Below are 55,953 nucleotides of genomic sequence, written 5' to 3' on the forward strand. Positions count from 1 at the left end.
GCAGCAGAAGGCGGGCGGGCTCGGCGCATGTATTCCGTGACGACGATGCGCCTGGAAAACGAAGAAGCGGAGATCCTGGGGCTGCTGGCCTCCGTCGTAGACGTCACAGAGCGCGAGCGAGCACGCCGGGGGGCGGACATTCTCGGCACCGTCCGTGAACGGGTGGGACGGCGGCTGGACGTCATCGCCGTCTGCGGAGAGTTCGTCGACACGGTCGCACCGGCCTTCACCGGGATCGTCGTGGTGGAGGTGGTCGACGCCGTCGTGCGCGGTGAAGATCCTCCGCTGGCTCCTGTGGATCCGGACGTACCTTTGCGCAGGGCCGCCTTCAGGGGGCTGGTGTCGGCACATCCAGTCGGCGACATCCGGCATCTGCCCTATGGCACCCCGTTCACCCGGGTCCTCGCCGACCTCCAGCCGCGCCTGGTCCCCATCGACGAGACCAGCCCGTGGCTGGACGCCGACCCGCACCGGGCCGAGGCCATCCGCCTCTCCGCCGTGCACTCCCTCCTCGTAGTCCCCTTGGAGCTCCGCGGCGAGGTGTTCGGCGTGGTCAGTTTCTACCGGCAGGAGGGAGAGGACCCCTTCGTCGAGGACGAGATCGCACTGGCAACCGACATCTGTGCCCACACTGCCCTGTGCATCGACAACGCCCGCCGCTACGCCCGCGAGCGAGCGATCGCGGCGACGGTACAGCGCAGATCGCTTCCGCAGCGTCCCGCCAACCTGACGACGGTGGAGATCTCGCCACTGCTCCTGACCGGGCCGGTGGGCGGAGGAGCCTGGTACGACGCCATCCCACTGCCGAGCGCGCGGACCGCGCTCGTCGTTGGAGAAGTCGCCGGACAGGGGATGGCCGCGGCGACTGCGATGGGCCAACTTCGTACAGCGCTCTACTCGCTAGCCGCGCTGGACCTGGGCGCGGATGAACTGATGGCACGGTTGAACGACACGGTCGTCCGCCTCGCCGCCGAGCGCTCCTGGCTCCCGGTCGGGGATCCTCTGCAACACGAACCGCTGACCGCCCGGTGCGTGATCGCCATCTACGACCCGGTCGGCCTTACCTGCACGATCGCTCGCGCCGGGCTGCCCGAGCCCTTGCTCGTCGCCCGAGACGGCTCTTCACGTGTCCTCGCCACTCCAGAGGGACCGCTCCTGGCGGGTCCGGACGACGCGCCCTTCGCCACCGCGACGGTGTCTCTGCCCGACGGCAGCATCCTCGCCATGGAGACGTCATCGCTGGCGGATCAGACCCTGGCTCCGGCGGGCCTCTTGCGGAGTGTTCTGGAGCGCGGCGCCGGACGCGACCTGAGAGATCTGTGCGACGCCATGGCCTATGCCCTGCATACGGGGAACTACCACGACGAGGCCTTGCTGCTACTGGCTCGGACGAAGCCGATTCCAGCGGACAACGTGCTCGAGCGCGACTTGCCCGCCGACACGGAAGCGGCACCGGTGGCCCGTGACACCATCAGACACCAGATGGAGCGCTGGCACATCAACGATGAGACCGCATACACCACGGAGCTGCTGGGCAGTGAGCTGGTGGGCAACGCCGTTCGCTACGGACAGCCACCGCTGAGCCTGCGCTTGATACTCGACAGGGTTCTGACGTGCGAAGTCACGGACGCGGCCATGAGCGCACCGCACGTGCGACATGCCCGCACGGCCGACGAGACGGGGCGCGGTCTCTTCATCGTGACCAGCCTCGCCCGAAACTGGGGCACCCGGTATCACGAAGACGGCAAGACCGTGTGGGCTGAAGTGCCCGCGGGCCCCACCAGCACGGAGTGATGTGATCCGGCTTCCCAACGAACGGGTGCGTCATCGTGTCCGCGCCTACGGGCCGCAGCGGCCACCTTGTTCAGCCGCCGGCGCCCCGCGCCGTCCGTGACTCCTCCCCCACCGCGCCTGTGGCCCACCGGCCCACGTCGAACTGTCGAGCCAGGCGCCGAAGCACTCCGTAGTGCATCCGTGCGCGGGCGCAGGTGGAAGAGAGGTCAACAGATCGCGCTGCCGGGCCCGTGCGGGTCTCGTCTGCGGACGGGCTACGGCCGGCGACGGTCTCGCCCTTGACCACCGACCGCACCACAAGGTTCATGACGTAAAGGCCGAATATGGTTAATGACCGCCCTGTCCGGTGGGGGTTTTTCACCAACCACGCCCGCGTGTTCCTGGCCATAGCACGCGACCCCGACATCCGTCTCCGCGACATCGCCGTCGGATGCCACATCGCCGAACGCACCGCGCAGAGCATCGTCGCGGACCTGGAGCGGGCGGGTTACGTCAGCCGTGAGCGCCGTGGACGCCGCACGCGTTACACGCTCCGCCGGGGTGGCCTGCTCCACCATCCGGCGGAGGCTCATCTGTCTGTGGGGGAACTGTTGGACGTCTGCTTTCCGCGCCAGCGTCACACGGACGGTCTCGGGCGGCGTGCGGCAGGGGCGGCTGACCCGTCCCTCTTTGGTTCGCGGCACCGTGACGAGACGCGCTGACCGATCGCAGACGAACCCCTGCGCGATGCCCGCCGCCGCGCACTTACGCCATGCACCCCGATCTCCGTTACCCGTGCCTCATGCCTGCGGCTATGCGGTCCGGGTGGGCCGCGTGCGCCCGGACCGCGCGGCATTCCCGTGCGCTCCCGTCGGGCCCTCGCCGCCGGCGATACCGGCCTGGCCCCGGTTCAGTGCTCCTATGGGGCTCAGTCCTCGGCGACACGGATGATCGTGCGGCCGGGGACGCGCTGCTTGGTGGTGAGGGCGTCGACCGCTTCGGCGAGCGGCCGGACAGCCCCGACCCGCACACGTAGCCGGCCGTCCCGCAGACGCCGGGCGAGGTCGCCGAGTCGGTCGCGGTCGGGTTCCACGACGAAGAAGAGGGCCCGACCGTCTTCCGGGCGCACGGTGGGCGGGTGGGCGATGGTGACGAGGATGCCGCCGGCGCGTACCAGAGCGGCGGAGCGGTCGAGGATCTCGCCTCCGATCACGTCGAAGACGACGTCCACCTGGCCGGTCTCCTCCCACCGGTCGCCGTCCAGGTCGAGGAACGCGTGAGCGCCCAGGTCGAGCACGGTGTCCCGGTCGGCGGAGCGGCCGGTGCCGATGACACGGGCTCCCGCTTCGTGGGCGAGCTGGACGGCGATCGAGCCGACTCCGCCCGCGGCGCCGTGGATCAGGACGGTCTGGCCGGCGGTGAGCCGGGCGTGGTCGAACAGGGCTTGCCAGGCGGTGAGACCGGAGACGGGCAGTGCTGCCGCCGGTGTGTGGTTGACGTCGGCAGGCAGCGGCGCGAGGTTCCGGGCTTCCACGGCGACGTACTCGGCGAGCGCACCGTCGCGGGTCCAGTCGGTCAGTCCGAACACGCGCTGACCGATGGTGAGGCCGGTCGTCCCGTAGCCGAGTTCCGTGACCACCCCCGAGACCTCGTGGCCCGGCACGCTGGGAGTGCGATCGCGGCCGGCGCGGTCGGTCCAGGTCGCGGGCCAGTCGAGCTCCCCGCGGGTGAAGCCGGCGGCGTGCACCCGCAGGACGACGTCGTTCTCGGCGGCGTGGGGAGGGGCCAGTTCCTCGAGGCTCAGCCCCGTGATCCCTGCCTTGCGGTCCCGGACGGTTATGGCGCGCACGAGCGTTCCTTTCCTGCTGAGGAGTTTTCTTCTGCGTCCGCAAGCGAATTCACGCGGAGGGCGAAGTTCTGGTGCGTGTGGCGGAAAGGAGGGGACGCGTTCGCATCAGTGTGATCGCGGCGATCGTGGACACGTGTTCGCGTCAGCGTGGCCACGGGGAGTCCATGATCCGCTGCACCATCGACGTACGACGGAAATCGGGGACGAAGTGCTCCAGGACGTCCGCATTCACCTGCGATGACGTCCGTCATGGTGACTGTGCTCTCCCATTCGATCTGTTACGAGTGGACCGTGCGTCCGTTCTCCACGGTGCCGACCGCACCGCCCATGGCGCCGCCTCGGTCGGCGGTGAACCACTCGAATCCAGTCATCTCAGGATGGGCCAGTGAGCCCGGGCCCGCATCGGGTGACGACCTGATGCCAGGCGGTGACGTCCGCCCCAGGCCCCCCGTCCCCCGTGAGCCGGCCGAAGCGGCGAAGAACCTCGCGGCCCGGGCCGGCCCGGATCGTCTCCGTATGCCTTTCCGCGTTACCAGGGCACCTCGCCCTCGTCGTCGAAGAAGCGGCCCGTCGGCCCGTCGTCCGGTACGGTGGCCAGCCGGATCGCGGCGGCCGCGCCCTGCTGGGGGGTGCGCACGCCCCGGAAACCGTTGAGGTCGGTCGCGGTGAAGCCTGGGCAGACGGCGTTGATCAGGATGTGGGTGCCGGCGAGTTCCTTGGCGTACTGCACGGTGACGGCGTTGAGGAACGTCTTCGACGGAGCGTAGGCGACGGCGATCGGGCCCGTCTCGGCGCCGGGCGTGGTCTGGAGGGTGAGGGAGCCGACGCTGCTGGAGACGTTCACGATCCGCGGCGACGGCGAGCGGCGCAGCAGCGGCAGCAGGGCGTTGGTGACGCGGATGACGCCGATCACGTTGGTCTCCACGGCCGCCCGTACCCGGTTCACGTCGACCGTGGTGGGCTCCTGCGGTGCGCCGCCGGTGATCCCGGCATTGTTGACGAGCACGTCGAGCCGCCCGGCCCGCTCCTCCATCAGCCGCGCCGCCGCTGTCACGCTGGCGTCGTCGGTCACATCCAGCGGCACGCCGAACGCGTCGGCTCCGGCCGCGCGCAGCTTGTCCACGGCCGCCTCGCGCCGCTCCTCGTTCCGCGCGCCGACTCCGACGGACCAGCCGAGGGCGCCGAGCCCGGCGGCGATCTCGTACCCGATGCCCTTGTTGGCCCCGGTCACCAGCGCGATCTTGTGGTGGTTCACAGTGTTCGTCTCACTCATGACATCGATACTTCTCCCCCGCCCGGCAGGGCGTCCAAGACCGACTGGGTGCACGGCGATACCGCCCGGGTATCGTCCCTGGCCGCCCCGGTTAGGCTGGCGGGGTGGAGACACGAGAGCTGCGGTACTTCGTCGCGGTCGCCGAGGAACTGCACTTCGGCCGGGCCGCGCAGCGGCTCGGGATCGCCCAGCCCCCGCTGTCGCGGGCGATCGCCGGGCTCGAACGGCGCCTGGGCACCCTCCTGCTGGAGCGCGGCAGCCGGGGTGTCTCCCTGACCGGGGCAGGGGCGGTGCTGCTGCGGGAAGCGCGGGCGGCGCTGGACGCCGTCGAGGCCGCCGAACGACGCACCCGCCGGGCCGCCCTCACGGCGACCGGCCGCCCGGCCGTGGTACTGGCCGCGAAGGCGGGCGCCTCCGCTGAACTGCTGGCGAAACTCCTCGACGCCTACGCCGCCGAGCCGGGCGCCGTCGCCGTGGACGTCGTGCTGTGCGGACCGGGCGAGCAGACGCAGTTGCTGCGCGACGGCCGGGCCGACGTAGCCCTGCTGCATCGGCCGTTCGACGACACGGCCGGCTTCGACACCGAGGACCTGCACACCGAGGGTCAGGTCGCGATCCTCCCGGCGGGCCACCCGCTCAGCGCCCGCCCCCATGTGCGGCTCGCCGAGGTCACCGGCCTTCCCGACCTGCCCCTTCCCCGCTGGCCCCGCCCTGACGGCACCTTCCCGGACGGCCCCGGACCGCGGGTGCGCGACCACACGCAACTCACCCAGCTCATCGCCCTCGGCCGCGCCTGCGCGGTCGTGCCGGAGTCGGGCCGCACCGGCCTGCGCGAGGACCTCGCTGCCGTACCGGTCCTTGACGCCCCACGCGTCACCACGGTCATGGCCTGGCCCCCACACAGCCGCTCGACGGCGGTCGCGGGGCTGGTCCGCGCCGCCATCTGATTTTGGATCTGCCACCGGCGGATATTCGCGGGTGGCAGATCTCGAAGCGGATGCCGGATCCTCTAGCGCCGGTTGATGCCCGGGATGCGGACGTCGTAGGAGTCCAGCATCTGCACGGTGCTCGCCCGTGTCCGGTCCTTCATGTAGGGCCAGGCCGTCTCGACCAGCCCGTCGGCGTTCAGGAGCTGTTCGAGCACCTCGAAGTAGACGGCGCCGCTGATGTGCTCACTCGGGTGGGCGACGATGGTTTCCACGAAGTCCCAGCAGCGGCCGAGCAGCTCGGTGTCGGGGGTGTCGCTCTCCAGCTCGGGCATCAGCACGGGCGTGGTGAAGCACTCGGCCAGCAGCCGGTACAGCCGCACCCGCGCGTTCTCGGTCAGCACGGCCTTTTCCGCGGGGAGGTCATACGTCTCGGCGATGGAGTCGGCGGATTCCGGGATCATGCGCAGCAGAAGCGGGGGGATCTCCGCGGTGGTGATCTCGGCCCGGCTCCCGTCGGCGGGTACGTCGCTCATGTCTTCCTGTCGGATAGGGGCGGTCATGGACGCGGGGCCCGCCGTGCGAGGTGCACGGCGGGCCCCGTCCTCATGGTCGAGCACGGCTGACGGAACTCATTGTCCCGCGCCGCCGCCAGGGCTGCTGGTCAGGCCCAGTTCTCGGAGGTGCTCGGCTCCAGTGCCTCGTGGAACCCGAACGGGTCCACGGTGTCCTTGAACATCTCCCACGCCCCCTCCTTCCAGCCGTACTGCCGTACGTAGGAAGGAGCCTGGGCGACCGTCACGATGCCGCCGACGATACCGAGGGCCTTGGGGAACCCGCGCAGCCGCGTGGGCTGACCGATCGGCTCTGGGCTCTTGTGCGGGACCGGCCTGAACTCCGTTCCCGTGAGGTCCTTGACGGAGGGTGTCTTGGCCACCTCGTCGAAGTTGGTCTTGACGGCCGTCTTCATGTCGGCGTCGGCGTTCATCCGCTTGTTGATGTTGCCGGTGACGTCGCGCGAGTTGAGCGCGTCCCACAGTTCCTGGGCCTCGGCCTTGGCCACCTTCTGGTCGCTGTCGGACAGCCGCGGGGTCTTCTTGGTGTCCTTGCCGGTCTCCCGGGCCTTGCGGTCGTTCTCCAGGATCTCCGAGAGCGCGTTCATCGTCTCCCAGCCCTTCTGCAGATGCAGCTGGGTCTTGGACGGCAGGGGTTTGCCCGTGTTGAACTCGTGGATGAGGGCCGTGGACAGCTTCCCGTTGCCGAAGACCTGCTTGGCCTTCGCCTTCGGATAGATCTGCTGCAGCGCTCCGCGCAGTTTGCCGTTGCTCACCGCCGGCGCGGAAGCGCGGCGCTGCATGAAGCCCGGGTTCTTGTTCGGAACCTTGTTGGCGAAGTAGTTGATCATCTTCTTCAGCAGCTTGAACATTTCCAGGAAGCCGAAGAACTTCCCGTCCGGGTCGGAGTACACCAGCGGGTTGTTGTTGCCGTAGGTGTAGCCGTTCATCTGCTGCGGGTCGGCCAGGTCCATGATCGGGTCGACGGAGAGGAACCGGCCGGTCCGGGCGTCGTACTCACGGGCGCCCAGGTGGGTGAAGCCGGTGTCCTTCGTCTCGTCGATGCCGCCGACGAAGCCCTTGGTTCCGGGCCAGGCGGCCGGTGCCGCTCCGCGGCTCTCGCCGAAGGGCGTGACCCGGCGCTGGGAGAGGGCCAGATCGGTGGCGGCGACGGCCAGCAGGCCGGTGCCGTGGTGGTCGGCGAGGGTGAAGGAGAAGCTGCCGTCGTCGGCACGGACGGCCTGGTGGCCGCTGCCGAGGTCGATGTAGCGCGTCGCCTTGGCCTTGGTCGCCCCCTTGTCGAGGCTGACGTCGGTGTGCCCGAGGTGCAGCGTGGTCCGGCCTCCCGTGCGGTCGATGAGCCGGTTGCCGTTGGCGTCGTACAGGTACTCGGTCACCTTGGCCGGCGCGCCGTCGACGGGTTCGGTGACCTTGGTCAGGAGCCCCTCGGCGTCCCAGTCCAGGTGCTGCTTGCCTCGGTCGGTGGTGTTGCCGGTGTCGTCGTAGAGGTAGTCCGTCCGGCTGGTGCCCGCCGGTCCCTGCGTGGTGAGCGAGGTCAGCTGGTGGGCCTTGGGCTTGCCCGGGGTGGGGTATTCGTAGGTGTGCCTGACGTCCTTGGCGGTGGCGCCTCCGATGTCGTGCTGGGTGTCGGTCAGCCGGTTGCCGGCCTTGTCGTAGGAGTACGACTGCCAGTACGGGGCCGGGCCGCCGAGCTTGTCGGCGGACGGGGTGGCCGCGCAGGTCTGGTCGCCCTGGGCCCATGCCTCCGTCAGGCGGCGCAGGTAGTCGTAGGCGAAGCACTGGTTGTCGGTGCCGGTGCGGGACACGTCTCGCAGGGAGAGGACGTTGCCGGCCTCGTCGTAGCGGAAGGTGACGTTCTGGTCGACGCCCGCCTGTCCCTCGCGGTCGACGCGCGTGGTCGCCAGCCGCTGGGTGCCGAACTCGTAGGTGTTGGTGACCTGGGTCTTCTGCCCGCCGCTGGTCAGACCGAAGGAGTACACCAGCGGCTTGCCGGTCTGGCTGTAGACGGCGTTCGAGGTCATGCCCTGGCCGTAGACGGAGATCGGCCGGAGGGTCGTGGCCTCATAGGTGTAGTTGATCGAGCCGCCCGGCAGCGAACCGGCGGCTGAGTAGCTGAGCGAGGCGACCAGACCGGAGGGCTTGAAGGCCGTGCCGGACTGGTAGGTGCCTGCCAGCGCTCCCTCGGACGCCGGGATCACGGTCGCCGTCTTGGTGGGCCGGTACAGCTTGTCGTAGGCGGTCACCGCGGTGGTGTACGCCTGGCCGTTCACGTAGCGGATCGACTCGGCGAGCTGGCCCTGGGCACCGGAGACGGTGTCGTACGTCCACTTGACCCGCAGCGCACCGGTGGCGGAGCCCTCGCGCAGCTCCGTCTTGCGGCCCAGTCCGTCGTAGGTGTTGAACAGGGTGGTGCCGCGCTGGTCGGTGCTGGAGATCACCTGACCGTGGTCGTCGTACCGGGTGTCGGTGCGGCCCCGGTCCGGGTCGCTGAAGGACGTCTGGTGGCCGAGCTGGTCGTAGGTGTAGCTCCAGCTGTTGCCGGCCGGGTCGGTGACCTTCAGCAGGTCGCCCGAGGGAGTGTGGTCGTAGGTGGTCGTGTCGTAGGCCGACTCGGGGTCGCGGGTGTGGTGCTGGCGCAGTTCGGTGATGTTGCCCCGCGCGTCGACCAGGGAGGTGACGGTGGTGTCGCCCACCGGCGGGATCAGCGTGGTGCGGTCACCGCTGTAGACCGTCTTCTTGGTGGACAGGACGGTGCCGCCGTCGCCGTTGCCGGCGATCTGACGCTCCTCGACCTGGCGGCCAAGACCGTCGTAGGTGGTGCGGGTCTGCGTCTCCACGCCCAGCGCGTCGGCGGGCTTGAACAGTTCGGCGACGGGGCCGCCGGTGGCGTAGTAAGGAGCGAAGGTCTTGGTGGTCAGGCCGCGCTCGTCGTAGAAGATGTCGGAGATGATCCGGCCACCGTCGGGGCCCGGCGCCTGGGACTGCCGCTCCCGCAGGAACCCGTCGTACAGCTTGTACGACGTGATCTGTCCGCCCTCGTTGTTGAGCAGTTTGGTGGCCACGGTGACGGGCTTGCCCTCGGCGACCGAGTAGGCGTACTCGTACGTGGGCACGCCGCTCGTGGCGCGGTCCGCGAGCCACACCTTGGTGGAGCGGCCGAGGGCGTCGTAGGCGTAGTTGGTGACGTTGTTGTTGGTGTCGGTCTGCTTCAGCAGCAGTCCGCGCAGCGGGTCGAGGTCCTTGGTGGTGGTCTGCGCGCTGGCCGGGTTCCCCGGGTCGGCGGGGGGCGTGGTCGTCCTGGTCTGGGCGGGCAGGCCGGTGGCCGGGAGGTAGGCCGTGGTGGTGGTGCGTCCGTCGGTCCGGGCGGTGCGCACGGGGTCGCCGGTACCGGTCACGGTCACGTCGGCCGTCAGGTCGGTGACGGTGAGTTCGCGGCCGTAGTCGTCGTAGGTGGCACCGGCCTCCAGGTAGGTCGCCTTCGTGCCGTTGTCACCCTTGAGCGGTGCGGTGGCCGTCGCGTCGCCCTTGGTCGGGGCCGCGCCGTAGGCGCCGCCGTCGTAGGCGGTACGGACGTCGTCGATGACGTCCTTGGTCCGGTCGACCGCGGCGTCACACGCCTTGGCGACGGTCTCGACCCGGGAGGGCAGCAGCAGGATGTTCTTGTCGGTGTTGGTGGCGTAGACCGTGCGGGTGCACTGGTCGTCCTCGGCCGTGGAGGTGTCGCCCAGGTCCTCCTCCCGGAGGGGCCGGCCGGCGACGGTGTCGTAGCTGGTGGAACTGGTGGTGGTCCGCCACTTGGTGCCGGCGCCGTCGTCCAGCGACGTGTAGTCCGTCGTCTGGGCGGTGCCGGTGAAGTCGGCGGTGATGGCGCCCCAGTCGCGAACCTTCCTGGCCGTTTCGTGGTGCCAGGGCCGGTTCACGGTCTTCTGCAGTACCTTGCCGCCGGGTCCGTCGAAGGCGAGGGTGCGGTACTCGAAGCCCGCGACCGCCTCGTCGTCGGTGATCGCGTCGCCCTCACCGGCGCCGAGCGCGACGGTGACGGACTTGGTGCCGCCCGATGCCGTCTTGCGGTCGCCGTCCATGCCGCGCAGGAAGTAGTGGTCCTGCTGCGTCTTCATGGCCGCGGCGCCGCCCTGTCCGCCGGTCCGGACCCGTACGTGACCGTAGCCGCGCCACTGCGACCAGGTCTTGTACTTCTCCTTGGTCAGACCGTCGTCGCCGTCGAAGTGCCAGGCGGCACCGTCGAGGTAGTCGTAGGCGGCGACCTGGTCCGGGGCGCCGCCGGTGCGGTCGGTCGCCGTCACCGAGGCGACGACGTACTTGTTGAACCACTCCCGGTCCGGGGCGTCGCTGCTGTCACCGCCGATGTACTGGGGGAAGCAGCGGGTGGTGTTGGTCTCGGGGGTCGGCAGCGCGTCGGCGTCGCACGCCGGAGCGGAGTAGTTGACGTCGATCTGCCCGCCGGACTCGTCCGCGACGGTGGACAGCCGCGCCTTGATGAAGGGGGCGTAGCCGTCGCCGGTGCGGTCCAGCCGGTTGGCGAGCTGGGTGTAGGCGAAGGTGGTCTTGGGCAGCGTGATCGACGGGGTGGCGGTGTGACCGGAGTGCTGCACGCTGTCGAGGAGCAGCTGGTAGTCGGTGTCCGCCATGCCCCAGCGGTGGGCGAGCTGCCAGGAGTCGACCGCGCCGTAGGAGCCGTCGGACTTCAGCAGCCGGGTGGTCACCGCGGTCAAGCGCTTGCGGGTCCAGAACGACGGCGTCAGCCGGCCGCTGTCGCACTTGGTGCCGGGCTTGCAGTTCAGGTCCCACGGCGTGTCGTACCAGTAGTACGACTTGCTGTCGATGGTGTCGGCCGCGCAGGTGACGCCGTCCTCGGGCAGGCAGCGCTCGGCGCTGTCGAACACGACCTGGGCGAGGGGCTTGTCGGCGAACATGCGCGAGGAGCGCAGACCGTAGTCGATTCGCTGCAGGTAGCCGCCGCGGACGTAGGGGGTGTCGGCGTCGGCCTTCAGGTTGCGGCCGTAGGAGTTGCTCTCCTTGGCGTAGTGGTAGCCCATGGCGTTGCCGTGGGTGTCGACCACGTAGTCGAGGTTCCACCGCCACGCCTGCTGGCACCAGGATCCGGCGAAGTCCGAGCCGTGGCACGGCTCGCCCGTGTTGTTGCCGAAGACCGGCACGGTCCACGTCGAGTCGGTGGTCTCCTTGCCGTCCGTCCAGCCGGGCAGCCGGTGGTAGCCGAAGTAGTAGCGGGTGCCGTCGGGGGCGGTCAGCCGCCAGTACTCGCCGTCGTCGTCGCCGTTGCCGCGTGCGGTGCTGGTCAGGCGGGCGACCCGGGTGCCGTCGTCCTGCCGCAGCTTGAACTCGTCGTTGCCGACGGGGACCAGCTCGCCGCCCTTGCCGTTGAAGGTCAGGTAGGCGTTGTCGTACGCCCAGCACAGGTCGCCCGGCTTGTTGCCGTCGGCGCTCTTCTCCCCGTCGTCGGCGCAGGGCTTGTAGCGGCGCTCGATGAAGCCGGGTGACAGCTCGAAGCCGTCGCCCACCCAGGAGCCCTGGTTGTTGGTGGTGCCGGTACGGCCGTCGATCGAGCTCGAGGAGTAGTCGAGGCCCACGTCGGGAGTGAGGTCACCGGGAACGTCCGGTACCGGCATGTCGTAGGACCAGGTGAAGTCACCGGTGTTGAGCTGGGTGCTCCAGGTCGCCGACGGCGACAGGGAGGTTGCCTTGAAGTCCCCCTTCTCTCCGCCGGTCTCGGCCACGGCCGCCAGGACGGTCGCGGCGCCGGAACGCAGGCTCACCGTCTTCGCCGTCAGGGTGTCGCGGTCGGTGTCGTTGCGCGTGGCGAGCGGGGTGCTCTTGCGGCAGGCGTCCTTGGCGGGAGTGGTCAGGGCGCAGGCGGGCAGTTCGACCAGGTGCAGCCGTGACGCGTAACCGCCGCCGTGGGCCTGGGCGATGCCGGTGTAGTCGACGGTGACGGTGATGTCGCCCGCGCCCGCCGCGGCGGACGCCTTCCCTGAGCCGGCCGCGGCGGCCGCCTTCTCCGTGCGGTCCTCGGCCTGGAGGGTGAACAGCAGTCCGTCGACGCCGGCGCGTTCGGCCTGCCCGCGGCTGTGCAGGCGGGCCTCGACCGTGCCCTGGGCGGCGTGCCGGGGTGTCTTCGGCTGGGCTATGCGCAGCGGGAGGTCGCCGGCCCGGCCGGAGCCGTGCTGGGGAATCTCCACGGTGGCGGTGCCCTGCTTCGGCCAGGTGTGCCGGGGCGGTCGCGCCGGTGTACGCGGGCCCTTCGTGAGTTTGCGGGGCCGGGGCTTGAGGCCGTCGGTGCCGGCCACGGGCTTGTCGGCCGTGGGCACACCCGGCAGCGGGTGGCCGTGGGCGGCCGCGGCGGGCGAGGCGGCTGCCTGGATCAGTCCGCCGACCATCAGCGCGGACATGACCAGGGAGATCGGCCGGTACAGCGTTCTGGCGGAGGGGCGTGGTGGTTTGCGTCTCATGCGTGATGCCGTCCATGGCTGGGTGGCGCACCGGTGCGCGCGAACGGGAGCACCGGTGACGCCGTGCGATAAGGGCGGGTGGTGAAGTGCGGTCAGCGGGTGGGGCGCGCGTCGAGTCCGTGCGCCCCACCCGTCGGCGGTGTCAGCTGCCGGCCGGGACCTCGGTGGGCACGTCGAACCAGGAGCCGGCGAGTTCCTGTACCTGGCTGTCGTTGAGCGCGCCCTGGAAGAACCAGACGTCGTCGATCAGTCCAGGGAAGTACTCGGCTGCCGAGCTGCCGGTCTTCATCCGGCCGACCTGCAGCGACTTGCCGGCCTTGGCCGTCAGGACGTTCTCGCCCCAGGCGATCAGGTCCTGGCAGGAGGCGTTGTCCGCCTGCCCGTCACCGTCGAGGTCGTCGCACGCCACTTCCTGGAGGATGCCGTTGACGTACAGCCGGGCCTGCTTGGAGAAGCCGTCGTACGTCAGCGCCAGGTGATTCCAGTCGGTCACGCCGTTGAACTCCGTGCTGGCCAGGCGCACCGTCGAGGCGTCGGTGCCGTCCTTGTCGGGCAGGGCGATCTCCCACTTCCCGAGCCCGTCGGGATTGACCGGATCGGGGACGAAGCGCACGGCGAAGGGACTGCGACTCGCGCCTTCGGCGCTGACCACCGTTGCGTCCTGCGCCGGCGTCGAGGCCGCCTCGGCCCAGGCGGTCACGGTGAAGCTGGCACTGGTGTCCACCGGCACGGTCGGAGCGCTGGCGTAGCCCGTCGTCCCGTCGAGTTCCAGGCCGCCGTCCATGAAGCCGGTGCCGATGTGCGCGCCGCCCTGGAGGGTGAGGGCGGATGCGCGGCCGGTGTCGTCCGGTGAGGCGGAGCCGCTGTCGCCGTCCAGCTTCCAGCGTGCGTTGAGCAGCGGGCGCTGCTGGAACAGCTGCCGCACCTCGTCGGCCGAGACGGGCCGGTCGTAGAGGCGGACGTCGTCGATCTGTCCGGGGAAGAAGGAGCCGGGCGTGCCCTCGTAGTTGCCGGCGCCGATCTGCAGCGCGCCGCCCGCGTACCAGTCGGCCTGCAGGTCCGTCGATCCCGCCTCGACGCCGTTGACGTAGAGGATGAGTTTGTTGGCGACGGTGTCGTGCACACCCACCAGGTGGGTCCAGGTGTCGGCGTACGCGGTCTGGCCCTCGGCCTGCAGGGCGCGGATCGGCGTGGCGTCCGAGGAGTCGGCCGAGTACTGGTTGAACGCCCAGCGGTTGTAGCTGCTGGAGTAGTACAGCTCCATTCCCGGCTTGTGCTCACCGGCTTGTGTCGCGATGACCGCGGCGTGGTCCGGCTTGGTCCTGGGCAGTTTCGCCCAGGCCGAGACGGCGAAGCTGCGCTGGTTGTTCAGCAGCGGCCGTCCGGTGCTCGCGTAGTCGTCGGTGCCGTCCAGGGTCAGGGCCTTGCCGGCGATCCCGGGTGTGCCCGCGGTCAGGCCGCCGGAGAACCTGGCGCCCGGGACCTCTGGCACGCCGGTGAGGTGGGTGGCGTCGGCGGCTTCGTCCATCGGGAACACGGCCCGCGCGGGCCGGCCCGAGATGAGCGACTCCTTGCCGTAGAGCCGGGTCACCTCACCGCTGGCGAGCGGCTTGTCGAAGATCTGCACCTCGTCGATGGCTCCGGGGAAGAAGGAGCCGGGAGCGCCGTTGTAGGAGCCGGCGCCGATCTGCAGGCCGCGTCGCGCGTTCCACGCCGAGTCGTACTTCGTGGTGCCCGCGAGGGTGCCGTTGACGTACAGGTTCAGCTGGTCGTTGGTGGAGCTGTAGGTGCCCACCAGGTGCGTCCACTGCCCGGCCTGGGCTCCGCCCGCGGTGGCGGGCATGGCCCGGACGATGCCCGCGTCGGGGCTGTCGGAGGTGTACTGGTTGAACACCCAGCGGTTGTAGCCGCTGGAGTAGTACAGCTCGAAGCCCGGGGAGTGGTTGCCGGGCTGGGCCGCGATGACCGCGGCGTGGTCCGGCAGGGTGGACAGCTTCGCCCACGCCGAGACGGAGAAGCCCACGGAGGTGTCCACGGTGGGGATGTCGGTGACCGCGTAGTCGTCGGCCCCGTCGAAGGACACCGCGGTACCCTTCGCCCCCTCGACGTGCGGGGTGGGGCCGCCGCGCAGCTCAGCGATGCGTTCGGGGGCCTCGCCCTTGGCCGTGGCGGATCCGGCGGCTTCGTCGAGCTGCCAGGCCGCGCGCTCGGGCTGTCCGGCCTTGACGCGGAACTGGTAGGTGCGGATCTCGCCGGCGTTGCCCGCCGTGTCGAAGGCCCGGGCCGTGAAGAAGTTCAGGCCCGCCTTGGCCGGCAGCATCCGGGCCACCTTGGCCGCGCCGCCGGTGGTGGTGATCGTGTTCTTGGAGGTGGGGTCGCCGTTGACGCCGAACCAGTACTTCGTCACGTCGGTGTCGGCGGCCTTGACGGTGAACGACCCGTACGCGCCCACTCCGTCGTACCAGGGGTCGTCCGGGTTCTCCGGATCGGAGGCCGGGTACTCGCCGGAGGTGATCGAGGGGGCCTTCGGCACCTTCGTGTCGTAGGTGAAGTAGCAGGAGGTCGGGTCACCGGTGTAGGACCACGGCGAGTACTGTGCGCTGTCGTAGCTGCGCACGTACCAGTTGATCTGCTTGTTCTCCGGTATGGAGGAGGGCAGGGTGATCGCGAAGTCCGAGCCGGACTTCTTGTAGCCGGTGCGGGCGGGTTTCCAGCGTGCGACGGAGCCCTTGCCGTCTCCCGTGTCCCAGGCCGCCTGGAACTCGACGGCGATGTTGTCGCCGTCGGGGTCGGTGATGTTGTTGGCGTAGATCTTGCCCAGGGTGCGCACGCGTGCGGCGTCGGCCGGCTTCTTGCAGGTGCCGCCGTACTCCATGGTCAGCTGGGACATCTTGACCTGCGTCGGCGGACGGTTGTACTTCACCCGCAAATAGGCCTTGTCCGAGAAGCGCTTCCAGCCGTAGATGTCGGTTTCGCTGGCGGCCTGCATCCCGAACGTCATGGTCGACGACTTCGCGTTGGCGGCGGACTGCACCGCCGACTTGACGTCGAACTCCGCGTCCTTGGCCGAGCAGCCCTCGTAACCGTACGCGAAGGAGTCCGTCTTCAGCTTGTCGATCCAGAAGCCGCTCGCCGTCTGGGTGTTCCAGGTGGTCGACGAGGAGATGTCCTTGGTCCGCCACAGCTCCACGGAGCGTGCGCTGCACGAGGCCGACCAGACGTTGCGCACCACGAACTCTGCTTCGAGGATGGTCTTGCCGGCGAACTTCGACACCGGGATGCGGTAGAAGAGCCGTTTGGTGTCGTACGGCTTGCAGTAGTACCAGCCGCAGTAACCGAGGCCGGCGTTGTCCTCGCCGTTGAACTTGTACTGCGGTGAGGAGGCCCAGTACTTGGAGACCATCGTCCATGCCGAGGCGCGCGGCGAGTACCACTGGGGGTCGATGAAGACCGGGTAGACGGTGTCCTTGCCCTTCAGCACGTCCGCGTCCGGGGTCAGTACCAGTTCCTTGTCCCCGGCGGGGACGTCCACCGCGACCGGGGCGAGTTTCGCCGACTCCCCCGCCGCGGGCTCGTCCTGCGCTCCGGCGGCCGGCTCGTCCGCCAGGGCGGCGGCACGCGAAGTGGCGCTCGACGTAGCGGACTTCGCCGACGCGGATTTCAGCGTCGACGGCTTCGGGGTGGCGGACTGCGTCGTGGTGTCCTCGGCGGGCGCGGCGCCGGGGCTGGAGTCCCACATCACCGGCCGTGGTGCTTCGAACACCGCGTTCTTGGCACCTTGGTCCACCGCTTCCAGACCGCCCTGCGCGTTCTCGCGCACGTCCATGCCGTCGGCGGAGAGTTTCAGACGCAGTTCGGCCAGCTTCTCACTGGCCGCGGCCTCGGCGGACTTGACGACCAGCAGCTGGGTGAAGCCGTCCTCCTGGGCCCCCATGCGCAGGTCCACGTCCGGGAGCACGTTCTGGTAGGTGGCCGTCGACCCGTCGAGGACCGGAGCGGGCAGCTTGTCCGGCCAGGACAGGGACAGTTCGCGGCCCGCCTTCTCCATGCGTACCAGCGGGGCGTCCCCACCGGCGGAGAACTCCAGCCCGACCGTGGTGGCGCCGGGAGCCACCGTCCCCTGCGTCGTCCTGGCCAGCTCCGTGTCGATCGGTGTCCACCGGCCGTCGACCCGGGTACGGACGGGACGCAGATACTCGCGTGCTTCCAGGTTCCCGTCGGGTGTGGCGTAGACGTCACCGCTCTCCGAGCGGAGGGAGCCGACCTCGACGTTCCTCCCCGTCTTCTTCGCCCGGGCCAGGGCCTCGTCCGTGGTCGCCGGTGCCGTGGGCTCGCCGTCGCTACCGGCCGCCGTCGCCGCCCGGGCGGGAACCGCTCCCGAGCCGACGGCCGCCGAGGCCGCCGGCGCGGTACCCGCGGCCGCCACCAGCGTGAGAGTCAAGGCCACCACTCGGCTGTGTCTTCGCGTCAGCACGCGCCCCCGCATTAAATCCCCTTGGTGAGAGATCAGTGAGAAAACACTGAGAAAATGATCAACTCGCGAATGCTATGTAAGAAGAAGATCGAGATCCATACTCGATTTCCTTGCATACCGGGCATTCCGCGCCCGGGCGGAGTGAGCCTGGACACGGTGCACGGACGACGGGGGCGCTGCTATGCCACTCACCCGACTATCCGTCAGTTTTGCGACGAGCAGGCGCACTTCGGCCCGAAGCCGCTGTCATCCCGACCGCGCGTCGAGGACGCGGACGCCGGTGCGGCGGTCCAGGAGCCGGCGCAGATCATCGACGTTCCCTTTCCGCCGGATGAAGAACTGCGAGGGTGGCCGGCGGCGTTGGGGCGTACACGCCTGTCTCGCTGAATCGGCAGCGGTCGGTGGGCAGGTGCTGGTAGTAGTCGGCCGTGGCAGGAGACCTGTGGACCCCAATGATCTTGATGGCCGGTGTGGCTGTAGGTGGGGCGTTCTTCGAATAGCCGAGAAGAGCGTCGAGTTGCTGTGTGCCCCCGGTCTTCACTCACCGGCGACCGCCTACGCCCGCGCCCTCAACCAAGCGGTCTGGCAGGAGCGTGATGAGGTAACCGTCGCCGAACAACTGGAGTCGTTCAAGGCTGAGTTCCTCAACGCGGCACGCCGCGGCCTGCCGTGACGTCGCCGCCCTTGACTGCCAGGTCGATGGCACCGTGACCTTGCTCGTGTCCGATCGAATCGAGAAGTCCGGGCGCGCAGGACGAGCGGATCAGGGAGCGTTGTGGCGGCAATGGCATTGCGGACAGTGCCGCCGGCCGGGGAGACGGCCACGTCGGCGACCGGCCGGGCTGCGGCCCGCCGGCGCGAGCGGGGGCCTGCGGTGTCACCCGGAGTTGTAGCCCCAGCGAGCCTGGCCGTCCCTGCCCATGAAGCACTTCGCCGGCCGCCCGTCGCCGGTCGTCGCGGTGGCGCCGACGGGAGAGCAGTACTGCCCGAACTGGACACCCGCCTGGCCTCCTGTGCCGCTGCCACCGCTCGAACCGCCAGTGCCGCCCGAACCGCCGGTGCTGCCGCCCGACCCGCCTGAGGAACCGCCGCTGCCGGAACCCGTGTGGCTGGAGCCCCCACCGGTTCCGCCTCCCCCGCTGCCGCCGCCCGAGGTGCCGTAGGAAGGCTGAGGATGCGGCTTCGGCTTGGGCTTGGGCTTCGGCGTCGGGCTCGGACTGGGGCTGGGTTCGGTGCAGGAGACGCCGGGACCGGTCAGCCACAGGCTGGGCCGTGTCGTGGTCGAGATCTCGCTGTCCGGTTCCGGGCGCTGTCGGCACACCTGCCAGTCGGCCAGGTCCTGCGCCCCGCCTTCGTCCAGGCGCTCGCCGGTGTGGGCGTGGAAGGCGTCGACGTGGTCGATCCCCAGGCCACCGAGGGCGCGTGAGGCGTCGTCGAACCGCTCACCGACCAGGCCGGGCATCAGGATCCGGCGGGAGTCGTGCAGCCACGCCGGACACACCTCCCTTTCCGGCACCGCGTAGAGGGTCAGCGTGGTGAGGGACGGCCAGGCCGGCACGTCGGCGGACGGACTCTGGAAGCACACGTGCCAGCCCGGCGCGGTGGGGTTCACCTGGCGGCGGGCGGAGGAGGCGTCGGCAGTCGACACCTTCCGCCATCCGTCGAGGCGCGCCTTCGCCACCGCCGAGGCGAGCGGCGTCCCGTTGAAGTCGGGCACGTTCGCGGTGCGGTACGTCCGGTCCTGCGCCACGGCCTTCTCCCCGCCCGAGCCCGGGTTCAGTCCGGCGAGGGCAACGACTGTCGCGGCGGCGGCCACGGAGAGGGGGTGCCTGCGCACCCATGTGGACAGCCGCCTGCCGCGGCCGGGGCGCAACGGCGAGTCGGGGGGCAGGAGCCGCCCGGCCGTCCCGAGGAGCTCTCCCTTCGGGTCCAGTTTCGAGCCGTGCAGCTTGTGCGGCTTGCCGTCGACCAGGACGTCGACGGAGTCGAACATGCCGTACGCGCGGCGCAGGATCAGCAGAGGCGAGGGGACCCGGGCCGCCTTCGGCGTCAGCAGGTTCCGGACGAGGACGAGGCCGCGGGTGGTGAGTGCGGCGTAGCCCCAGCCGTCGTGGTAGAAGGCCCTGACCACCTCGTCGGACGCCAGCTCACCGAGGAGCGCCTTCGCACAGTCGACGGAAAGGGAGATGCTCTCGCCGGCGGCGGCCCTGGCGGTGCGGTGGTCGTTCTTCAGGAGGCGCTGCACGGCGGTTTCGGACATGCACGGATGTTAGCGGCCGTTGATCCACTACCGAACACCAGTACACGACGTGACCTGGTTCCGCACCTTCGATCCCTCTCACCAGGCGATTTCACCGAGGGCGACAGCACAGGCCTCCGTCGGCTCGCCCTACCGCCCCGCGCCATAGGACAGCTGTTTTCAGACAACGGGCCGCCGCTCCCCAGGCCATCCATCCGCCCGCACCGGACCCGGCCCAGGTGCTCCTCCGCTTGGGCGGCCGGAGCCTTCGCCACCTCCGTCCCGCCCAGCAGAGCGACGGCGGAGACTGCCCGCACCCCGGCCGATACGCTCGTCCCGTTCGCCCCGGAACTGTTCGCCGCGGTACGCGCTCGCCTCGCCGCCGAGGCGCAGGAGCCTCCTTGAGACGATCTTGGATCTTCTCGTTCTCGCCTCCCCAGGCACCCCTTGGACCACACCACCAGGAGGAACCCGTGTCATACCCGCGACCGCTCACGCCCGAGGAGAAACTCGCCGACGCGAAGAAGCTGTTGGGCCTCCCGCAAATCGTCGTGATCTGTGGCTCCACCCGTTTCATGACCGAGATGACCGAGGCGGATGTGCGGGAGACCGAAGCCGGAAGGATTGTCGTCAAGCCGGGTTGCGACATGAAGTCGCCGCACGAGCTGTGGTCCGATCCCGCCGAGGCCGCGGCGCTGAAGGTTCGACTCGGCGAGCTGCACCGGGCGAAGATCCGGCTCGCTGATGAGGTGCTCGTGGTCGGCGACTACATCGGAGACAGCACCCGAGCCGAGATCGCCTACGCCCGGTCGCTGGGCAAGCCTGTGCGGTTCACGCACCCCGAAGTCGACCCAGACGCCTGACCGCCCACCCCCACGCCGGCTCCCGCAGGCAGCACTTGGAATTGAGCCGGACTCAGTCCTCGTCTTCCTCGTCGCCCTCGAAGAAGTCACCGATCTCGTCGACGACTTCGGCCGCGACCATGCCGCCGACGACACCGACCGCCAGGCCCGCGGCGCCGGCGGCGATCGCGGTGCCCATGCCGGGCCCGGAGCGGTGGGGCGCGCCATGATGGTCGTCGTGGTGGCTGTGGTGGCTGTAGTGGCCACCGTGGTCGTCGCCCACGTACGGGGCGCCGTGCCCGTAGGGAACGTGGGCTCCGTGGGAGGCGCGGTGCTCCAGAAGCTGTTCGATCCAGCCTTCGACCAGCGTGCTCCAGTCCTGGGCGGCGTCGTGGGAGACGGTGAAGCGGGTGAGCGCGTCGTGGCCGGCCGTGAACAAGCCGCCGCGCTTGTCGGCCTCCAGCACGATCTCCAGTCCACCGGGACCGGCGAGGAAGGTGACCTCCAGCTCGTTGAGCCGGTGCGCGTACTGCGGGGCGGGAGTGAGCTCGATCTCCTGGTAGAACGGCAGCTGTTGGCCGGTGCCGCTGATGTGACCGAGTTCCAGGTCGGCGGACTTGAACCCGAATCCCAGCTGTCCCAGAGCCTCCAGGATCGCCTCCTGCGCCGGCAGCGGGCGAACTGCGAGCGGATCCAGATCGCCCTTGTCCTTCGCCCCGGCGACCGCCAACTCGGTGCGCACACCGAGCACGATGCCCAGCGGCTGCCCGTGCAGCTCGGTGACCGGGGTCTGCCACGGCAGGCCGATACGGAACGGAACGCTGCGGTGCTCCCCCTCGCCCAGGCGGAAGCCGCCGCCGACGGTGAACCTCTCGAAGACGACGGCGCCTTCGCTCTCCCCGTGCTCGTGCTCCGCTTCGACGCGGGCGACGAGCTCGAGGGTGATGTGGTCGATGCCGAAGTCGGCGCTGCCTCCCCGTAGGTGGACCTGCCCCGACAGGGCGCCTCCGGGGAGAGCGGCGCCGGGGTCGAGGACCGTGTCCACCGTGGGCCCGCCCACGCCGAGCGAACCGAGCAGCCGTTTGAACACCATGGGGGCGTTCACTCCTTCACGTGCGAATCACTTGCGGCGCCGGGCAGTCGGCACACCCTCGGAACAAGGCAGGCTGCCGGCGCGTTGATCCATCACCGGCCGTTCGCAGCATCTCGTACCTCATCTCGGTGCCCTCCCTTCCCGGCGGATGTCCGAGGAAGCGGCCGCGGTATCCGGCTTGGCCCCTCGCTCTTTCTACATGCTTGTAGAAGCATAGGGTCGGGGTAGCCGTCCAGGGCCGCTCAGCGGCGCGCCTGGCACGAACGGCCGAAAACAGTCCTTCCGATGGCAGGCACAGCCTGCTTGACGAGGGCGCTTTGCGCACCCTTTACGATTCCTCAGCCAGGCTGCCCATGGTCACCCGGAGACGGTGCCCTGGGCGATGGTGGCGCTTGTTCAGTCAGCAGGCTGGGGATTCCCGGCGGCTCCGCCGTCCGTGTGATCCTGGTCAGCGCCATCTTCATCCGTTGAGAAGGACACCTGTTGAGCACCGGCAGCTACTTCGAACCCATCGACGCCCGCCGCTACAAGCCCACCGCGCACGCGAGCGGGGCATGGGACCCCGACGAGCAGCACTTCAGCCCGCTGGGCGGCCTCGTCGTGCACGCCATGGAGGGCCACCTGGCCGGCCGGGCGGACGACGGCCTGGTGCTGTCCCGGATCAGTTTCGACATCCTCGGCCGGCTCGCCCTCGACGAGTGCGAGATCCGGGTCGAGACGATCCGGCCCGGCCGCACCATCGAGCTGGTCGAGGCCGTCGTGCTCATCGCCGGCCGCGCCGTGGTACGGGCCCGTGCCTGGCTGCTCGCCTCCGGTGACACCTCCGCCGTCGCCGGCGGCGCCCCGGCACCGCTCGCCCCTCCCGACGAGCTCGCCCCGTGGCCCATGAGCGAGGTGTGGCCCGGCGGCTACATCGCCTCTCTGGACGTGCGGCCTCTGGCGGCCCCCCAGCCGGGCCGGACGACCGCCTGGATCTCCACCGGGCTCGACCTCGTCGCGGGAGAGAGTTCGAGTGCGCTCGCGTCCTACATAGCGCTCGTCGACACCGCCAACGGCATCGCGGCACGCCAGTCGCCCACCGCCTGGATGTTCCCCAACGTCGACCTCACCGTCCACCTGCACCGCCGGCCCGAGGGCCGCTGGACCGGGCTCGACACCGCCGTCACCTTCGGGCCCACCGGCCAGGGCGTCACCAGCACCGTGCTGCACGACGTCCACGGGGCGATCGGCCACGCCCAGCAGATCCTCACCGTCCGCCCGCAACCGGTGGCGACCCCGCCCGGGCGCCAGGCGTGATCGACGCCGTGACCTCGTGGGACGCGGCTGTGGCCGCATGGAAAAGGCCCGGGTGACCGGGCCTTTTCACCTCGTGGCGGGGCGTGCCGAAGTCAGCCCCGGACGATGTTCTCCGCCTGGGGTCCCTTCTGTCCCTGTGTCACGTCGAAGGTGACCGTCTCCCCCTCCACCAGCTCGCGGTATCCGTTCCCGGCGATGTTGGAGTAGTGCGCGAAGACGTCCGGTCCGCCGCCGTCCTGGGCGATGAAGCCGAAGCCCTTCTCGGCGTTGAACCACTTCACGGTGCCGCTGGCCATGCTGTTGTCCTTCGTTCTCGCCGGGCATGCCCGGCTGGTGTGTGGGGGCGCCCTCGGGAGGCACCCAGCGTCCTTTCTACCCGAGACCTCTCCCGGTTATCCGACTTTTCTGCTGCCCTCCGGCACACGGCCGGTGGTCAGAGGGTGAAGGCCTCGACGAGCGTCCAGATGGCGAGACCGGCCATGCAGAGACCGCCGACGCGCTGCACGGTCTTCAGGGGGACGCGCTTGGCGATGAACCGGCCGACGAGCAGGGCGAGGGCGGAGACGGACATCAGGGCCGCGGCGGAGCCGATGGCGGTGGGGAGCCAGCCGTTGGTGGCGGCGAGGTTGGCCGTGGTGATCTGGGTGAGGTCGCCCCATTCGCTGATGAACACGGCCATGAAGGCGGTGGTGTAGACGGGCCAGAAGCCGGTGACGGTCCTGGAGCCGGCTTCGTCGTCCGCGTCGTCTCCGCCGCTGCGCAGGAGGACGAACGCGCCGAAGGCGAACAGGGCGGCGGAGACCAGCTTGACGGCCATGCCGGGGAGCAGGCCGAGGAGGCTGCCGGCGCCGACGGCGATGGCGACGTGGACGATGAACGCGGTGGACGTGCCGAACCAGACGTACAGCGGGCGCATGCGGGTGCCCATGGCAAGTGAGGCGAACATCGTCTTGTCGGGAAGTTCGGCGAGGAAGATCAGCCCGAAGGCGGTGATGATCGCCAGGGGGTCGAGAGTCATCCTTGAGGCTTTCTGCTGGGGCCGGGCCGCACCGCCCTTCCGGCACCCTGAGGGGCGACGGGGAACCGTTCGGCCCGGCACGACGGATCCGCCCGCACAGTGTGTGCGGGCAGGGTCATGCGTGGCCGAAGGTCTCGTCCGCCTCGGTGGTGAGCCGTGGCCCGGTGGCCGGGACGGATGTCCGTCCAGTGTGTCGACCAGCGGTGTCGCAGGACTACTCCCCTTCGCTCGCCCCAGTGTAAACGAAGAGCAAAGTGCCGTGTGCGTCGCGGGCGGCTCGCGCTCGCCCTCAGAGGCTCAAGGTGATCGCGGCAACCACACCGCCGAGGCCGAGGGCGAACCCCGCCTCCTTCCAGCCCCCCTGGCCCCACGGCAGGAAGCGGTCGGCCGCCAGCCGGCCCGGGCCGATGGCGGCGACCGCGAGGGCGACGACGGTGATGCACACGCTGTACTCCACACCACCGTCCGTGTCCCACAGACCGTGGGCGCCGGTCACCGTGGCCATCGCGTTGATCATGACGCCGATCAGGGCGGCGGCGGCCAGTGGGGTGAACAGCCCGGCGGCCAGACCCAGGCCGCCGAGGAACTCGGACAGACCTCCGACCGCGGCGAAGAGCTTGCCCGGGTGGAAGCCGAGGGCCGCGAGCCCCTTGCCGGTCGCGGTCAGACCCTGGCCCCCGAAGAGCCCGAAGAGCTTCTGCGCACCGTGGCCGGCCATCAACAGGCCGAAGGTCAGCCTGATGAGCAGCAGGCCGGCGTCGGCGGCGGTCGGGGTGGCGGTGGCGTTCCGGTCGGCGGCGCGGGTGGGGTGCGCCGCCGGTTCCGTGGCACGAGCCGAGCGGCGCAGGTTGAGCTTGGCGAACATGACGATGCTCCGGTCGAACACCAGAACGGGCGTTTCCCCCAGCTCGGACAGACTCCGAGCAACCGGTGACGAGCGAGCCCCGCGCAGCGCCCTCTTCCCGAGGCTCGCCGCCTTCCGTCTGGACGAGCTCGTCCACGCCGGCCCGCTGCGTGCCCGCTGCGGATCGCCCGCCGGAATCCGCGAGGCCGGCCGGAGACCGAGGGTTCCCGAGACGGCCGATGCGCGGATCACCGTGAGCGTCCCCGACCGGCGCCACGAGTTCCCGGCCGGCCTGCTCCTGGCCGCACCATCACGTTAACAACTCGCCTGCGCGCGGGCACAAGCGCTCGTCGCGTCCGAGCTGCTCCCCCGCTCACTTCGTGTCGAACGCCTGGGCGACGGCGAGGCTGTCCTCGTAGACGTGGTGCCGGGTGACGAGTCCGTCCTCGACGGTGAGGTGAAGGGCGAACCGCGCTCGGTAGGCCCGTCCGGTGGAGCGGGCGGTCTGCCGGATCTCGCCGAGCACGACCGCGTCGGGGCCGTCGACGAGGATGCGCTCGATCTCGGTCGCCGCCTGCCCGGGCACATGGTGCTCGGCGAGCTCGCGGTAGTGGGCGGCGGCATCGGCGCGGGTGGACCGGTGGCGGATCCACGGGGTGGCGGTCCGGCCGTGCTCGGCCTCCGGCCAGTCCAGCTTCCAGTCGCCCTGCTCGGCGTACAGCTCGGCGATGCTCTCGGGGTCGCCCCCGCCTATCCTGCGCAGCAGCTCGTGCACGACGGCGCGGGTGGTCCCGGGTGCGGCTGTGGTCATGCCTCATCACTCCGATCCGACGTCCGCGTCCGTCCGACGCGGCGAGATCAGCATTCTCATCAGCGGCGACGGACCGGCGCCATTACCTCCCGGGTAACGGTCGGCCGACGGCCGGTGAGCGCTCGCCCCCTCGGCAGCGCCGGGCCCCCCTCATATGATCCGTGCATGATCCATCCGATGCAGGGGTTCGAGGAAGAGGACACCCGCAAGGTCCAGACCGCCGTGGCGGGGCGTCCCGGCTCGGACGAACCGGTCTTCCTCCCGTTCGATCACGCCGAGTTCCCCGATTTCCTCGCGCGCTACCCGGACCTCGAGTTCTTCTGCGGCTCGCTCCTGGGCGGCTGCGGGCAGAAGCTGTCGGCGAAGCGCTACACCAGCAAGAAGTGCCACTTCGCGCATCATCCGCCGGTGCGGTGCCGGCGTACCGCGAACAGCGAGTCCAGCGCGGATCACCTGTATGTCGGGCGGGCCCTCAAGCGGTGGCTCCAGCAGCAGGGCAAGCGTGACGTGAGCGTCTCGTACGACCTGTTCGGCGCCGATTCCGGCGGTTGCGTCGACGTCTCGTTCGACGGCGGCCGACGCGCCGTCCGAGTCCAACTGGACCGCATGGAGCGAAAGTCCTGGCTCGCCCGTCACAAGGAACTGGACCGGGCCACCCGCGGCGGGGGCGACTGGATCTACGGTCCGGACAGCATGCTCGCCCACAACGAGGTGGACGCCGCGGGCTATGCGCTGCGCGTGCAGTGCCGCACTGTCGGAGCCACACGCGAGGTGCAGATCGGCACGCAGCTCCCCGGGCACACGATCGAGTGGACCACGCTGGACCACTGTCGCCTCACCGACTCCGCGATTCTCACCCCGCACCTCGAGGAGACGGGCGAAGGCGTTCGGGTCCGCACAGCCGAACGGGGCACGCCCGCCGCTGAGGCGTCCGGCCCCGCGTCGCCCGCGTCCCCGCCCCGGGTCGCCCCGGCCGTCTTCCAACTGGCGCCGGGCACGGTGGCCTTCACCGCCGCCGTCGCCGTCGCGGGCGCGGACGGCTCCCGGCGGCTCTACGACGCCGACGTCCAGTCGACGGGATCGGCGGTGACGCCCGGCCGCATCTCACTGCCCGCGGAGGCGGCCGTACCCGACCGTGATCAGATCTGGCTGCTGCTCGGTCCCGCGACCCTCCGGCTGCCCGTCCCCGGCGATGACCGCACGCGTGATTCCCGCGCCGTCATCACGGCGGAGAGCATCGCCCGGCTTGAGGGCAACGCGCTTGAGCCGTGGCAAGGCCTGCGTCCACCGCGCTCACCGGCCCCTACCGCGGCACCCTCATCAGCGGGGGAAGCAGCGGCCGCCGGCCCGGCACACGGCCGCGCGCGGGAGCAGGCGCCTGCCGATCCACCGCCGTCCGGTCCCCCGGGCCCGCGCGTCGCCGGCCCTCCCGCCACCGGGCGGTCCGCGGCCGAACGGGGGGCGAGGGCGGCCCTGCAGGCGCTGCGGGACCAGAGCCGCGAGGCGAGGGACACCGGCGACCGGGACGCCGTACGGCAGACCGCGAGGTATCTGGCCATGCTGCGTGACGACCCCACCGTCGTCGAAGCGGTACGGGATGCCGCCGCGGCCGAGTGCGACGTGCTGTCGGCCTGGTCGGCGGCCCCCACCGCCCCCGGCCACCGGCTCGCCGGCCTCCTGGAGCGCCTGAGGCAGGAGGGCGAGAAACTGCCCCTGGCCGCGCTGCGCCGACTCGTCGAAGACGCGGAGGCCGAAGCCGACAAGCTGGACCGCTACCTGACCACCGGCGAACTGGACGAACTGGGACGCTGGAGCGACGAGCTCGCCAGGCGGTCGGGGCGTCCCGCGCTGGACGCCCTCGAGCGGCTCGGCGGTGAGGTCCGCGCCGCACTCGAGCGGTACGCGCGAGCGGGAGCCGTCGTCCGCTGGTCGGTCGTCGGCGCCGAGGTGGACGGAGGCGTCCTCGACCTGCACCCCGACGACCAGATGGAAGTACTGGTCCAGGCGGACGGCGCCACCGACCGGGACGAGCCCCTGCTGTCCGCCCTGGTCACCGACGACGACTTCCGGGTGCATCCCTTCTACGCCCGGATCCTCGACCACCTCGACCGCCCGGTGCCGGCCCAGGCCGACCTGCGGGCGCAGTGGGAACGCGACGTCCTGCGGCTGCACCTGCTCTGGAGCGGGCCTTCCCACCGCGCCGGCGTCAGGTTCCCGGGCAGCCCATAGGCACACGGTGCCGGCCGGGGCCGCACGCGTGCCGGTGTTTCCGCGGCCGGGGTTCCGTGACCGGTGTTCTGTGACCGGTGTTCTGTGACCGGTGTTCCGCAGCCATCGTTCCGTGGCCGGCGTGCCGCGGCCAGCGTTCCGTGATCGGCGTACCGCGGCCGGTCTTCGGCGAGACCGGCCGCGGGGCACCAGCCTCGTCGCCGGGTCCCGCTTCCGCACGTCAGCCGGCGTCCTCGTGGGCCCTGCGAGAACGGGCCTACCGCAGATCCTGCCGGCCGGAGCGGCCTCCGGCCGGCTCCAGCAGCCAGGCCACCGGTGGCCGGGTGAGGGGCTGGGCCAGTCGGCGCACGGGCGGTGAGGCGAGGAGCGCGGTGAGCAGGACGCCGCCCGTCAGCAGGGCGATCAGCTCCGGCAGGGTGTCGGCCCGCTCGATCAGGCCCTTCTCCCGCAGCGGCAGGATGACGAGCGGATGCAGCAGGTAGACGGTGAAGCCGCCCGCGCCGAGCACGGAGATCAGCGGCAGCCGCCGCTTCGGCACCAGTCGCAGCAGGCACAGCACCAGCGCCGCCGCCGAGGCGAGAACCGCGAGCCGCACCAGCCAGGCGCCCCCCATGCCCAGCGCGGTGTCCGCCTCGTAGGCGTGACGCATCGACAGCCAGGTCCCCTGGATGTCCCAGTGCCACTGCCAGGCCGCCAGTCCCGCGGCAAGCACCCCGGCCGCCGCCGTCGGCAGGCTCCAGCGGCTCTCGAACCACTTGGTGCACATGCCTTGGCCCAGCCGCCAGCCGAAGTAGAACAGCGGCATGTACACCAGGGTCCGGCTGGCCGAGAACTGGAGGCCGAACTCCTCCACGTACCCGACCGCGAGCGCCACGGCCGTGGTCGCCAGCAGCGGATGGCGCAGCTGGGCCACCAGTGGCAGCAGCAGCCTCCAGAAGAACAGTGACATCAAGAACCACAGGGTCCACGGAAGCTGGGTGATGTGCAGGGCGAAGGGCGAGCCGAGGGCGTAGGACTCCACCGAGAACAGCAGGCTGAACAGGAGCGCGGGGAGCACGATGCTGCGCAGCAGGGTGCGCAGATGGCGTGGGCCGAGGGGCCCGGCGCTGCTGAACACTCCGGCCAGCACCACGAAGGCCGGGACCCGGAACGCCCAGGCCGCGACGTGGAAGGCGTGCAGCGGTCCGTAGCGGTCCATGATGCTGCCCATGGTGTGCAGGACCACGATCAGTGAGGCGGACACGAACCGGGTGTTGTCCCACCAGGGATTGCGGGCCGGGCTCTCCTCCCTCGCACTGGCGCGGTCGGGAGGACCGGTGGGGCCGTGGGTCTCGGCGGGTCTCGGGGACGGGCTGTCCATCGCGGGCGCGTACTCCTGACAAAGCTGTGGCAACGGAAAGCGCCACCTTCGCGATCTCGGTGAAGCGCACGGTGACGCTTCGAGGCCCGGACGGTGAACGGAGCGTGTATGGCAAGGGCCGTGGTGGGCGCCGTACTTCGCCGGCCCGGCTCGATGGCCCCGCCCTCGGCGGCGAGGTGCGTCAGTACACCTTGACGCGTGAGGCCCGGACGCCCTGACGTCCGGGCGGGAAACGAACCGGCTCACCCTCCGTCTGCCGCAGACTTGGGCCGAGGTGTTTTCCCTGCCTGGGTGTTTTCCCTGCCGAAGTGTTTTTCCTGAGGAGGACTGTTTCATGAATGACCGGCCACTGACGCTGATGGCGGTGCACGCCCATCCCGACGACGAGGCGACCGGAACGGGCGGCGTGCTCGCGCGGTACGCGGCGGAAGGCATCCGCACGGTGCTCGTGACCTGTACCGACGGCGGTTGCGGTGACGGACCGGGAGGGGTCAAGCCGGGTGATCCCGGACACGACCCGGCGGCCGTCGCCAGGATGCGGCGGCAGGAACTCGAGTCGAGCTGCGAGATCCTGAAAGTCGGTCACCTGGAGATGCTGGGTTACGCCGACTCCGGGATGATGGGCTGGCCGACGAACGACGCGCCCGATTCGTTCTGGCGGACACCCGTGGAGGAGGGCGCGGCCCGACTCGCGGCGATCATGCGCCGCTATGAACCCGATGTGGTCGTCACCTATGACGAGAACGGCTTCTACGGCCATCCCGACCACATCCAGGCGAACCGCATCACGATGAGGGCCCTGACGATGACCGCGCCGACGCCGAAGGTGTACTGGACGACGGCGCCCCGCTCCATGATGCGGCGGTTCGGGGAGGTCATGCGCGAGTTCGGTGCGGACTGGCAGGAGCCGGATCCCGACGAGGCCGCCGCGATGGCCGAGATCGGGCTGCCCGACGAGGAGATCACCACCTGGGTGGACACGTCCGCGTTCGGCGGCCAGAAGTTCGATGCGCTGGCCGCGCACGCCAGCCAGGGCGAGAACATCTTCTTCCTGAGGATGGGCCGGGAGAGGTTCACCGAACTGATGGGCGTCGAGACCTTCGTCCGTGTCCAGGACACCACCGGCGCGGCCGTGCCCGAGAACGACCTCTTCGCCGGACTGCGCTGAATCCGCCCGCCCCGTTCGGCCCGGCGGCGGTGGAGCGGCCCGCGGCCGGCCGCAGCCGGTCGGTGATCAGCCGCCGAGGTGGCCCCGCGTGTAGACGCCGGCCCGTGCCGCGGCCACGGCCGCCTCGGCGGCGCGGTCCGCGGCGGGTTCGTCGAGCGGGGCGCCGGTGGTCAGCAACTGGTAGTAGAGGGGCGCCGAGACGGCGCGGACCACCTGGTGCGCGTCCGTGCCGTCGGGCAGCTCCCCCCGGTCGACGGCCTCCTGCACGCAAGGGGCCCATTCCTGGACACGGTTGTCGTAGAAGCGGTGCAGGGCCTCGGCGGTCTTCGCGTCCGAGGTGGCGGCCGCGATCACCGCCCTGAACAGTGCTCCTTGCCGGGGGTCGGCCAGGGTCCGCTGCACGAGACGGGCATTGGCCTTGAGGTCGCCGAGCAGCGAGCCGGTCTCGGCACGGGGCAGTGACTGCTCCGCCATGTCCGTCAGCAGGTCGGCCACAAGGCTGGTCACCGTCCCCCAGCGGCGGTAGACGGTCGTCTTGCCCACCTCGGCGCGACGCGCGATGTCGGTGAGGTCCAGGCGGGCGAAGCCGTGCTCCGCGAGGGCGTCCCCGGCCGCCCGCAGCACCGCTGCCCGTACGCGCGCGGTACGCCCGCCCGGCCGGACGGTCCCCGGATCGACACCTTCGAACTCCATAACGGGACTCCTGTTCCGTTAGTCGGCTGCGGCTGCTATGTTAAGCCATGCCACTAACGGAACCACAGACCCATTAATGCGTCGTGCACAGGAGGATCAGCCATGGAGTACAGGCGACTCGGGGCGTCCGGGCTCGAAGTACCCGCACTCAGCTTCGGCGCCGGCACGTTCGGCGGGCAGGGGCCGCTGTTCGGGGCTTGGGGCAACAGTGACGCGAGCGAGGCACGGCGCCTCGTGGACATCTGCGTCGACGCCGGGATCACCATGTTCGACACGGCCGACGTCTACTCCGCCGGTGCGTCCGAAGAGGTGCTGGGCGCGGCGATCAAAGGCCGCAGGGACCGGGTGATCGTGTCCACCAAGACGAGCCTGCCGATGGGTGACGGCCCCGGGGACGCGGGCTCCTCCCGCTCACGGCTGATCAACGCGTGCCATGACGCCCTGCGCAGGCTCGGCACCGACTACATCGACCTGTTCCAACTGCACGCCTACGACGCGCACACCCCCATCGAGGAAGTGCTCTCCACGCTCGACGACCTCGTCCGGGCGGGGAAGGTCCGCTACCTCGGAGTGTCCAACTTCTCCGGCTGGCAGGCGATGAAGTCCCTGGCGATCGCGGAAAAGTACGGGCGCTCCCGCTACGTCGCGCACCAGGTGTACTACTCCCTCGTCGGCCGGGACTACGAATGGGAGCTGATGCCCCTCGGCCTCGACCAGGGACTCGGCGCGCTCGCCTGGAGCCCCCTCGGGTGGGGCCGGCTCACCGGCAGGATCCGGCGCGGCCGGCCGCTGCCCGCGACCAGCCGGCTGCACCGAACGGCCGACTACGGCCCGCCGGTCGAGGACGAAGCCCTCTACCGTGTCGTCGACGCCCTCGACGAGATCGCTCAGGAGACCGGCAAGGCGATCCCGCAGATCGCCATCAACTGGCTGCTGCAGCGACCGACCGTCTCCTCCGTCATCATCGGCGCCCGCAACGAGGAGCAGCTCCGGCAGAACCTCGGCAGCGTCGGCTGGAAACTGACGCCCGACCAGATGCGCAGGCTGGACGCGGCGAGCGGCCGGACAGCTCCCTATCCCTACTTCCCCTACCAGCGCCAGGAAGGCTTCGCCCGTCTGAACCCGGGCGCCGTCGACGTCACGCCCGTCTGGACCCCGCGTCCGGCGTGCGGCTAGGCCGGCGCAGCGCTCCTGGTCACGCGGGAGGGGAGAGCTGGGCGCGCACCCACGCGGGATCGGGGTTCGTGTGCGGCCGCCCCGCCACGACGACGGTCGGCACGGTCTCGTCCCCGCCGTTGGCCGCCCGCACCGCCGCCGCTCCGGCCGGGTCACGCCAGATGTTCACCCAGTGCAGCTCGCGGGCGCTGCGGCCCAGCCGGAAGCGCAGCCGCATGCAGTACGTGCAGCCCGGCCGCCAGTAGACGACCGGCCGGCCGTCCTCCGCGCTGCGGCGCTGTGCTTCACCCGCGCCGACGGACCTCGGGAAGACGAGGGGCGAGTTCACGCCTGCGAGCAGCACGAAGGCCAGCAAAAGTGCCACGGCCTCACCGGGGCTGCCGCTGACGAACCGCCCAGCCGCGGCGGCTGAGCCGCAGAGCACGAACAGCATCGGCAACATCCAGGCGCGCATCATGGTCACGAAGACTATCCGCGAGTGGATGCGCTCCGCCCGGCCACCGGGTCCCTGCCGAGCAGTGCCTGGCCCAGCGTCACAAGGTCCTCGGGGCGGGTGGCGGCGGCCTCACTCCCCCGCGCGCATCAGCAGATGACCCCGGCGGAACCGTTCCCCCTCGCACGGCTCACGCAGCATGCGGCCGACCTCGGTGAAGCCGGCCTCACCGGCCAGCCCCGCGAGGTCGTCGATCGGCCATCGGTAGGCAGTGGTCACCTTGTGGTCGAACGCCGTGACCGGCTCTCCTTCCGACTCGAAGAAGGCGAGCAGGAGAGTTCCGTCGGACGCGAGCACCCGACGGAACTCGGCGAGGTACTGCGGCACGTCCCGCGGTGCGGCGTGGATGACCGAGTACCAGGACACGATGCCCTGCAACTGGCCGTCGGTCAGGTCGAGGGCGTCCATGGAACCGACCTCGAACCGCAGATCCGGGTACGTCTCGCGGGCGAGACCGATCATCACCGGCGACAGGTCGACGCCGAAGACGTCCAGGCCCAGATCGCGCAGATGCGCGGTGACGGGTCCGGGGCCGCATCCCAGCTCGGCGACGGGCCCGGCGCCGGCGGCCCGCACAGCCTCGGCGAACGCGGCGAGCACCGCGCGATCCAGTACAAAGGTCTGGAGGTCGTCGCGGGGCAGTTCGGCGTAGCGAAGGGCGACGGCGTCGTAGGCGTCGGCCGTCGCACGGTGGCGGGAGGAAGGTCGGGTCATGAGCGAGGACCCTAGAGCCTTCCCGGCGCCGACGGCTGACTATCGGACAGGATCACCGGCGACCACCGGGCCGCCGGCTTCCTGGCCCGTGGCGCGTCACTGCTGCGCGAGGTGCCTCCTGAGCCAGGTGAGCAGGGCCGCGAACGCGGGCGTCATGGCGGCGTCCGACTGTTCGAGGACCGTCACACCGCCGGCGGCCTCCGCGGTGATCGTGTAGCTCATCGCGTCCCTGGCACGGCCGGCCTCGTCCGGCGGGGGCGTCGAGACGGCCTCCGTCAGCAGCCGGGCCAGCTCTGCCGTGGCGCCCTCGGGCAGGGCGTTCGTGTCCAGCACCTCGGGCGGGCGGCGGAGGTTGGCCGCTGCCGCCAGCCCGCCGTAGGCCTCCAGGGTCACCTTCACCTGGTGCCCTTGAGCGCGGCCATCTCCTTGGCCAGCCCGGTGACCTTGTCGTTGAGCGCGCCGATCTGCCTGGTGAGGGCGGCCAGTCCGTCCTTCCGGCCCGTGCCGCCGTTGCCGTTGACCGCTGAGCTCCGTACCCGGGCGACTCCGGTCGGGACGCCTCTGACCGGGACTTCGACCTCCTGCCACGCCGCCAGTACGGCCGACTGCTCGGAGCCGCCGACGCCGAACAGTTCCCCGGCCTTCTGGAAGGTGGTGCCCGCGAAGTCCTGGAACTGGTCCTTGGCGCTGGACGCCTTGAGCGATTCGTACCAGATGGCTCCGGCGGCCTCCCAGGCGAATCCGCCGATGTGCACGGCCGTCAGGTAGAACGCCTTGTTCGGGATGCCGGAGTTGTAGTGGACCCCGCCGAAGTCGCCCCGCTTGGTGTCGGGCAGGTGGATGAACTTGCTCATCCGGTCGGGCTGGGGGTCCTTGCCGAACTTCGGGTTGTTGTAGGCGTGCCCCGGGTCCTTCATCGACCGCAGGGCGTCCCCGGCGATCCCCGGTGTCCACACGTCGGCCCCGATCAGCCAGTCCGCCTCCTCGGCCGTCTGTTTCAGCGACCACTGCTTGACCAGCGACCCGAAGACGTCCGACATCGACTCGTTCAGGGCTCCGGACTGGTTGTGGTACTCCAGTTCCGCCGTGTGGTCCGTGACGCCGTGCGTCAGCTCGTGGGCGATCACTTCGAGGGATCCGGTGAGGTTGCTGAACTCCTTGCCGTCCCCGTCGCCGAAGAGCATCTGACGCCCGTCCCAGAACGCGTTGTTGACCTGGAAGCCGAAGTGCACGTATCCGTCCAGGCGCATGCCCTTGTCGTCGACCGAATTGCGCTGGAAGACCTCCTTGTAGAAGTCACGTGTGAGGCCGAGGGCGTCGAACGCCCGGTTGACGGACGGGTCCGCGACCTCGGGGCCGTCCTCCGGCCTGGCCAGGACGGCGTTGGTGAGGGATTCCTCCTGCTCGCAGTCGAAGACGGTGCGCCGGCCGTCGCCGGGCGCGGCCGCGCCGGCGAAGGCCGCTCGGACCGCTCGCTCACCTCGCAGGCGAGCCGTGATCAGCAGGGTGTCCAGGGCGGCCTGGCGCGCCTCCCTGTCTTCGCTGTCCAGGAGCTTGTCGAGGATGTACGGGGGGATGATGCAGTTGACGGGGCGAGCCGTGCTCATGGCAGACCTCCTGAGTGAGAGGACGGTTCCGTCGGCCGTCAGTTCTTCACGCCGTTGGCGCCGCCGGCGAAGGCGACCAGCTCGGCCTTGGCCGCGAACCTGGCCACGCTGGTGTCCAGCGGCTTGTCGGTGTACTGGTGGAACAGCCAGTTGCTCTGGATGTCGGGTTTGCCCGCGGCCACGCCGTACTCGGCGATCCACAGGAAGTCACCCGCGTCACCGCTGGTGTCCCGGTGCCGCCAGAAGTCCCGGTTGCAGTACAGCCCGACCTTGTGGTTGGCGCCGCGCAGCCGCTTGACCTCGGCGATGAAGGCGTCCTTCTCCGCGCAAGTCGCCGCGGTGCCGTCCGGGTTGGTCTCCCAGTCGACGACCATCAGGTCGTACTCGTTGCTCGCGCAGCCCTCCACGAAGTGGGCCGCCTGCTCCTTGATGTGGCCCGGGTGCAGGAAGTGGTAGAAGCCGACGACGAGCCCCGCGGCGCGGGCGTGCGCGGCCTGCTCCTTCTGCCTGGGATTGACGTAGGAACGTCCTTCGGTGCCCTTGATGAACGCGAAACTGGTGCCGGCGGTGGGGAAATCCGCGTCCTGGAAGACGGATACGTCATAGCCTTTGATCATCACGCTGAGCCTCCCGATGCGTTGATCCGGAGGGAGCACCGCGGAGCGGCCACGCGGACGACGTCGCGTCTGGTCCGAGGTGAACCCGTCGACGACTTCGGCGTCCCTGACGCCGAACGCCCTGAGCTCTCGCGGTCACTGGCGAGCGGACCGGGTCCACGGGCCGCTGCTCTTTCTTCGGCGGCCCCGCTCGGGCCGGTGATCCCCACGGCCACCACCGCGTTCCCGCCGTGGTGCTCGTGGCACTCGTGGTGCTGCCGCTCCAGCTACCAGGCGTCCGCGCGCCGATCCGGCACGGTGCGGTCCTCCACGGTCTCCTTCCACCTTCTGACCAGGAACCGAACCGCGCAACTTGCGCGTGGCGAGCGGCGTGGTAGTGCCGCCGCGTCGAGTCCGGCGGCCGCCTCCCCCGGGTGATCGCCGATCGCGCTGGACACCCCCGGGTGCGAGAGGGACGCTGGCACCAGGACGGTACGCGCCGGCCGCGGAAGCACTCGCTCCGGCCGGCCGCCGGCGTCCGGACGATGCCACGGGCCGGCCGGCGCTCGCCCCCTTCGAGCAGGAAGGGACCATCATGGCCAAGCGTCTCGTCGTCTGCTGCGACGGAACCTGGAACTTCGCCGACCAACCGAGCAGGACCAACGTCGCCAAACTCGCCCTCTCCGTGTGCACGGGGGTCTGCGCGGGCAAGGACCAGCGTGTCTACTACCACGGTGGCGTCGGCACCAGTCGCTGGGAGCACCTCAGCGGAGGTGCGTTCGGTGTGGGCCTGTCCCAGAACGTGCTCGACGCCTACCGCTTCCTCGTCGAGACCTACGAACCCCGCGACGAACTGTTCCTGTTCGGCTTCAGCCGCGGTGCGTTCACCGTGCGGAGCCTCGCCGGGCTCGTGCGCAATTCCGGCATCGTGCGGCCCGCGCACGCCGACCGGATGCCGCAGGCCTGGCGCCTCTACCGCGACCGGCTCGAGAAGCCGAGCGGCGCGGCCGCCACGCTGTTCCGCCGTTCCTACGCGCAGGAGACGGGGATCCGCTTCATCGGGGTGTGGGACACGGTCGGCGCCCTCGGCATCCCGGTTCCGGCGGCCAGGAGCCTGGAGCCGGCCGTGGCACGCTTCAACCGCCAGTGGGCTTTTCACGACACCGAGTTGAGCAGTTGGGTCAGGGCGGCCTGCCACGCGTTGGCCATCGACGAACAGCGCTCCTCCTTCCGGCCGACGCTGTGGCACCAGCAGCCCGGCGCCGAGCGGCAGGGCCAGGAACTGAAGCAGGTGTGGTTCGCCGGAGTGCACTGCGACGTCGGCGGCGGCTACCGGGAGACGGGCCTCTCCGACATCACCCTGCTCTGGATGGCCGACCAGGCCCGCAGATACGGGCTGGTACTCGATCCGCAGACGCTCGGCGTCCACGGGCCGAGCGTGATGAAGCCGGACGACAGCATCGAGTTCCGTGTGCGACCGGATGTCCTGGGCGAGGTGCACCCGTCACGTACCGGCCTCTACCGACTGGCCGAGCCGCTGCACCGGGCCGTCGGACGCGCGGCGGACCGGGAGGGCCGGCTCGACGGCGACGAGTTCCTGGCACGGCCGGCCATGGAGCGCTACGACAAGGACGCCGACTACCGTCCGCCCGGGCTCGAGCAGTACCTCACCGACCGGCAGCGGGTCCGCCTGGACCCCTGAGAGGCCGCGGGTGCTGACCCGGGTCCGGCGGCGCGGTGAGGGCGCCGCCGGACCCGGCGGCCGCGCCGGGTCGATCCGGGCCGTCGCCGTTCTAGCAGGCCCCGAGGTCTTCCCAGACGCCCCACTGGCCGGTGGTGCCGGGCTTGTCGCCCGTGACCCACCACTTGGCGCGCCAGTTGTGGCCGCCGTAGGACACGGTGTCGCCGCCGTTGTAGACCCGTGCGGCGTCCCAGGCCGGCGCTGTGCAGGTGTCCCCACCACCGCCGGTGCCGCCACCGGTGCCGCCGCCGATGTTGACGTCGACGCAGGAGTAGAACGCGTTGGCGGTGTCCGCGATGTTCCAGACGGCGAGTACCTTCTGACGGCCCGTAAAGCCGCCGAAGTTCACCTGCTGGCTGACGTCCGCGCCCGGCTGCTGGTTGTGCCCGTCGAACTCGGCGATCTTCTGGCCGCCGATGAAGTACTGCCAGTTGGCGGTGGAGTGCCGGGCGGTGTTGTGCCACGTGAACGTCGCCGTCGTGCCGACCGGAGTGACCTTCCAGCCCTTGCTGTCGTTGTCGAGCTCGGCGTACTCCGCGTGTCCGCCGCTGCAGCTCTGCAGGCCCTTCGGCCCCTCGACGCTCTGCGGTTCGTACTTGATCTGACCGCAGTCGACGACGCCCTCGGCGCACTGTTCCTGCCGGCTCGTGGGCAATGTCACCCAGCCGTGGGCGCTGGCCGTGCTCGCCGGGAGGCTGACGGCGAGCACCGGGGCGACCAGCGCGCCGATCGCGAGAGCGGCTCGTCTTTTTGCGTTCATGCCATGTCACTTCCTTAGGGGCGGTCGAGGTGCGGGCATGGTGACGACACGGCGCGCACGTCGCGCGCCGCATCCTGGTGCGACCGATGCCATGGGTCGGGTCGAAGGCGGGCAAAGGTCTGGACCTGCTGCCCTACTAGGTCTAGACCATAGCTCCATGTCACGCCGGGTCAAGAGGCCCGGCAAGGCGAACCGACTCTCCCGGCAGTCCACTTGGCAACTCGCCGGGCCCACGCCAGGAGCCGCGCTGCGCCCGGAATTTCTCGCCCTATTGGTCTAGACAAGCCTGCCGGGATGGCTCACAGTTCGACTGCACGCGCGCCACCGGACGACACCACGGCCGTGGCCCTGCCGCGCCGCGCCCCACGAACACCGCGACGGCAGACGTCCGACCCCGCACCGCCCCGAGCGCCCTTCACCGACCCCGTCCGGATCGGCACGCCCGCAAGCGCAACCCGGCGTCAGCACCGCCCTTCCCCCACCGCGACGCAGCGCCTCCGGGTCGCCGCGCGAGAGAGGAGCACCTCCCATGGAAGCGCTGGAAAGAAGCAAGGAACACGTGCTCGGACTGTTCCGGATCGTCGTGGGACTGCTGTTCGCCTGCCACGGGGCCGCCGCGCTGTTCGGCATCCTGGGCGGCCCGCACGGCGCCGAGCCGCGGTTCGCCGCATGGCCGGACTGGTGGGCCGCGGCCATCCAACTGGTGGGCGGCGCACTGGTCATGTGCGGTCTCGCCACCCGGGTCGCCGCCGTACTGTGCTCGGGCTCCATGGCGTACGCCTACTTCGACGTGCACCAGGCCCACGCGCTGTTCCCCATCGAGAACGGCGGCGAACCGGCGGCCCTGTTCTGCTGGGCCTTCCTCCTCGTCGCCGCCCTCGGGCCGGGCAGGTGGGCACTGGCGTCCCTGATCCCTTCCCGCCGGCGGTCCGGTGACGGCCCGACCGGTCCGACGCGGTCACGGAGCACACCGTCGCGCGTATGACCCGGCGTGGTCCAGTCCGCCGCCTGGCGCCCTGTACAGGCACATGGGCGCCGGGCGGCCAAATTGGTCTAGTCCCTTTTTGGTCCAGACCATTGACCCGCCCATGTCACGGGGTCTATCCCAGTAGTCGGCAACACCCTGTCCGCACCAGGACATCGGCCACCCCCTCCACACACCAGGACTGACATGAGACTCGTGCGTTCCTTCCGCGCGGCCCTGACCGCGGCCGCCACCGCGGCGGCCGCGACAGGCCTCGCCCTCACGGGAACCGGCACCGCCCAGGCCGCGACTCCGCTGCCGAACCACGTCTTCGCCCCCTACTTCGAGGCGTGGACCGGCGAGAGCCCCGCCGCCCTGTCCGCCCAGTCCGGCGCCAAGCACCTGACGATGGCGTTCCTCCAGACCGCCTCCAAGGGCTCCTGCACGCCGTACTGGAACGGCGACACGAGCATGCCGATCGCCGCTTCGACCTTCGGCGCCGACATCAAGACGATCCAGGCCAACGGCGGTGACGTCATCCCCTCGTTCGGGGGCTACACGGCCGACACCACCGGCACCGAGATCGCCGACAGCTGCACCGACGTCCAGCAGATCGCCGCCGCGTACGAGAAGGTCATCACCACGTACGACATCTCGCGGCTCGACATGGACATCGAGGTCGACTCGCTCGACAACACCGCCGCCATCGACCGCCGCAACAAGGCCATCAAGCTGGTCGAGGACTGGGCGGCGGCCAACGGGCGCAAGGTGGAGATCTCCTACACCCTGCCGACCACCACGCAGGGTCTCGCCGACAACGGCGAGGCGCTGCTGCGCAACGCGGTGAGCAACGGCACCCGGGTCGACGTCGTGAACCTGATGACGTTCGACTACTACGACAACCAGGCCCACGACATGGCGAAGGACACCCAGACCGCCGCCCAGGGCCTGTACGACCTGCTCGCCCAGCTGTACCCGGGCAAGAGCCCGGCCCAGTTGTGGAACATGGTCGGCGTCACCGAGATGCCGGGTGTCGACGACTTCGGCAAGGCGGAGACCTTCACCCTGGCCAACGCCCGCACCGTGTACGACTGGGCCGTCTCCAAGGGCATCAACACCCTGTCCTTCTGGGCGCTGCAGCGGGACAACGGCGGCTGCGCGGGCGGGGCGGCCGCGGACAACTGCTCGGGCATCCAGCAGAACACGTGGGACTTCACGCACGTCTTCGCGCCGTTCACCGGCGGCACCAGTACACCGTCCAACGACTTCTCCGTCGCGCTCAGCCCGGCCTCCGGGTCCGTGACGGCCGGCCAGTCCGCGACGGCCACCGTGAAGACGGCCGTGACGAAGGGTGACGCCCAGAGCGTGAAGCTCAGCGTGAGCGGGGCCCCGGCGGGCGTCACCGCCTCCCTCAGCCCGGCGTCGGTCACCGCGGGCGGCACCTCGACACTCACCCTGGCCACCACCTCGGCCGCGGCCTCGGGCACCTACACGGTGACCGTGACCGGCGCGGGCACCTCGGGCAGCCACTCGGCGACCTACTCCCTGACCGTCACCGGCGGCTCCGGCAGCCAGTGCACGGACGCCCCGTGGGCCAAGGACAAGGTGTACACCGGCGGCCAGCGGGTCTCGTACAAGGGCCACGCCTGGAAGGCCAAGTGGTGGACGACGGGCGAGGAGCCCGGCACCACCGGCGAGTGGGGCGTCTGGCAGGACCTCGGCGCCTGCTGAACCGCCCGTCATCCGCAGGTGTGACGCGACCCCCGCGGGCGCTCCCGGACGACGCGCCGGAAACGGCCGTCGTCCGCCGGGACCGCCCGCGGGGGTGCGGCGCTGCGTGTTCGGCGCCTACGGCGCCCTCAGCGCACCGCCTGCTTCACGAGTGCGGCGATCCGTTCCTCGACCTCGGGCGTCACCTCGGTCAGGGCGAACCCGGCGGCCCACATGGGACCGTCGTCCAGCTTCGCCTGATCGCTGAACCCGAGCGTCGCATAGCGTGCCTTGAACTTCTCGGCGCTCTGGAAGAAGCAGACCACCTTGCCGTCCAGCGCGTAGGCCGGCATCCCGTACCAGAGCTTCGGAGCGAGGAGCGGGGCGCTCGCCGTGACCACGGCGTGCACGCGCTCGGCCATGGCCCGGTCCGAGTCCCGCATCTCGGCGATCTTCGCGAGTACGTCCCGCTCCGCCTCCGCCGCCCTGTCCGCACGCGAACTGCGGCGAGCCGCCTTCTTCAGCTCCTGGGCGTGGTCCTTCATCGCGGCACGTTCCTCGGGCGAGAACCCCTCGTGCGTGCTGCCTCCGGCACTGCTCATGGCTGTGTCCCCCCGCAGAATCCCGGTGCTCGATCGTCGTGAGGGACCCTACCCCAGCCCACCGACACCCGACCCGCGGCGCGACGGCCCCCGGCACCTTCGGCTGCCGGGCACCCTGATCAGCGAGCCCTTCCGGCCGAAAACCGGGCAGAGAGGCGGGACACCGCCCGTCCGCGAGTGGCACGGAGAGCACGGACGCCGCCTACAGCGGAATGGGCTTGATCATGGCAAACGGGGCGCCCTGCGGGTCGGCGACCACCGTCATCCGGCCCGCCATCATGTCGAACGGCGGGGCGAGGACCGTGCCGTTGCGCTTGACCAGGGCGTCCACGGTGGAGTCGACGTCGTCCACCGCGAAGTACGTCAGCCAGTGCGGCGGGGTGCCGGGCGGGTCGCCGTCGAGCAGGGTGACGCCTCCGACCGTGCGCCCTCCGACCCGCAGTTGCCAGTAGGAGTCCGCGCCATCCAGCGGCTCGATCTCGATGCCGAAGGCCTCCCCGTAGAAGGCGGTGGCACCGGGCACGTCGCTGGTGTGCAGCTCGTTCCAGATCAGGGCGCCCGGTTCGTTGACCACCCGGGCGCCGTGGAACTCGCCGGGCTGCCAGACCCCGAACACCGCGCCCTGCGGATCGGCGGCGATCAGCATCCGGCCGAGCGTGCCGACGTCCATCACCGGGACGAGCAGGGTGCCGCCCGCGGAGACGATCGCGTCCTGCGTGACCTGCGCGTCGGTGCCGGCCAGGTAACTGGTCCATACGGTGGGCGGTTCCGGGGCCCCCTCGGGGGACATCGCCGGGCCGATCCCGGCCGCCGCCCTGCCGTTCAGCTCGCAGACGGCGTACCCGCCGAACTCGGCCGGACCCGGCCGGCCCTGCCAGCCGAACAGGTCGCGGTAGAAGTCCAGCGCGGCCTGCTGGTCCTTCGCCATCAGGTCGACCCAGCAGGGTGTGCCCGTCGGATACGGAGCGGTGACTTCTGTCATCTTCCGTCCTTTCTCGTGCGGTGTGTCCGCCAGCCTTCCGCCGGGGACGGCGATCCGCCGCCCGACACGCCGCCGCCCTTCGCCGACGGGCAGGTGCACGGTGTGGCATTGCCCTCGGCCCGCCGTGCACGGACCAGTCCTGGCCGGTCCCGGACAAGCACACGGCACGGCGTCGGCCGGCTTCGGGTCGGCCGATCGGTTGATGCCGCACGGGGCCGGCTGGGCCACCATTGACCCGTACTACGAGGTCGGACGGGCTGCGAGAGGTGGACGATGGAGCACGACCCGGACGCCCGGTGGCTGGCGCGCGTCATGCACATCGCGTTCTTCCTCCTCCTAGGCGCGTCACTGGCCCGCTTCCTGCTCCGGCACCCCTGGCAGGAGCGCGGTCCCTGGATCGTCGCGCTGTCCGGCGCGCTGGCCGCGCTGTACCTGCTCGGGCCGGTCGTCGGCACCCGGGCCACCGCACGCCGCACCGCCTGGCTGGGCACAGTGGTCGCCGTGTGGGCGGTCCTGGTCCTCCTGGCGCCGAGCTTCGCCTGGTGCGCCGTGCCGCTGTTCTACACCGGGCTGCGCACCCTGCCGCCGCGCGCCGCGCTCGTCCTCGTCGCGCTGCTGACGGTGTTCGTGGTGACGGCGCAGGTCAAGCTCTCGCACGGCGGCTGGGATCCGAACCTGCTGGTCGCACCGCCCGCGGTCGCCGCCATCGCGACGGCGGTCTTCGTCCACGCGCGGCGGCAGGCGGACCGGCAGCGTGCCCTGATCGACGACCTGATCAGGGCCCGCCGCGAGCTCGCCGCCACCGAGCGCCGCGAGGGAACCCTCGCGGAGCGGCAGCGGCTGTCCATGGAGATCCACGACACGCTCGCTCAGGGCCTGTCCAGCCAGCAGATGCTGCTGCAGGCCGCGGACCGGGTGTGGGACAGCGACCCGGGCGCCGCGCGCCGGCACGTGCGCACCGCCGAGTCCGTCGCCGAACACAATCTCGCCGAGGCGCGTCGCTTCGTGCACGACCTCGCGCCCGCCGAACTCGCCGGGGGCAGCGGGCTCGAGGAGGCGCTGCGGCGTCTCGCCGCCCGCGAGGGCGCGGGCTTCCGGGTCGACGGCGTACCGGTGCCGCTGCCGGAGCGGGTGGAGTCGGCGCTGCTGCGGATCGCGCAGGGTGCGCTGGCGAACGTGCGCGAGCACGCCGCCGCCGCGTCCGCGGCGCTGACCCTCACGTACCTCGGCGACCAGGTCGCCCTCGACATCGCCGACGACGGCCGCGGTTTCGAGCCGGGCCGCGTGCGGAGCGCGGGGGTGCGCGGGCACGGTCTGCCCGCCATGCGGGCCCGGGTGCGCCGCCTCGGCGGCACCCTCACCGTCGAGTCCGCCCCCGGCGAGGGCACGGTACTGTCCGCCGCGGTCCCCCTGCACCACGAGGAGAGCGACAAGTGACCGTTCGGATCCTGATCTGCGACGACCACGCCGTGGTGCGCGCCGGACTGCTCGCCCTGCTCGGCAGCGTGGACGGGATCGAGGTCGTCGGCGAGGCCGGCAGCGGCGAGGAGGCGGTCGCGATGGCCGCGAAGCTGGAACCGGACGTCGTGCTCATGGACCTCCAGCTCGGTCCCGGCATCGACGGCGCGACGGCCACCCGGCGGATCGCCGCGCAGGGCGTGCGCGTCCTGGTGCTCACGACGTACGACACGGACGCCGACATCACCCGGGCGATAGAGGCCGGGGCGACCGGCTATCTGCTGAAGGCCGAGCGCCCCGAGGAGCTCTTCGCCGCGATCCACTCGGCGGCCCAGGGCCGCACGGCCCTGTCGGCGCCGGTCGCCGAACGTGTCGTCGACCGCATGCGCGGTGCCGGGCGGCCCGGCCTGACCGACCGCGAGCGCGACATCCTGGCCCAGCTCGCGCGGGGGCTCGGCAACCGTGAGATCGCCCGCGCCCTGTTCATCAGCGAGGCGACGGTGAAGACCCATCTGGGCCGCATCTACGCCAAGCTCGGCGTGGACACCCGCGCCGGAGCGGTGGCGGTGGCCAAGGAGCAACGCCTGCTGCCCTAGGTCCTGTCGTCGAATTCCCGTCGGGCCCGCGGCGAACGGTCAGACAGGCCCCAGCCGCCCTCGTCGCCGGCATGGGCGGCCGCGGCGGGCCGTCCCGTGTCATCCGATCGGTTGACGGCCCCGTCAGCCGTCCCGCGCGCCGGAAGGAGCCGGGACACCGACGGGTGCGGCCGGTTCCCGGCCGGAGGGTTGGGTCACGGCGCACAACCGGCGCCGGACGCACACGACAGGGAGTTCGCACACCATGACGCACAAGGCGAGGAAGCTCTCCACCCGCGGCAGGTTCCTCACCGCGGCCGCGGCCCTCGCGGTCGCCGGCGCGGGCACGCTCGGCGCCGTCTCGGCCTCGGCCCAGCCCGGGACCGCCGCCCAGCCGGGCTCCGCCGCCCCGGCCGCGCTGAAGGGCAAGGCCACGACCACCAGCACCCACCTCACGATCGACGCCGCCACCGACGCCGCCCGGGCCGCGCTGAACGCCGCCGAGAAGGAGAACCAGCGGGTCACCGTCGCCGTGGTGGACCGCAACGGCAACACCGTCGTCACCCTGCGGGGCGACGGCGCCGGCCCGCAGTCCTACGAGTCCGCGATCGAGAAGGCGTACACCGCCGTCTCGTGGAACGCGCCGACCTCGGAACTGGCCAAGCGCCTGGAGCAGGCCCCGAACCTCAAGGACATACCCGGGACCCTCTTCCTCGCCGGCGGCACCCCCGTGACGGCCGCCGACGCCCCGGTCGCGGGGATCGGCGTCGCGGGCGCCCCCTCAGGCGACCTGGACGAGAAGTTCGCGCGCGCCGGCGTCGCCGCGATCGCCCAGGGGCGCTGACCCCGGCTCGCCGGCAGCACCGCGACGGCTCGGGGAGCCCGTGCGACACGGGCTCCCCGAGCCGTCGCGCTCGTCGGTTCCGGCTCCGCTCCACAGGGCCGAGCAGCTCAGGCGGCCTTCTGCGACGCGGCCGCACCGGCGTGCAGGTCGTCGAGGGTGAGCTGGTGCGCCGGCGCGTCGGGCAGCAGGACCTCGCGGCTGACGTGCAGGTCGGAGCCCACGTGCAGGAGTTCGCCCGGCTCCAGCAGGCGCCAGTCGGGGTGATCGTCCATCCGCTCGCTGGCGACGACGACCGCGGGATGCTCGGCGAGGGACTCCGAATGGATGCGCATACGGCCGTGGCTGCCGCTGTGGTCGAGGTGCCGGTTCCCGTGCCGGCCGCCCGCAGGACGCTCCAGGACGTACAGCTCGTGGGTGTCCGGGTAGCGCAGCGCCCACAGCTCCAACGGCGTGATGAGGATCAGGTTCATCGCGAAGACGGGCAGGTTCGCGGCGATCCACCGGGCGGCCTGCCGGATGCCCTCGGTCACGTCACCGCCGTTGCGCCGGGTCTCCCGGGTGATCAGGGCGAAGAAGCGCTCGGAGTCCGTTTCGCCACGGACCAGCGACCGGTCGTCCCCCAGGTGGTCGTCGAGGGCGTCGAGGCCCTCGATCACCCCGTTGTGTGCGAAGAGCCGCCCGTCCTGCTCGAAGGGGTGGGTGTTGCGGGCCTCGAGGCCGCCGGTCGAGGCGTAGCGCACGTGGGCGATGAAGGTCGCTGACTCGTCCTGCCGGGCCTCCTGCGCGAAGGCGCGGTCGCGGTAGGCGGCGATCGGGGCCTTGTCGACGCGCGGGGTGCCGTCGGCGGCGAAGCGGCCGAGGCCGGTGCCGTCGGGGTCACGGTGGCTCTGCCGGCTGAGGCTGTCGGGGGCGTCGAGCAGCCAGAAGGTGGCGTGCGTACGGAGCGGGGCGCTGCTGAGGCCGAAAAGGCGACACATGGTTTCCTCCGTGGTGACCGGCTTCCGCCGGGATGCCGACCGGGTTTCCCCTCGGTGCTCCGCCATGCGCCCGAAGATCCTCGGCGCTCTCTGGTCCGGACCCCCTCAGGATCGGCCAGGGCGTGGGCGTCGGCGAGCGGGCCCGCGGGGCGAGCGTGGCTCGCCGACGCTCCGGGGTGCGTCCCCCTGGCCGTGGCTCCGCCCGGTGGGTGAGCGGCTCGGGCGGGGCGAGGGAGCGGCCCGCTCCCCCGCGGTGCGACGCGCCGGAAGGCTCAGGAGGCGTGGCGATAGGGGACGGTGGCGGCGGGGCCGACGGCGTCGGGGCCGAACTTGTCGCGGATGCGGTCCAGGACGAGTTCGGCGGCCAGCCGGGACTCGCGTGTCTCGTCGAGGGTGATCTGCCGCGCGACGCGGTCGGCGTCGATGAGGTCCTCGGCCCTGAGGGTGAGTCCGGTCAGACGGGCGCGTTGCAGGCCGGCGGCGTCCATGAGCTGGTAGGCGAGGGTGCGCAGGTCCTCGTCGTGGTGGGAGGGTTCGGGCAGGCGGCGGGTCCTTTCCCAGGTGGTGCCGCCGGCGAACCGCAGGGTGAGGGAGAGCGCCCGGGCGGCCTGGCCGCGGTGGCGCAGCAGGAGTCCGAGTCGCACGACCAGGTCGAGCAGGGCGGAGCGGACACTGGCGCCGTCGAGGGTGTGCCGCTCGAAGGTGTGGCGCACGGACGCCGAGGCGGGCAGCGTTCTGGGGACGACGGGACGGGGGTCGATGCCGCGGGCCCGGTCGGCGGCGAGGCGTCCGTCGGTCCTGCCCAGCAGGCGCTGGACCGTGCCCGGTGAGACGGCGGCGAGCAGGCCGACGCTGTGGATCCCGTAGTCGCGGAGCGCCGCCGCCTGGCGGGGGCCGATGCCGTGCAGGGCCTCCACCGGCAGCGGGCCCAGCCACTCCGCGGCCTGCCGCCCGGCCACGGTCAGCACTCCCCCGGGTCCGGTGACCTGTGCGGAGGCGGTGGCCGCGACCGTGATCGTCGGGCCGACGCCGATACGGAGGTCCACACCGAGGCGGGAGATGGCGCGCACGCGCAGGATCTCGCCCAGGTGACCGGCGTCGGTGCCGTGGTAGCGCAGGGCGCCCTTCAGCTCGACCAGGGCGCAGGTGGGCGGCAGCGCCTGGACCACCGGGGACAGTTCGGCCAGCATTTCCAGCACCCTCCGGTAGGTCTCCTCCGGCAGCCGGTCGGGGCAGCGCACGTGCATCACGGTCGCTTCCGCCTTGTTGCTCATCCCCTTCACCTCCTGCCGCTACCGTATCGAACATAAATTCGAACATGCGAGTGCGGCACCGCCCGATCATCGATCTAGAATCGGAACTGTGTTCGATGACCTGCCTCCCGACCTGCCCAGTCTGCGCGTGCTGCGCATCTGGCACGCGATGTGGCTGGCGCGGGTCGACGCCAAGATCGCCCGGCTTAGGGAGCGCGAGGAGCAGCAGGCCCGGGCGGCCGCCGCGGCCGCCGACCGGGCGCCGGAGTGGCTGCTGGAGTACGGGCTGAACCGGGACGCCCGGCCCAACGCCGTGCACACCGGGGACTGCCGGATGGCCGGCAGACGGGCCAGGCCGGTCGGCACGGACGCCGCCCGGCACGCGCTCGCCGACGGCGTCGCCGCCTGCTCGTTCTGCCGTCCCGACACCGAGCTGGGGATCATCGGCTGACCGCCCGCCCGCGGAGCGCGTGCGGGCAGGACCGTGCGGCCGTCATGACGCGACCGACGGCGCGGGCGGTGTCCAGCGACGGGTGCGCGGTACGGAACCGGAGACACCGAAGTCCTTCTTGAGGTGTTCGGGGATGGCGTAGTGCATGACGCGGCCGCGGGTGAGGGAGGACAGTTCGAGCACGGTGGTGAGGTGGCCGAGGCGGTCCAGCGCCCAGGCGCCCAGCGGTGAGCGGTCCTCGATGGTCTCCAGCACGCCGAGCAGGTGGGGCACCGCCTTGACGACACTGTCCCAGGCGGTGTGGGGGACGCCGAGCCAGTCGGCACAGGTGTCGCCGATCAGGTGGCGGATCAGGGCGGAGACGATCGGATCGAAGAAGGTGCCGGGCACGACCTCCTCGTACAGGTCGATCAGCTGCCCGGTCAGGTGGGCGCCCTCCGGGGAGGGACCCATGTGCCGGATCATGTACAGGTCGAGGAACCGCCTGGCCTCCTCCAGGTTCTTGGGCACGGCGTCCTGGTCGACGCCGAGGATCGCGCCGACCACGCGCCAGGCGTAGAAATACGCCTCCGCCCCCTCGACGCTCATGTGGACGCCCAGGCGGTCCAGGCTGTCCAGGACGAGCAGGGAGAAGAACATCTGCCCGCCGATCATGTCCTCCTGGCAGATCGGCGTGCCCAGTACCGCGGTGTCCCAGCGGTCCTCCCGCTCGAGGTGGTGCCGGATGGAGGCGTGCAGCAGACGCACCTTCTGCGCGGCGGGGACGAACCTGCCGCCCGCCTCGAAGGCGTCGGGCCGCATCAGATGGACGGTGAACTGGCCGGTCTCCGCCATCCGCTTGGACGGGTAGTCCAGCCCATGGGTGGCCGACAGCAGTCGCGCCACGTGGGGTACGACGTAGCAGGCCGGCATGGAGGCGAACGACAGCGCGGTGGAGATGTGGACGTTGTTGTCGATGAAGAACAGGCGGGCCCGCTCCATCTCCGCCCAGTCCACCCAGGCCGGCGGCACGCTGGTGGCCCGCAGGTACTCGCGGGCGACGTCGGGCAGTCCGTCGGGAAGCGGGGCGCCGGCGGTGGAGACGTAGCGCATCAGGGTGTTGAACGTGCCGACCTCCCCCCGTTCGAACAGGGTGGCCACCACCGCGTCGGCGAATTCGTCCCCCGAGCGGCGCAGGGCGTCCATGGAGGCGTCGGTGCAGTTCATGTCGGCAGTCCTTCCCGGCAGTCCTTCTCGGCGGGCCGCCCGCTTTCGACGGTCAGCCGTGGTGGAGCGGTCAGTGGTGGCGGTCGGTGGCGAGGCGGGCGTGCTCGGTCAGGGCGTGCCGGGCCGGGTGCGGCAGGTCGAGCGCGTCCAGGCGGCCGACGGCGTCCCGCACCCGGGAGGCGATCATGTCCTCCACCTCGTCGGGTGCCTTGAGCGCGGTCATCAGTTCCCGTACGTCGCGCAGGTGGTCCTCGGTGAGGTTCCGGCGGCCCAGCACACCGGCGAGGTGCTCGCGCTGGGCGGGCCGGGCCGCACGCCAGGCCGCGGCCAGCAGTGCGGTGGGCCGCCGGCCGCGGATGTCGTCCAGGCTCGCCTTGCCGGTGCGGCCGGGTTCTCCGAACAGGCCCAGCAGGTCGTCGCGGAGCTGGAACGCCTCGCCCAGCGGCAGCCCGTACGCGGAGAGGCCGGCCCGCAGCCGGGCGGTGCCGCCGGCGAGCAGGGCGCCGATGAGCAGGGGCTGTTCCACCGTGTACTTCGCCGTCTTGTAGCGCACCACCTTCAGGGACACCCGCGGATCCGGGTCCGTTCCGGTGCTGAGGATCTCCAGGCACTCGCCTGCGATCAGCTCCCGTGCCAGGTCCGCCCACACCGGTCGCGCGCGGGCCAGGTAGGCGGCGGGCAGACCGCTGGTGGCGAACAACTGGCCTGCGAGCGCCATCAGATGGTCACCGACCAGCATGGCCAGGCAGCGGGCGGCGGCACGGGCCCGGGGCCTGCCGGTGACGGCGGTCCGCAGCGCGACGTGCGCGGTGGGCAGGTTGTGGCGCAGCGGGCTGTCGTCGATGAGGTCGTCGTGCACCATCGCGGCGGCGTGGACCAGTTCCATGGAGGCTGCCGCGCGTACGAGGGGCTCGCTGTCGGGCTGGCCGGCCGCGCGCCATCCCCAGTAGCAGAACGCCGCCCGCAGCCGCTTGCCGTGTCCGGCCGCCGCCCGCAGTTGCTCGGCCACCGGCTCCAGTGCCTGGTCGATGGCGCGGAGCTGCTCGGCCTCCGCCGCGAGGAACTCGCCCAGGACGGTGTCCACACGGGCCTTGAACTCGGCGGGTTCGAAGCGCTCAGCCATCGCCGCCGGAGGCCTTCTTCCGTGCCTTGGTGTGCTGGGCCAGCACCTCCAGGTGGGCGGGCGCGGCAGCGTGACGGTCCAGGGCGATACGGCCACGGGCCATCAGGTCCCGCTGCGCATCGCGTGCGAGGTCGGGCCCGTCGGACCGGCGCAGCAGCTGCCGTACGGCTTCGACTGCCGAGCCGACGGTGCTGACGGCCAGGTCCGCCAGGCCCGCCACGAGCAGGACCGCCTGCTCGTCCAGCCCCCGGTCGTCGGGCGGAGAAGATGTCATGCCGGTTGCCCCCCTGGCTCCTCGTGCCTTCGCGGTCCAGCACACTGCGTCCAGGTGCGGCCAGGCCCGGGAGGTCTCGCCAAACCACCTCATCGGAGGAACCGGGGGCACGCGGGGTGTCCGGCGCCGGGAGGCCGCGCCGCCGTGCGCGCGCCGTCCGCCGCCGTGCGGGCAGGGGGTCAGCCGGTGTGGCCGGGGTGGCCCTGGGTCAGCAGCTTGTTCCAGGCCAGGGCGAAGACGGGGAAGCCGAGTTCGGCCAGGCGGAGACGGGCGGCCTTGACGTTCACACCTGTGGCGCCGGTGGCCGTCTCGACCAGATCGACCACGTAGTAGAGGTGGGTGCCGATCAGGGCGTACCAGCTCCGGTTGGGGTGCGGGTCGGCGGAGTCGGCGGGGCTCAGGCCCGCGGCGGCGGCGCGGACGGAGTCCGTCGTGAGCCGGTAGGTGAGGTCGCCCGCGGTGATCGTCGTCTCCGTGACGGTGGACATGAGAGGACTCCTGACGTGATCGAGCCGCCGTTCCCGGCGGCGGAGCATACGCTGGTGTCATGCAGGTCTTGCGCGCTGATCGCCGACCGCGCACGCCGGCAAGGTACACGGGGTTGCTGGTCACGTCCGTCCTCGTCGTGATCCAGTCGATGACCGTGGGACCCTCGGTCGCTCACGCCGCGCCCGCGGCCCCCGCAGCCGCTCCCGTCGCCGCGCCCGCGGCCCCCACTGCCGCGCCCGGCGCTCCCGCTCCCGACTGCGCGGTCGCCCGGTGTGTGGCGTTGACCTTCGACGACGGCCCGACCCAGTACACGGCCTCTGTCCTGCGGCTGCTGGAGGCCCACGACGCGGTGGCGACCTTCTTCCTGATAGGGCCCCACGCCCTGCAACGGCCGATGACGGTCCGGCGCGAGCAGCGCGACGGAGACGCGATCGGCGACCACACGGTCACCCACCCGCACCTCGTCGCCCTCTCCGCCGACGGCGTCCGCTTCGAGCTGAGCGGCGCGGCCAAGGACATCGCCTCGGTCACCGGGCGGCGGCCCACGCTGCTGCGTCCCCCGTTCGGCAGCTACGACTCCCGGGTCCGGGCAGTGGCCGGACAGGAGGGGCTCGCCGTCGTGATGTGGAGCCTGGATCCCCAGGACTGGAAGAGGATCACTCCCTTCACCATCGAACGGCGTGTCCTCGATTTCGCCCGTCCCGGTGACATCGTGTCCCTCCACGACCGGTACGCGCGCACGCCCGTGGCGTTCCCGCGCATCCTCACGGGCCTGACCGCACGCGGCTACACCTTCGTCACCGTCCCCGAGATGTTCGCCGACAGCGGTGGAACACACCCCGGCGTCGTCTACCACCACGGCCCGAGACTCTGACCGCCGGTGGCGCACGGCCGCGTTCGGGCCGAAGGGAAGTCGCTCATCCCGTAGAAACGGGGTGTTCCACCCGTATTATCGCTGCACCAGGGCACATTGCGGCCGCAACGCCACCCCTGGCCCGCTTCCACGGCCCGCCAGAGCCACGTCCCGGCCGCCGACCAAGGAGACGACCATGTCCGAAGGAACGGCGTCAGCAACCGCGTTGACCTCGCAGTACGTCAGCCAGGTGGCCGGCGACCTCGAACGGAACGTCAAGGAGCAGGAACGCGTCAGCGCCGAACTCAGCGCGTTGCAGGAGCAGTTGATCGCACTCCAGCACGACCACGCCGTGCTGGTGAGCATGCAGCAGGCGCTCGGTGTCCCCGCTCCCGTCGCCGCGCCTCCGGCCGCCGGCGGCGGTGCCGCCGTGCCGTCCCCCAGGAAGCAGACCACCGGCGCCTCCGGTGGGCGGCGAACGGCGAAGGCGGCCGCGGTGAAGTCGCCCAAGAGCCTCAAGCGGGCGAAGCAGACCGGTGCGAAGCCCGCCGCCGGGAAGGAGGTCACCGGGAAGCCGGTCGCGCGGGAGGGAGCCCGTCCCACCCTGGTCGACCTCGTCCACCGCCACCTCACCGGGCAGAGCGAGCCCCGGTCCGCGGCGGAGGTGGCCAAGGCGGTCGCCGACGCGCACCCCGAGCGCAGCATCTCGTCCAACGTCGTGCGCACCACCCTGGAGAACCTCGTCGCCAGGAGCCTCGCGCAGCGGAACAAGCAGGGCAGTTCCGTCTTCTACACCGCTTCCGCGCCGGCGGAGCCGTCCTCGGCGCCCGAGGAGGAGGCGCAGCCCGACGCCGTGAAGTGAAGTGGCCGCCGTCGAGGCGGACACGGGGCCGGGGTGCGGCCGCGGGCGTCCCCGCGGCCGCCGCGCCGCCTCGACTGCTCGTGTCCAGCCGGCGTACCACTCGGAGCAGGCGGTCCTGGCCACGTAGGGGACGCCGTCGGACTGCATGCGCCAGTAGGCGAACGCATACGTGGGAGTCGGGCCCGGGCGGCCTCACATCCGGGATCTCAGCACGTCGACCTCACAGCCCGACGCGAAGGGGTCGAAGCCCTGCTCGATCAGCGAGCGAACTGCCAGCAGGCTTCGCAACGACGACCACGCGTGGATCACGTCGAGGTCGATGTCGGTGCCGTAGCCGGCGATGACGTCGTCGAGGTGCTCCTCGTGTCCGAGCGTGAAGGTGGCGAGGTCGTACAGGGCATCACCCTGGCCCGCCTCGGACCAGTCGATGATGCCGGTGACCTCGTCGCCGTCGACGAAGACGTGCGCGATCTGCAGGTCGCCGTGCGTGAACGCCGGAGTCCACGGCCGCAGCGCGGCCTCGGCGACCTGGCGGTTGCGGGTGACCAGGTCGGCGGGCAGGACGCCGTTCGTCACGAGCAACTCGCACTCGTCGTCGAGTTCCTTCGTCAACTCGTCCATGCTCCGGCCGGCCCGGCCCGGCCGGGGCGGCAGCGGCGCGTCGTGCAGCTTCCGGATGGCGGCGCCCGCCGCGGCCCACGCCGCCGGCGACCCGGTCGACGGCCCGCCGAGGCGCCCAAGCGTCGTCCCCGGGAGTGCAGCGGTCGCGAGCACGGGTGGCTTGCGCCATAGGACGTCCGGGGTCGGGACCGGCGCGAGGGACATCGCCTCGACCTCAACGTCGAGGCGCGCTTGATCGGCGTCCACCTTCAAAAACACGTCGCCGACGCGGAGAGTCGCGCGCTCGGAATGGGCGACGACGACTTCGACCTCATCCATGAACGACCAGTATCCCGGGGATTATCGCTGGCGTCGCCAGGTTTATCACGTGCGATTACGCGGTTGACCTGCGCGGAGACTGGGGAAAGCTGACCGGTTCGCCTGACCGGCCCGTCGACGGGCTTTGCAGTCAAGGCGGTGTGGCTCGCATTCAGCCGGTGTGGATCGCGTGGGCGGCCGCACACCGAACCGGCGCTCGTGGTGGCGGCCCTCCGCTTGAGGGGCAGCTGCCTGGATGGTCAGACCTTCACAACGCCTCAAGGGCGTTACGCCTAGGTGAACTTCAGTCGCTCAGTGTGTTGACGCGTTCATGAAGCGCTCCCTACTCTCGCGTCTTGAGAGCGCTCTCAAAGGGCCGTACACGCGGCACCCCACGTCAGGAGAGTTCGCATGTCCAGCGACACAGACCGGCCAAGACCAGTCGGCAGCCTTCCCCCACGCAGAACCGTATACAGCCTTCATGTCATGGTGTTCGGGGTGGTCGCGGCCCTCCTCGGCACGGTACTGGCCGTGTTCGCCCCTCACACGGCGAGCGCCGCCACGGTGGGCCAGGGCAGCTACTCCACCACGCCTCCCGGCCCGTTGCCCTCGGGCTGCGCGGACCTGTCCACCAACCCGCGCCACTGGGTCACGGCCAACGCCCCGTCAGGCGCCGTGCCGACCAACGACTGGTGGTCGTCCATCCTCTGGAAGCGCACCAACTGCGCCTACGGTGAGCCGCTGTTCGCGCAACCGCTGGGCTTCAAGGCCCAGTCGCGCGGCCTCGGCTTCTCCTACAGCACCACACCGGCGATCTCCGGCAGCGCCAAGGGCGTGGGCGAGTACCACTTCAACTACACCGAGGACTTCGTCGCCGGGGTGGCCGGCCTGGGCGCTCCCGAGGTGAAGGTCGACGACTGGAGCGACTGGACCGTCAGCCCCGTCCTGAGCGACGGCGCGCACACGTTGCGGGCGACCATCGGCTCCGGCCTGCCGTTCGCGTACTTCCGGGCGACCGGCGGCGACGCCCAGATCAAGGTGGCCTCCGGCGCGACGGCCAACGTCTGGTCCCACTCCGGTTCGATGCTCGGCTACACCATCGCCGGGCACGACTACGTGGCCTTCGCCCCGAGCGGTGCCACCTGGTCGGTCGACGGCTCCGGCACCACCTTCACCTCCTCGCTCGGGGGCAGGGACTACTTCTCGATCGCCGTCCTGCCCACCACGCCGTCCACCTCGGCCACGGACCGGGCCGCGCTGGCGGACGAGTACGTCAAGTACGCCTACAACCAGGTCACCGGGACCGCGGTGTCGTACGCGTACGACGAGGCGAGCAGCACCGTCACGACGAAGTACAGCTTCACCACCACCGCCATGGAGGGCGCCGGCAAGGCCACGGTCGCGGCGCTGATGCCGCACCAGTGGCGCAACCTCGCCGGCGGCGCCCCGCTGGCGCAGAAGTACATCTCCTCGCGCGGCCCGCTGAAGGTGCTCACCGGCATCACGTCCTTCACGACGTCGATGGTCTTCCACGGCGTGCTCCCCGAGGTGCCGGCCGTCGCCGACAGCTCCGGGGCCGACGCCACCACCCTGCAGAACTACCTGAACGCGGAGAAGGCCGACCCGACCCGGCAGCAGAGCGACGACACCTACTGGACCGGCAAGGGCCTCGGCCGCGCCGCCCGCCTGGCGGAGATCGCCGACCAGACCGGCAACAAGGACGTCCGCGACGCCGCCCTCGCGGCGATCAAGTCCAAGCTGACGGACTGGTTCACCGCCTCGCAGAACGAGACGGGCCACCTGTTCTACTACGACGACAAGTGGGGCACCCTGATCGGCTACCCGGCCTCCTACGGGTCCGACCAGGAGCTGAACGACCACCACTTCCACTACGGCTACTACATCGCCGCGGCCGCGACCCTCGCCAAGTTCGACCCGGACTGGGCCGGCTCCAGCCAGTACGGCGGCATGGTGGACCTGCTGATCCGCGACGCCAACAACTACGACCGTGCCGACAAGCGTTTCCCCTACCTGCGTGACTTCGACATCTACAGCGGTCACGACTGGGCCTCCGGCCACGGCTCGTTCGCCGCGGGCAACAACCAGGAGTCCTCGTCGGAGGGGATGAACTTCGACAACGCCCTCATCCAGTGGGGCATCGCGACCGGCGACAAGACGGTCCGGGACGCCGGCATCTACATGTACACCACGCAGGCCGCCGCCATTCAGGACTACTGGTTCGACGCCAAGGACCAGATCTACCCGAGCGACTTCCCGCACAAGGAGGTCGGCATGGTCTGGGGCAACGGCGGCGCGTACTCGACCTGGTTCTCCAGCGCCCCCGAGCAGATCCAGGGCATCAACCTCCTGCCGG

48 protein-coding genes and 1 pseudogene (2 of these 49 running past the window's edge) are annotated in these 55,953 nt (G+C 70.9%); 20 read left to right on the forward strand and 29 right to left on the reverse strand.

What is annotated here, in order from left to right:
• Positions 1-1,794, forward strand: the 3' portion of a protein-coding gene (locus TNCT1_RS30795; RefSeq protein WP_235902981.1) for a SpoIIE family protein phosphatase. Its footprint begins 513 nt before the window's first position; 1,794 of the gene's 2,307 nt are visible here — the last part of the coding sequence; the start codon falls outside the window, past its left edge; the stop codon is at positions 1,792-1,794.
• A 323-nt stretch (positions 1,795-2,117) separates the two neighbouring features.
• Complete coding sequence (locus tag TNCT1_RS30800; RefSeq protein WP_143638631.1) at positions 2,118-2,495, forward strand: helix-turn-helix domain-containing protein; 378 nt, start codon at positions 2,118-2,120, stop codon at positions 2,493-2,495.
• A 206-nt stretch (positions 2,496-2,701) separates the two neighbouring features.
• On the opposite strand, the gene TNCT1_RS30805 is transcribed toward TNCT1_RS30800, so the two are convergent.
• The 3 genes and pseudogenes from TNCT1_RS30805 to TNCT1_RS30815 form a co-directional block, all read right to left on the reverse strand.
• Entirely contained in the window at positions 2,702-3,622 is a 921-nt protein-coding gene (locus tag TNCT1_RS30805; protein ID WP_143638633.1) for an NADP-dependent oxidoreductase, read from the reverse strand.
• Between the two features lie 142 nt (positions 3,623-3,764).
• Positions 3,765-3,866: pseudogene (locus TNCT1_RS37020) on the reverse strand (diguanylate cyclase); the annotation flags it as partial.
• Positions 3,867-4,151: 285 nt separating this feature from the next.
• Positions 4,152-4,895: an SDR family oxidoreductase gene (locus TNCT1_RS30815; RefSeq protein WP_143638635.1), complete on the reverse strand. Its 744-nt coding sequence runs from the start codon at positions 4,893-4,895 to the stop codon at positions 4,152-4,154.
• A 104-nt stretch (positions 4,896-4,999) separates the two neighbouring features.
• Between TNCT1_RS30815 and TNCT1_RS30820 the strand changes: the two genes are divergently transcribed.
• Positions 5,000-5,842 (forward strand): LysR family transcriptional regulator, encoded by an 843-nt coding sequence (locus tag TNCT1_RS30820; protein ID WP_143638637.1) that lies wholly within the window; start codon positions 5,000-5,002, stop codon positions 5,840-5,842.
• Positions 5,843-5,904: 62 nt separating this feature from the next.
• Here the strand turns inward: TNCT1_RS30820 and TNCT1_RS30825 are convergent, their stop codons facing one another.
• The 3 genes from TNCT1_RS30825 to TNCT1_RS30835 form a co-directional block, all read right to left on the reverse strand.
• Positions 5,905-6,357: a hypothetical protein gene (locus tag TNCT1_RS30825; protein WP_143638639.1), complete on the reverse strand. Its 453-nt coding sequence runs from the start codon at positions 6,355-6,357 to the stop codon at positions 5,905-5,907.
• A gap of 128 nt (positions 6,358-6,485) precedes the next feature.
• The gene (locus tag TNCT1_RS30830; RefSeq protein ID WP_143638641.1) at positions 6,486-12,884 is read right to left on the reverse strand and encodes an RHS repeat-associated core domain-containing protein; all 6,399 of its coding nucleotides are present in this window, start codon (positions 12,882-12,884) and stop codon (positions 6,486-6,488) included.
• Between the two features lie 142 nt (positions 12,885-13,026).
• Positions 13,027-17,370: a LamG-like jellyroll fold domain-containing protein gene (locus TNCT1_RS30835; protein ID WP_143638643.1), complete on the reverse strand. Its 4,344-nt coding sequence runs from the start codon at positions 17,368-17,370 to the stop codon at positions 13,027-13,029.
• Positions 17,371-17,412: 42 nt separating this feature from the next.
• Here TNCT1_RS30835 and TNCT1_RS30840 point away from each other — a divergent pair, with 42 nt between their 5' ends.
• Both TNCT1_RS30840 and TNCT1_RS30845 read left to right on the forward strand, forming a co-directional pair.
• On the forward strand, positions 17,413-17,745 hold the full coding sequence (locus tag TNCT1_RS30840) for a hypothetical protein (RefSeq protein ID WP_143638645.1): 333 nt from the start codon (positions 17,413-17,415) through the stop codon (positions 17,743-17,745).
• Between the two features lie 55 nt (positions 17,746-17,800).
• Entirely contained in the window at positions 17,801-18,031 is a 231-nt protein-coding gene (locus TNCT1_RS30845) for a hypothetical protein (protein ID WP_143638647.1), read from the forward strand.
• A 204-nt stretch (positions 18,032-18,235) separates the two neighbouring features.
• On the opposite strand, the gene TNCT1_RS30850 is transcribed toward TNCT1_RS30845, so the two are convergent.
• Positions 18,236-19,618 carry a hypothetical protein gene (locus TNCT1_RS30850; RefSeq protein ID WP_143638649.1) on the reverse strand — a complete coding sequence of 461 codons (1,383 nt, stop codon included), beginning with the start codon at positions 19,616-19,618 and terminating at the stop codon, positions 18,236-18,238.
• 452 nt (positions 19,619-20,070) lie between these two features.
• On the opposite strand from TNCT1_RS30850, the gene TNCT1_RS30855 reads away from it, so the two are divergent.
• On the forward strand, positions 20,071-20,460 hold the full coding sequence (locus TNCT1_RS30855) for a hypothetical protein (protein WP_174266509.1): 390 nt from the start codon (positions 20,071-20,073) through the stop codon (positions 20,458-20,460).
• Positions 20,461-20,512: 52 nt separating this feature from the next.
• On the opposite strand, the gene TNCT1_RS30860 is transcribed toward TNCT1_RS30855, so the two are convergent.
• Positions 20,513-21,532 (reverse strand): sporulation protein, encoded by a 1,020-nt coding sequence (locus tag TNCT1_RS30860; RefSeq protein WP_174266510.1) that lies wholly within the window; start codon positions 21,530-21,532, stop codon positions 20,513-20,515.
• 483 nt (positions 21,533-22,015) lie between these two features.
• Here TNCT1_RS30860 and TNCT1_RS30865 point away from each other — a divergent pair, with 483 nt between their 5' ends.
• Positions 22,016-22,828 (forward strand): thioesterase family protein, encoded by an 813-nt coding sequence (locus TNCT1_RS30865; protein ID WP_143638653.1) that lies wholly within the window; start codon positions 22,016-22,018, stop codon positions 22,826-22,828.
• Positions 22,829-22,920: 92 nt separating this feature from the next.
• Here the strand turns inward: TNCT1_RS30865 and TNCT1_RS30870 are convergent, their stop codons facing one another.
• The 4 genes from TNCT1_RS30870 to TNCT1_RS30885 all read right to left on the reverse strand — a co-directional run bounded on the left by TNCT1_RS30870 (position 22,921) and on the right by TNCT1_RS30885 (position 25,501).
• The gene (locus TNCT1_RS30870; protein ID WP_143638655.1) at positions 22,921-23,124 is read right to left on the reverse strand and encodes a cold-shock protein; all 204 of its coding nucleotides are present in this window, start codon (positions 23,122-23,124) and stop codon (positions 22,921-22,923) included.
• A gap of 137 nt (positions 23,125-23,261) precedes the next feature.
• Complete coding sequence (locus TNCT1_RS30875) at positions 23,262-23,846, reverse strand: TMEM165/GDT1 family protein (RefSeq protein ID WP_143638657.1); 585 nt, start codon at positions 23,844-23,846, stop codon at positions 23,262-23,264.
• A 289-nt stretch (positions 23,847-24,135) separates the two neighbouring features.
• Entirely contained in the window at positions 24,136-24,711 is a 576-nt protein-coding gene (locus TNCT1_RS30880) for a DoxX family protein (RefSeq protein WP_143638784.1), read from the reverse strand.
• Positions 24,712-25,063: 352 nt separating this feature from the next.
• Positions 25,064-25,501 carry a nuclear transport factor 2 family protein gene (locus tag TNCT1_RS30885; RefSeq protein WP_143638659.1) on the reverse strand — a complete coding sequence of 146 codons (438 nt, stop codon included), beginning with the start codon at positions 25,499-25,501 and terminating at the stop codon, positions 25,064-25,066.
• Between the two features lie 165 nt (positions 25,502-25,666).
• Here TNCT1_RS30885 and TNCT1_RS30890 point away from each other — a divergent pair, with 165 nt between their 5' ends.
• Positions 25,667-27,730, forward strand: a complete 2,064-nt coding sequence (locus TNCT1_RS30890; RefSeq protein ID WP_143638661.1) for a competence protein CoiA family protein — start codon at positions 25,667-25,669, stop codon at positions 27,728-27,730.
• A 256-nt stretch (positions 27,731-27,986) separates the two neighbouring features.
• Here TNCT1_RS30890 and TNCT1_RS36485 read toward each other — a convergent pair whose 3' ends face one another.
• Positions 27,987-29,090 (reverse strand): acyltransferase family protein, encoded by a 1,104-nt coding sequence (locus TNCT1_RS36485; protein WP_235902984.1) that lies wholly within the window; start codon positions 29,088-29,090, stop codon positions 27,987-27,989.
• Between the two features lie 334 nt (positions 29,091-29,424).
• Between TNCT1_RS36485 and TNCT1_RS30900 the strand changes: the two genes are divergently transcribed.
• Positions 29,425-30,258 (forward strand): PIG-L family deacetylase, encoded by an 834-nt coding sequence (locus tag TNCT1_RS30900; protein ID WP_143638663.1) that lies wholly within the window; start codon positions 29,425-29,427, stop codon positions 30,256-30,258.
• A gap of 66 nt (positions 30,259-30,324) precedes the next feature.
• Here TNCT1_RS30900 and TNCT1_RS30905 read toward each other — a convergent pair whose 3' ends face one another.
• A complete protein-coding gene (locus TNCT1_RS30905) occupies positions 30,325-30,951 on the reverse strand; it encodes a TetR/AcrR family transcriptional regulator (protein WP_143638665.1) in 627 nt (208 codons plus the stop codon).
• A gap of 102 nt (positions 30,952-31,053) precedes the next feature.
• On the opposite strand from TNCT1_RS30905, the gene TNCT1_RS30910 reads away from it, so the two are divergent.
• Positions 31,054-32,127, forward strand: coding sequence for an aldo/keto reductase (locus TNCT1_RS30910; RefSeq protein ID WP_143638667.1), 1,074 nt, complete (start codon positions 31,054-31,056; stop codon positions 32,125-32,127).
• 19 nt (positions 32,128-32,146) lie between these two features.
• Here the strand turns inward: TNCT1_RS30910 and TNCT1_RS30915 are convergent, their stop codons facing one another.
• The 5 genes from TNCT1_RS30915 to TNCT1_RS30935 all read right to left on the reverse strand — a co-directional run bounded on the left by TNCT1_RS30915 (position 32,147) and on the right by TNCT1_RS30935 (position 35,558).
• A complete protein-coding gene (locus TNCT1_RS30915) occupies positions 32,147-32,584 on the reverse strand; it encodes a glutaredoxin domain-containing protein (protein WP_143638788.1) in 438 nt (145 codons plus the stop codon).
• 108 nt (positions 32,585-32,692) lie between these two features.
• Positions 32,693-33,334: a class I SAM-dependent methyltransferase gene (locus tag TNCT1_RS30920; RefSeq protein WP_143638669.1), complete on the reverse strand. Its 642-nt coding sequence runs from the start codon at positions 33,332-33,334 to the stop codon at positions 32,693-32,695.
• Between the two features lie 96 nt (positions 33,335-33,430).
• Positions 33,431-33,733: a protealysin inhibitor emfourin gene (locus TNCT1_RS30925; RefSeq protein WP_143638671.1), complete on the reverse strand. Its 303-nt coding sequence runs from the start codon at positions 33,731-33,733 to the stop codon at positions 33,431-33,433.
• Entirely contained in the window at positions 33,730-34,941 is a 1,212-nt protein-coding gene (locus TNCT1_RS30930; protein WP_143638674.1) for a M4 family metallopeptidase, read from the reverse strand. The genes TNCT1_RS30925 and TNCT1_RS30930 overlap by 4 nt, the downstream gene beginning before the upstream one ends.
• A 38-nt stretch (positions 34,942-34,979) precedes the next feature.
• Entirely contained in the window at positions 34,980-35,558 is a 579-nt protein-coding gene (locus TNCT1_RS30935; RefSeq protein WP_143638676.1) for a glycoside hydrolase family 25 protein, read from the reverse strand.
• 574 nt (positions 35,559-36,132) lie between these two features.
• On the opposite strand from TNCT1_RS30935, the gene TNCT1_RS30940 reads away from it, so the two are divergent.
• Positions 36,133-37,239 carry a DUF2235 domain-containing protein gene (locus TNCT1_RS30940; RefSeq protein ID WP_143638678.1) on the forward strand — a complete coding sequence of 369 codons (1,107 nt, stop codon included), beginning with the start codon at positions 36,133-36,135 and terminating at the stop codon, positions 37,237-37,239.
• Positions 37,240-37,330: 91 nt separating this feature from the next.
• On the opposite strand, the gene TNCT1_RS30945 is transcribed toward TNCT1_RS30940, so the two are convergent.
• Complete coding sequence (locus TNCT1_RS30945; protein WP_143638681.1) at positions 37,331-38,038, reverse strand: lytic polysaccharide monooxygenase; 708 nt, start codon at positions 38,036-38,038, stop codon at positions 37,331-37,333.
• Between the two features lie 529 nt (positions 38,039-38,567).
• Between TNCT1_RS30945 and TNCT1_RS30950 the strand changes: the two genes are divergently transcribed.
• The gene (locus TNCT1_RS30950; RefSeq protein WP_143638683.1) at positions 38,568-39,023 is read left to right on the forward strand and encodes a DoxX family protein; all 456 of its coding nucleotides are present in this window, start codon (positions 38,568-38,570) and stop codon (positions 39,021-39,023) included.
• A 186-nt stretch (positions 39,024-39,209) separates the two neighbouring features.
• Positions 39,210-40,733 carry a chitinase gene (locus TNCT1_RS30955; protein WP_143638685.1) on the forward strand — a complete coding sequence of 508 codons (1,524 nt, stop codon included), beginning with the start codon at positions 39,210-39,212 and terminating at the stop codon, positions 40,731-40,733.
• Positions 40,734-40,861: 128 nt separating this feature from the next.
• On the opposite strand, the gene TNCT1_RS30960 is transcribed toward TNCT1_RS30955, so the two are convergent.
• Together TNCT1_RS30960 and TNCT1_RS30965 are read right to left on the reverse strand one after the other, a co-directional pair.
• Entirely contained in the window at positions 40,862-41,314 is a 453-nt protein-coding gene (locus TNCT1_RS30960) for an iron chaperone (RefSeq protein WP_143638687.1), read from the reverse strand.
• Between the two features lie 202 nt (positions 41,315-41,516).
• Entirely contained in the window at positions 41,517-42,296 is a 780-nt protein-coding gene (locus TNCT1_RS30965; RefSeq protein WP_143638689.1) for a VOC family protein, read from the reverse strand.
• Between the two features lie 273 nt (positions 42,297-42,569).
• Between TNCT1_RS30965 and TNCT1_RS30970 the strand changes: the two genes are divergently transcribed.
• The 3 genes from TNCT1_RS30970 to TNCT1_RS30980 all read left to right on the forward strand — a co-directional run bounded on the left by TNCT1_RS30970 (position 42,570) and on the right by TNCT1_RS30980 (position 45,173).
• The gene (locus tag TNCT1_RS30970) at positions 42,570-43,733 is read left to right on the forward strand and encodes a sensor histidine kinase (RefSeq protein ID WP_143638691.1); all 1,164 of its coding nucleotides are present in this window, start codon (positions 42,570-42,572) and stop codon (positions 43,731-43,733) included.
• Positions 43,730-44,350: a response regulator transcription factor gene (locus TNCT1_RS30975; RefSeq protein WP_143638693.1), complete on the forward strand. Its 621-nt coding sequence runs from the start codon at positions 43,730-43,732 to the stop codon at positions 44,348-44,350. The genes TNCT1_RS30970 and TNCT1_RS30975 overlap by 4 nt, the downstream gene beginning before the upstream one ends.
• A gap of 244 nt (positions 44,351-44,594) precedes the next feature.
• The gene (locus TNCT1_RS30980; RefSeq protein WP_143638695.1) at positions 44,595-45,173 is read left to right on the forward strand and encodes a heme-binding protein; all 579 of its coding nucleotides are present in this window, start codon (positions 44,595-44,597) and stop codon (positions 45,171-45,173) included.
• A 107-nt stretch (positions 45,174-45,280) separates the two neighbouring features.
• On the opposite strand, the gene TNCT1_RS30985 is transcribed toward TNCT1_RS30980, so the two are convergent.
• Positions 45,281-46,150: a class II glutamine amidotransferase gene (locus tag TNCT1_RS30985; protein WP_143638697.1), complete on the reverse strand. Its 870-nt coding sequence runs from the start codon at positions 46,148-46,150 to the stop codon at positions 45,281-45,283.
• 272 nt (positions 46,151-46,422) lie between these two features.
• Positions 46,423-47,424: a hypothetical protein gene (locus TNCT1_RS30990; RefSeq protein WP_143638700.1), complete on the reverse strand. Its 1,002-nt coding sequence runs from the start codon at positions 47,422-47,424 to the stop codon at positions 46,423-46,425.
• 88 nt (positions 47,425-47,512) lie between these two features.
• On the opposite strand from TNCT1_RS30990, the gene TNCT1_RS30995 reads away from it, so the two are divergent.
• A complete protein-coding gene (locus TNCT1_RS30995) occupies positions 47,513-47,854 on the forward strand; it encodes a DUF6233 domain-containing protein (protein WP_174266511.1) in 342 nt (113 codons plus the stop codon).
• A 42-nt stretch (positions 47,855-47,896) separates the two neighbouring features.
• On the opposite strand, the gene TNCT1_RS31000 is transcribed toward TNCT1_RS30995, so the two are convergent.
• The 4 genes from TNCT1_RS31000 to TNCT1_RS31015 all read right to left on the reverse strand — a co-directional run bounded on the left by TNCT1_RS31000 (position 47,897) and on the right by TNCT1_RS31015 (position 50,945).
• Positions 47,897-49,060 (reverse strand): oxygenase MpaB family protein, encoded by a 1,164-nt coding sequence (locus TNCT1_RS31000; RefSeq protein ID WP_143638702.1) that lies wholly within the window; start codon positions 49,058-49,060, stop codon positions 47,897-47,899.
• 70 nt (positions 49,061-49,130) lie between these two features.
• Positions 49,131-50,183 carry a polyprenyl synthetase family protein gene (locus TNCT1_RS31005; protein WP_143638705.1) on the reverse strand — a complete coding sequence of 351 codons (1,053 nt, stop codon included), beginning with the start codon at positions 50,181-50,183 and terminating at the stop codon, positions 49,131-49,133.
• Positions 50,176-50,457: a polyprenyl synthetase gene (locus TNCT1_RS31010; protein WP_143638707.1), complete on the reverse strand. Its 282-nt coding sequence runs from the start codon at positions 50,455-50,457 to the stop codon at positions 50,176-50,178. The genes TNCT1_RS31005 and TNCT1_RS31010 overlap by 8 nt, the downstream gene beginning before the upstream one ends.
• 179 nt (positions 50,458-50,636) lie before the next feature.
• Positions 50,637-50,945: a hypothetical protein gene (locus TNCT1_RS31015; RefSeq protein WP_143638709.1), complete on the reverse strand. Its 309-nt coding sequence runs from the start codon at positions 50,943-50,945 to the stop codon at positions 50,637-50,639.
• 113 nt (positions 50,946-51,058) lie between these two features.
• On the opposite strand from TNCT1_RS31015, the gene TNCT1_RS31020 reads away from it, so the two are divergent.
• A complete protein-coding gene (locus TNCT1_RS31020) occupies positions 51,059-51,820 on the forward strand; it encodes a polysaccharide deacetylase family protein (protein ID WP_143638711.1) in 762 nt (253 codons plus the stop codon).
• 175 nt (positions 51,821-51,995) lie between these two features.
• Entirely contained in the window at positions 51,996-52,661 is a 666-nt protein-coding gene (locus tag TNCT1_RS31025; RefSeq protein ID WP_143638713.1) for a hypothetical protein, read from the forward strand.
• Positions 52,662-52,853: 192 nt separating this feature from the next.
• Here TNCT1_RS31025 and TNCT1_RS31030 read toward each other — a convergent pair whose 3' ends face one another.
• Positions 52,854-53,600, reverse strand: a complete 747-nt coding sequence (locus TNCT1_RS31030; protein WP_143638714.1) for a phosphotransferase family protein — start codon at positions 53,598-53,600, stop codon at positions 52,854-52,856.
• A 465-nt stretch (positions 53,601-54,065) separates the two neighbouring features.
• On the opposite strand from TNCT1_RS31030, the gene TNCT1_RS31035 reads away from it, so the two are divergent.
• Positions 54,066-55,953 carry the 5' portion of a glycosyl hydrolase gene (locus TNCT1_RS31035; protein ID WP_235902986.1) on the forward strand. It continues 1,052 nt past the right edge of the window, so the window shows 1,888 of its 2,940 coding nt (coding positions 1-1,888); the start codon lies at positions 54,066-54,068; its stop codon lies off the right edge, out of view.

Source organism: Streptomyces sp. 1-11 (assembly GCF_007176755.1).
Classification (GTDB): Bacteria; Actinomycetota; Actinomycetes; order Streptomycetales; family Streptomycetaceae; genus Streptomyces.

What these genes read in the sequence shown, in the direction of transcription:
- TNCT1_RS30800 (WP_143638631.1), top strand. Translation starts at nt 2,118, where the DNA reads ATGGTTAATGACCGCCCTGTCCGGTGGGGGTTTTTCACCAACCACGCC.
- TNCT1_RS30815 (WP_143638635.1), bottom strand. Translation starts at nt 4,895, where the DNA reads ATGAGTGAGACGAACACTGTGAACCACCACAAGATCGCGCTGGTGACC.
- TNCT1_RS30825 (WP_143638639.1), bottom strand. Translation starts at nt 6,357, where the DNA reads ATGAGCGACGTACCCGCCGACGGGAGCCGGGCCGAGATCACCACCGCG.
- TNCT1_RS30830 (WP_143638641.1), bottom strand. Translation starts at nt 12,884, where the DNA reads ATGAGACGCAAACCACCACGCCCCTCCGCCAGAACGCTGTACCGGCCG.
- TNCT1_RS30835 (WP_143638643.1), bottom strand. Translation starts at nt 17,370, where the DNA reads ATGCGGGGGCGCGTGCTGACGCGAAGACACAGCCGAGTGGTGGCCTTG.
- TNCT1_RS30840 (WP_143638645.1), top strand. Translation starts at nt 17,413, where the DNA reads ATGATCAACTCGCGAATGCTATGTAAGAAGAAGATCGAGATCCATACT.
- TNCT1_RS30850 (WP_143638649.1), bottom strand. Translation starts at nt 19,618, where the DNA reads ATGTCCGAAACCGCCGTGCAGCGCCTCCTGAAGAACGACCACCGCACC.
- TNCT1_RS30860 (WP_174266510.1), bottom strand. Translation starts at nt 21,532, where the DNA reads ATGGTGTTCAAACGGCTGCTCGGTTCGCTCGGCGTGGGCGGGCCCACG.
- TNCT1_RS30870 (WP_143638655.1), bottom strand. Translation starts at nt 23,124, where the DNA reads ATGGCCAGCGGCACCGTGAAGTGGTTCAACGCCGAGAAGGGCTTCGGC.
- TNCT1_RS30875 (WP_143638657.1), bottom strand. Translation starts at nt 23,846, where the DNA reads ATGACTCTCGACCCCCTGGCGATCATCACCGCCTTCGGGCTGATCTTC.
- TNCT1_RS30880 (WP_143638784.1), bottom strand. Translation starts at nt 24,711, where the DNA reads ATGTTCGCCAAGCTCAACCTGCGCCGCTCGGCTCGTGCCACGGAACCG.
- TNCT1_RS30885 (WP_143638659.1), bottom strand. Translation starts at nt 25,501, where the DNA reads ATGACCACAGCCGCACCCGGGACCACCCGCGCCGTCGTGCACGAGCTG.
- TNCT1_RS30890 (WP_143638661.1), top strand. Translation starts at nt 25,667, where the DNA reads ATGATCCATCCGATGCAGGGGTTCGAGGAAGAGGACACCCGCAAGGTC.
- TNCT1_RS36485 (WP_235902984.1), bottom strand. Translation starts at nt 29,090, where the DNA reads ATGGACAGCCCGTCCCCGAGACCCGCCGAGACCCACGGCCCCACCGGT.
- TNCT1_RS30900 (WP_143638663.1), top strand. Translation starts at nt 29,425, where the DNA reads ATGAATGACCGGCCACTGACGCTGATGGCGGTGCACGCCCATCCCGAC.
- TNCT1_RS30905 (WP_143638665.1), bottom strand. Translation starts at nt 30,951, where the DNA reads ATGGAGTTCGAAGGTGTCGATCCGGGGACCGTCCGGCCGGGCGGGCGT.
- TNCT1_RS30910 (WP_143638667.1), top strand. Translation starts at nt 31,054, where the DNA reads ATGGAGTACAGGCGACTCGGGGCGTCCGGGCTCGAAGTACCCGCACTC.
- TNCT1_RS30915 (WP_143638788.1), bottom strand. Translation starts at nt 32,584, where the DNA reads ATGATGCGCGCCTGGATGTTGCCGATGCTGTTCGTGCTCTGCGGCTCA.
- TNCT1_RS30920 (WP_143638669.1), bottom strand. Translation starts at nt 33,334, where the DNA reads ATGACCCGACCTTCCTCCCGCCACCGTGCGACGGCCGACGCCTACGAC.
- TNCT1_RS30930 (WP_143638674.1), bottom strand. Translation starts at nt 34,941, where the DNA reads ATGAGCACGGCTCGCCCCGTCAACTGCATCATCCCCCCGTACATCCTC.
- TNCT1_RS30935 (WP_143638676.1), bottom strand. Translation starts at nt 35,558, where the DNA reads ATGATCAAAGGCTATGACGTATCCGTCTTCCAGGACGCGGATTTCCCC.
- TNCT1_RS30940 (WP_143638678.1), top strand. Translation starts at nt 36,133, where the DNA reads ATGGCCAAGCGTCTCGTCGTCTGCTGCGACGGAACCTGGAACTTCGCC.
- TNCT1_RS30945 (WP_143638681.1), bottom strand. Translation starts at nt 38,038, where the DNA reads ATGAACGCAAAAAGACGAGCCGCTCTCGCGATCGGCGCGCTGGTCGCC.
- TNCT1_RS30950 (WP_143638683.1), top strand. Translation starts at nt 38,568, where the DNA reads ATGGAAGCGCTGGAAAGAAGCAAGGAACACGTGCTCGGACTGTTCCGG.
- TNCT1_RS30955 (WP_143638685.1), top strand. Translation starts at nt 39,210, where the DNA reads ATGAGACTCGTGCGTTCCTTCCGCGCGGCCCTGACCGCGGCCGCCACC.
- TNCT1_RS30960 (WP_143638687.1), bottom strand. Translation starts at nt 41,314, where the DNA reads ATGAGCAGTGCCGGAGGCAGCACGCACGAGGGGTTCTCGCCCGAGGAA.
- TNCT1_RS30965 (WP_143638689.1), bottom strand. Translation starts at nt 42,296, where the DNA reads ATGACAGAAGTCACCGCTCCGTATCCGACGGGCACACCCTGCTGGGTC.
- TNCT1_RS30970 (WP_143638691.1), top strand. Translation starts at nt 42,570, where the DNA reads ATGGAGCACGACCCGGACGCCCGGTGGCTGGCGCGCGTCATGCACATC.
- TNCT1_RS30980 (WP_143638695.1), top strand. Translation starts at nt 44,595, where the DNA reads ATGACGCACAAGGCGAGGAAGCTCTCCACCCGCGGCAGGTTCCTCACC.
- TNCT1_RS30985 (WP_143638697.1), bottom strand. Translation starts at nt 46,150, where the DNA reads ATGTGTCGCCTTTTCGGCCTCAGCAGCGCCCCGCTCCGTACGCACGCC.
- TNCT1_RS30990 (WP_143638700.1), bottom strand. Translation starts at nt 47,424, where the DNA reads ATGAGCAACAAGGCGGAAGCGACCGTGATGCACGTGCGCTGCCCCGAC.
- TNCT1_RS31000 (WP_143638702.1), bottom strand. Translation starts at nt 49,060, where the DNA reads ATGAACTGCACCGACGCCTCCATGGACGCCCTGCGCCGCTCGGGGGAC.
- TNCT1_RS31005 (WP_143638705.1), bottom strand. Translation starts at nt 50,183, where the DNA reads ATGGCTGAGCGCTTCGAACCCGCCGAGTTCAAGGCCCGTGTGGACACC.
- TNCT1_RS31010 (WP_143638707.1), bottom strand. Translation starts at nt 50,457, where the DNA reads ATGACATCTTCTCCGCCCGACGACCGGGGGCTGGACGAGCAGGCGGTC.
- TNCT1_RS31015 (WP_143638709.1), bottom strand. Translation starts at nt 50,945, where the DNA reads ATGTCCACCGTCACGGAGACGACGATCACCGCGGGCGACCTCACCTAC.
- TNCT1_RS31025 (WP_143638713.1), top strand. Translation starts at nt 51,996, where the DNA reads ATGTCCGAAGGAACGGCGTCAGCAACCGCGTTGACCTCGCAGTACGTC.
- TNCT1_RS31030 (WP_143638714.1), bottom strand. Translation starts at nt 53,600, where the DNA reads ATGGATGAGGTCGAAGTCGTCGTCGCCCATTCCGAGCGCGCGACTCTC.